Source organism: Streptomyces solicavernae, from assembly GCF_029968095.1.
Taxonomy (GTDB): domain Bacteria; phylum Actinomycetota; class Actinomycetes; order Streptomycetales; family Streptomycetaceae; genus Streptomyces; species Streptomyces solicavernae.
Map to the genome: position 1 here is coordinate 56,181 of NZ_JASCIR010000015.1, position 54,838 is coordinate 111,018.

58 protein-coding genes and 1 riboswitch are annotated in these 54,838 nt (G+C 71.0%); of the genes, 29 read left to right on the plus strand and 29 right to left on the minus strand.

Annotation, left to right across the window (positions count from 1 at the left end):
* Positions 1 to 143 precede the first annotated feature (143 nt).
* The 6 genes from QIS99_RS18585 (at position 144) to QIS99_RS18610 (ending at position 5,141) form a co-directional block, all read left to right on the plus strand.
* Complete coding sequence (locus QIS99_RS18585) at positions 144 to 1,058, plus strand: MurR/RpiR family transcriptional regulator (RefSeq protein ID WP_408909589.1); 915 nt, start codon at positions 144 to 146, stop codon at positions 1,056 to 1,058.
* Positions 1,059 to 1,131: 73 nt separating this feature from the next.
* Positions 1,132 to 2,214, plus strand: a complete 1,083-nt coding sequence (gene murQ, locus QIS99_RS18590) for an N-acetylmuramic acid 6-phosphate etherase (protein ID WP_282514655.1) — start codon at positions 1,132 to 1,134, stop codon at positions 2,212 to 2,214.
* A 32-nt stretch (positions 2,215 to 2,246) separates the two neighbouring features.
* Positions 2,247 to 3,827, plus strand: coding sequence for a PTS transporter subunit EIIC (locus QIS99_RS18595; protein ID WP_282514656.1), 1,581 nt, complete (start codon positions 2,247 to 2,249; stop codon positions 3,825 to 3,827).
* Positions 3,828 to 3,884: 57 nt separating this feature from the next.
* Positions 3,885 to 4,529, plus strand: a complete 645-nt coding sequence (locus QIS99_RS18600; protein WP_282514657.1) for a hypothetical protein — start codon at positions 3,885 to 3,887, stop codon at positions 4,527 to 4,529.
* A 103-nt stretch (positions 4,530 to 4,632) separates the two neighbouring features.
* A complete protein-coding gene (locus QIS99_RS18605; protein ID WP_282514658.1) occupies positions 4,633 to 4,884 on the plus strand; it encodes a type II toxin-antitoxin system Phd/YefM family antitoxin in 252 nt (83 codons plus the stop codon).
* Positions 4,881 to 5,141, plus strand: a complete 261-nt coding sequence (locus tag QIS99_RS18610) for a Txe/YoeB family addiction module toxin (protein WP_282514659.1) — start codon at positions 4,881 to 4,883, stop codon at positions 5,139 to 5,141. Before QIS99_RS18605 ends, QIS99_RS18610 begins: the two co-directional genes overlap by 4 nt.
* A gap of 94 nt (positions 5,142 to 5,235) precedes the next feature.
* Here QIS99_RS18610 and groL read toward each other — a convergent pair whose 3' ends face one another.
* The 4 genes from groL to thrC all read right to left on the minus strand — a co-directional run bounded on the left by groL (position 5,236) and on the right by thrC (position 9,530).
* Entirely contained in the window at positions 5,236 to 6,858 is a 1,623-nt protein-coding gene (gene groL, locus QIS99_RS18615; RefSeq protein ID WP_282514660.1) for a chaperonin GroEL, read from the minus strand.
* A 347-nt stretch (positions 6,859 to 7,205) separates the two neighbouring features.
* Positions 7,206 to 7,409 carry a cold-shock protein gene (locus tag QIS99_RS18620; RefSeq protein WP_005315736.1) on the minus strand — a complete coding sequence of 68 codons (204 nt, stop codon included), beginning with the start codon at positions 7,407 to 7,409 and terminating at the stop codon, positions 7,206 to 7,208.
* 421 nt (positions 7,410 to 7,830) lie between these two features.
* Positions 7,831 to 8,109, minus strand: a complete 279-nt coding sequence (locus QIS99_RS18625) for a MoaD/ThiS family protein (protein WP_282514661.1) — start codon at positions 8,107 to 8,109, stop codon at positions 7,831 to 7,833.
* Between the two features lie 131 nt (positions 8,110 to 8,240).
* Complete coding sequence (thrC, locus tag QIS99_RS18630) at positions 8,241 to 9,530, minus strand: threonine synthase (protein ID WP_282514662.1); 1,290 nt, start codon at positions 9,528 to 9,530, stop codon at positions 8,241 to 8,243.
* Positions 9,531 to 9,548: 18 nt separating this feature from the next.
* Positions 9,549 to 9,696, minus strand: a riboswitch (SAM riboswitch).
* A gap of 133 nt (positions 9,697 to 9,829) precedes the next feature.
* Here thrC and QIS99_RS18635 point away from each other — a divergent pair.
* Both QIS99_RS18635 and QIS99_RS18640 read left to right on the plus strand, forming a co-directional pair.
* A complete protein-coding gene (locus QIS99_RS18635; RefSeq protein ID WP_282514663.1) occupies positions 9,830 to 10,777 on the plus strand; it encodes a glucosyl-3-phosphoglycerate synthase in 948 nt (315 codons plus the stop codon).
* An 80-nt stretch (positions 10,778 to 10,857) separates the two neighbouring features.
* Positions 10,858 to 12,270 carry an alpha,alpha-trehalose-phosphate synthase (UDP-forming) gene (locus tag QIS99_RS18640; protein ID WP_282514664.1) on the plus strand — a complete coding sequence of 471 codons (1,413 nt, stop codon included), beginning with the start codon at positions 10,858 to 10,860 and terminating at the stop codon, positions 12,268 to 12,270.
* A 67-nt stretch (positions 12,271 to 12,337) separates the two neighbouring features.
* Here the strand turns inward: QIS99_RS18640 and otsB are convergent, their stop codons facing one another.
* From otsB to QIS99_RS18655, 3 genes are all read right to left on the minus strand, one after another.
* Positions 12,338 to 13,204 carry a trehalose-phosphatase gene (gene otsB, locus QIS99_RS18645; RefSeq protein ID WP_282514665.1) on the minus strand — a complete coding sequence of 289 codons (867 nt, stop codon included), beginning with the start codon at positions 13,202 to 13,204 and terminating at the stop codon, positions 12,338 to 12,340.
* Positions 13,205 to 13,335: 131 nt separating this feature from the next.
* Positions 13,336 to 13,578, minus strand: coding sequence for a DUF3263 domain-containing protein (locus tag QIS99_RS18650; RefSeq protein ID WP_282514666.1), 243 nt, complete (start codon positions 13,576 to 13,578; stop codon positions 13,336 to 13,338).
* A 79-nt stretch (positions 13,579 to 13,657) separates the two neighbouring features.
* Entirely contained in the window at positions 13,658 to 14,914 is a 1,257-nt protein-coding gene (locus QIS99_RS18655; protein ID WP_282514667.1) for an extracellular solute-binding protein, read from the minus strand.
* A gap of 295 nt (positions 14,915 to 15,209) precedes the next feature.
* Between QIS99_RS18655 and arfB the strand changes: the two genes are divergently transcribed.
* Positions 15,210 to 15,638: an alternative ribosome rescue aminoacyl-tRNA hydrolase ArfB gene (gene arfB / locus QIS99_RS18660; protein ID WP_282514668.1), complete on the plus strand. Its 429-nt coding sequence runs from the start codon at positions 15,210 to 15,212 to the stop codon at positions 15,636 to 15,638.
* Positions 15,639 to 16,008: 370 nt separating this feature from the next.
* On the opposite strand, the gene QIS99_RS18665 is transcribed toward arfB, so the two are convergent.
* A complete protein-coding gene (locus QIS99_RS18665) occupies positions 16,009 to 16,491 on the minus strand; it encodes a flavin reductase family protein (protein ID WP_408909590.1) in 483 nt (160 codons plus the stop codon).
* A gap of 496 nt (positions 16,492 to 16,987) precedes the next feature.
* Here QIS99_RS18665 and cdgB point away from each other — a divergent pair, with 496 nt between their 5' ends.
* A complete protein-coding gene (cdgB, locus tag QIS99_RS18670) occupies positions 16,988 to 18,766 on the plus strand; it encodes a diguanylate cyclase CdgB (RefSeq protein ID WP_282514670.1) in 1,779 nt (592 codons plus the stop codon).
* A 121-nt stretch (positions 18,767 to 18,887) separates the two neighbouring features.
* Entirely contained in the window at positions 18,888 to 19,886 is a 999-nt protein-coding gene (locus QIS99_RS18675) for a carbohydrate-binding protein (protein ID WP_282514671.1), read from the plus strand.
* Positions 19,887 to 19,942: 56 nt separating this feature from the next.
* Here the strand turns inward: QIS99_RS18675 and QIS99_RS18680 are convergent, their stop codons facing one another.
* The 5 genes from QIS99_RS18680 to QIS99_RS18700 form a co-directional block, all read right to left on the minus strand.
* Positions 19,943 to 20,872, minus strand: coding sequence for a 1-phosphofructokinase family hexose kinase (locus tag QIS99_RS18680; protein ID WP_282514753.1), 930 nt, complete (start codon positions 20,870 to 20,872; stop codon positions 19,943 to 19,945).
* A 167-nt stretch (positions 20,873 to 21,039) separates the two neighbouring features.
* Positions 21,040 to 21,318, minus strand: a complete 279-nt coding sequence (locus QIS99_RS18685; protein WP_282514672.1) for a hypothetical protein — start codon at positions 21,316 to 21,318, stop codon at positions 21,040 to 21,042.
* 46 nt (positions 21,319 to 21,364) lie between these two features.
* Positions 21,365 to 22,090: a hypothetical protein gene (locus QIS99_RS18690; protein WP_282514673.1), complete on the minus strand. Its 726-nt coding sequence runs from the start codon at positions 22,088 to 22,090 to the stop codon at positions 21,365 to 21,367.
* Between the two features lie 373 nt (positions 22,091 to 22,463).
* Positions 22,464 to 23,630, minus strand: coding sequence for an N-acetylglucosamine-6-phosphate deacetylase (gene nagA, locus QIS99_RS18695; protein ID WP_282514674.1), 1,167 nt, complete (start codon positions 23,628 to 23,630; stop codon positions 22,464 to 22,466).
* The gene (locus QIS99_RS18700) at positions 23,630 to 24,637 is read right to left on the minus strand and encodes an ROK family protein (protein WP_349017307.1); all 1,008 of its coding nucleotides are present in this window, start codon (positions 24,635 to 24,637) and stop codon (positions 23,630 to 23,632) included. The genes nagA and QIS99_RS18700 overlap by 1 nt, the downstream gene beginning before the upstream one ends.
* Positions 24,638 to 24,830: 193 nt before the next feature.
* Here QIS99_RS18700 and QIS99_RS18705 point away from each other — a divergent pair, with 193 nt between their 5' ends.
* Positions 24,831 to 25,406 (plus strand): TerD family protein, encoded by a 576-nt coding sequence (locus tag QIS99_RS18705; RefSeq protein WP_282514675.1) that lies wholly within the window; start codon positions 24,831 to 24,833, stop codon positions 25,404 to 25,406.
* 166 nt (positions 25,407 to 25,572) lie between these two features.
* Complete coding sequence (locus QIS99_RS18710; protein WP_282514676.1) at positions 25,573 to 26,112, plus strand: GNAT family N-acetyltransferase; 540 nt, start codon at positions 25,573 to 25,575, stop codon at positions 26,110 to 26,112.
* A 6-nt stretch (positions 26,113 to 26,118) separates the two neighbouring features.
* Here QIS99_RS18710 and QIS99_RS18715 read toward each other — a convergent pair whose 3' ends face one another.
* Together QIS99_RS18715 and QIS99_RS18720 are read right to left on the minus strand one after the other, a co-directional pair.
* A complete protein-coding gene (locus QIS99_RS18715) occupies positions 26,119 to 27,588 on the minus strand; it encodes a M1 family metallopeptidase (protein ID WP_282514755.1) in 1,470 nt (489 codons plus the stop codon).
* Between the two features lie 238 nt (positions 27,589 to 27,826).
* A complete protein-coding gene (locus tag QIS99_RS18720) occupies positions 27,827 to 28,390 on the minus strand; it encodes a GlcG/HbpS family heme-binding protein (protein WP_282514677.1) in 564 nt (187 codons plus the stop codon).
* A 452-nt stretch (positions 28,391 to 28,842) separates the two neighbouring features.
* Here QIS99_RS18720 and QIS99_RS18725 point away from each other — a divergent pair, with 452 nt between their 5' ends.
* The 3 genes from QIS99_RS18725 to QIS99_RS18735 all read left to right on the plus strand — a co-directional run bounded on the left by QIS99_RS18725 (position 28,843) and on the right by QIS99_RS18735 (position 31,270).
* Complete coding sequence (locus QIS99_RS18725; protein ID WP_282514756.1) at positions 28,843 to 30,012, plus strand: sensor histidine kinase; 1,170 nt, start codon at positions 28,843 to 28,845, stop codon at positions 30,010 to 30,012.
* Positions 30,012 to 30,650 (plus strand): response regulator, encoded by a 639-nt coding sequence (locus QIS99_RS18730; protein ID WP_282514678.1) that lies wholly within the window; start codon positions 30,012 to 30,014, stop codon positions 30,648 to 30,650. Before QIS99_RS18725 ends, QIS99_RS18730 begins: the two co-directional genes overlap by 1 nt.
* Positions 30,651 to 30,772: 122 nt before the next feature.
* Positions 30,773 to 31,270, plus strand: a complete 498-nt coding sequence (locus QIS99_RS18735; RefSeq protein WP_282514679.1) for a hypothetical protein — start codon at positions 30,773 to 30,775, stop codon at positions 31,268 to 31,270.
* 39 nt (positions 31,271 to 31,309) lie between these two features.
* Here the strand turns inward: QIS99_RS18735 and QIS99_RS18740 are convergent, their stop codons facing one another.
* Complete coding sequence (locus tag QIS99_RS18740) at positions 31,310 to 31,999, minus strand: pentapeptide repeat-containing protein (RefSeq protein ID WP_408909584.1); 690 nt, start codon at positions 31,997 to 31,999, stop codon at positions 31,310 to 31,312.
* Between the two features lie 144 nt (positions 32,000 to 32,143).
* Between QIS99_RS18740 and QIS99_RS18745 the strand changes: the two genes are divergently transcribed.
* Positions 32,144 to 33,148, plus strand: a complete 1,005-nt coding sequence (locus tag QIS99_RS18745) for a zinc-binding dehydrogenase (RefSeq protein ID WP_282514681.1) — start codon at positions 32,144 to 32,146, stop codon at positions 33,146 to 33,148.
* A gap of 109 nt (positions 33,149 to 33,257) precedes the next feature.
* Here the strand turns inward: QIS99_RS18745 and QIS99_RS18750 are convergent, their stop codons facing one another.
* Both QIS99_RS18750 and QIS99_RS18755 read right to left on the minus strand, forming a co-directional pair.
* The gene (locus tag QIS99_RS18750; RefSeq protein ID WP_282514682.1) at positions 33,258 to 33,461 is read right to left on the minus strand and encodes a DUF397 domain-containing protein; all 204 of its coding nucleotides are present in this window, start codon (positions 33,459 to 33,461) and stop codon (positions 33,258 to 33,260) included.
* 5 nt (positions 33,462 to 33,466) lie between these two features.
* Positions 33,467 to 34,318 carry a helix-turn-helix domain-containing protein gene (locus QIS99_RS18755; RefSeq protein ID WP_282514683.1) on the minus strand — a complete coding sequence of 284 codons (852 nt, stop codon included), beginning with the start codon at positions 34,316 to 34,318 and terminating at the stop codon, positions 33,467 to 33,469.
* A gap of 308 nt (positions 34,319 to 34,626) precedes the next feature.
* On the opposite strand from QIS99_RS18755, the gene QIS99_RS18760 reads away from it, so the two are divergent.
* On the plus strand, positions 34,627 to 34,842 hold the full coding sequence (locus tag QIS99_RS18760) for a hypothetical protein (protein ID WP_282514684.1): 216 nt from the start codon (positions 34,627 to 34,629) through the stop codon (positions 34,840 to 34,842).
* Positions 34,839 to 35,036, plus strand: a complete 198-nt coding sequence (locus QIS99_RS18765) for a hypothetical protein (protein ID WP_282514685.1) — start codon at positions 34,839 to 34,841, stop codon at positions 35,034 to 35,036. The genes QIS99_RS18760 and QIS99_RS18765 overlap by 4 nt, the downstream gene beginning before the upstream one ends.
* A gap of 246 nt (positions 35,037 to 35,282) precedes the next feature.
* On the opposite strand, the gene QIS99_RS18770 is transcribed toward QIS99_RS18765, so the two are convergent.
* From QIS99_RS18770 to QIS99_RS18780, 3 genes are read right to left on the minus strand one after another with little or no spacing between them, the layout of a single operon-like run.
* On the minus strand, positions 35,283 to 35,870 hold the full coding sequence (locus QIS99_RS18770) for a hypothetical protein (RefSeq protein WP_282514686.1): 588 nt from the start codon (positions 35,868 to 35,870) through the stop codon (positions 35,283 to 35,285).
* Positions 35,867 to 37,123 (minus strand): DUF7224 domain-containing protein, encoded by a 1,257-nt coding sequence (locus tag QIS99_RS18775; RefSeq protein ID WP_282514687.1) that lies wholly within the window; start codon positions 37,121 to 37,123, stop codon positions 35,867 to 35,869. Before QIS99_RS18775 ends, QIS99_RS18770 begins: the two co-directional genes overlap by 4 nt.
* A complete protein-coding gene (locus QIS99_RS18780) occupies positions 37,120 to 37,689 on the minus strand; it encodes an ATP-binding cassette domain-containing protein (RefSeq protein ID WP_408909585.1) in 570 nt (189 codons plus the stop codon). Before QIS99_RS18780 ends, QIS99_RS18775 begins: the two co-directional genes overlap by 4 nt.
* A gap of 301 nt (positions 37,690 to 37,990) precedes the next feature.
* On the opposite strand from QIS99_RS18780, the gene QIS99_RS18785 reads away from it, so the two are divergent.
* Positions 37,991 to 39,583, plus strand: a complete 1,593-nt coding sequence (locus QIS99_RS18785; RefSeq protein ID WP_282514689.1) for an MFS transporter — start codon at positions 37,991 to 37,993, stop codon at positions 39,581 to 39,583.
* A gap of 10 nt (positions 39,584 to 39,593) precedes the next feature.
* A complete protein-coding gene (locus tag QIS99_RS18790; protein WP_282514690.1) occupies positions 39,594 to 40,832 on the plus strand; it encodes a GNAT family N-acetyltransferase in 1,239 nt (412 codons plus the stop codon).
* A 9-nt stretch (positions 40,833 to 40,841) separates the two neighbouring features.
* Here the strand turns inward: QIS99_RS18790 and QIS99_RS18795 are convergent, their stop codons facing one another.
* From QIS99_RS18795 to QIS99_RS18815, 5 genes are all read right to left on the minus strand, one after another.
* Positions 40,842 to 41,597, minus strand: coding sequence for an ATP-binding cassette domain-containing protein (locus QIS99_RS18795; RefSeq protein ID WP_282514691.1), 756 nt, complete (start codon positions 41,595 to 41,597; stop codon positions 40,842 to 40,844).
* Positions 41,594 to 42,262, minus strand: coding sequence for a hypothetical protein (locus QIS99_RS18800; RefSeq protein ID WP_282514692.1), 669 nt, complete (start codon positions 42,260 to 42,262; stop codon positions 41,594 to 41,596). The genes QIS99_RS18795 and QIS99_RS18800 overlap by 4 nt, the downstream gene beginning before the upstream one ends.
* A gap of 6 nt (positions 42,263 to 42,268) precedes the next feature.
* The gene (locus QIS99_RS18805) at positions 42,269 to 43,561 is read right to left on the minus strand and encodes a DUF7224 domain-containing protein (RefSeq protein WP_282514693.1); all 1,293 of its coding nucleotides are present in this window, start codon (positions 43,559 to 43,561) and stop codon (positions 42,269 to 42,271) included.
* Positions 43,562 to 43,661: 100 nt separating this feature from the next.
* The gene (locus tag QIS99_RS18810; RefSeq protein WP_282514694.1) at positions 43,662 to 44,132 is read right to left on the minus strand and encodes a GNAT family N-acetyltransferase; all 471 of its coding nucleotides are present in this window, start codon (positions 44,130 to 44,132) and stop codon (positions 43,662 to 43,664) included.
* Between the two features lie 31 nt (positions 44,133 to 44,163).
* The gene (locus tag QIS99_RS18815; protein WP_282514695.1) at positions 44,164 to 44,292 is read right to left on the minus strand and encodes a hypothetical protein; all 129 of its coding nucleotides are present in this window, start codon (positions 44,290 to 44,292) and stop codon (positions 44,164 to 44,166) included.
* A 19-nt stretch (positions 44,293 to 44,311) separates the two neighbouring features.
* On the opposite strand from QIS99_RS18815, the gene QIS99_RS18820 reads away from it, so the two are divergent.
* The 3 genes from QIS99_RS18820 to QIS99_RS18830 all read left to right on the plus strand — a co-directional run bounded on the left by QIS99_RS18820 (position 44,312) and on the right by QIS99_RS18830 (position 46,981).
* Complete coding sequence (locus tag QIS99_RS18820; RefSeq protein ID WP_282514696.1) at positions 44,312 to 45,733, plus strand: NAD(P)/FAD-dependent oxidoreductase; 1,422 nt, start codon at positions 44,312 to 44,314, stop codon at positions 45,731 to 45,733.
* A 189-nt stretch (positions 45,734 to 45,922) separates the two neighbouring features.
* Entirely contained in the window at positions 45,923 to 46,168 is a 246-nt protein-coding gene (locus tag QIS99_RS18825) for a DUF6332 family protein (RefSeq protein ID WP_349017308.1), read from the plus strand.
* A 309-nt stretch (positions 46,169 to 46,477) separates the two neighbouring features.
* Positions 46,478 to 46,981: a phospholipase A2 gene (locus QIS99_RS18830; protein WP_282514697.1), complete on the plus strand. Its 504-nt coding sequence runs from the start codon at positions 46,478 to 46,480 to the stop codon at positions 46,979 to 46,981.
* A 7-nt stretch (positions 46,982 to 46,988) separates the two neighbouring features.
* On the opposite strand, the gene QIS99_RS18835 is transcribed toward QIS99_RS18830, so the two are convergent.
* The 3 genes from QIS99_RS18835 to QIS99_RS32350 form a co-directional block, all read right to left on the minus strand.
* Positions 46,989 to 47,789: a bestrophin-like domain gene (locus QIS99_RS18835; protein ID WP_282514698.1), complete on the minus strand. Its 801-nt coding sequence runs from the start codon at positions 47,787 to 47,789 to the stop codon at positions 46,989 to 46,991.
* Positions 47,790 to 48,149: 360 nt separating this feature from the next.
* Entirely contained in the window at positions 48,150 to 49,313 is a 1,164-nt protein-coding gene (locus tag QIS99_RS18840) for a DUF5954 family protein (protein WP_282514699.1), read from the minus strand.
* Positions 49,314 to 49,630: 317 nt separating this feature from the next.
* The gene (locus QIS99_RS32350) at positions 49,631 to 50,098 is read right to left on the minus strand and encodes a hypothetical protein (RefSeq protein ID WP_408909586.1); all 468 of its coding nucleotides are present in this window, start codon (positions 50,096 to 50,098) and stop codon (positions 49,631 to 49,633) included.
* Positions 50,099 to 50,937: 839 nt separating this feature from the next.
* On the opposite strand from QIS99_RS32350, the gene QIS99_RS18850 reads away from it, so the two are divergent.
* From QIS99_RS18850 to QIS99_RS18870, 5 genes are all read left to right on the plus strand, one after another.
* Positions 50,938 to 52,002, plus strand: coding sequence for a DUF2599 domain-containing protein (locus tag QIS99_RS18850; protein ID WP_282514700.1), 1,065 nt, complete (start codon positions 50,938 to 50,940; stop codon positions 52,000 to 52,002).
* Between the two features lie 323 nt (positions 52,003 to 52,325).
* The gene (locus QIS99_RS18855; RefSeq protein WP_282514701.1) at positions 52,326 to 52,505 is read left to right on the plus strand and encodes a hypothetical protein; all 180 of its coding nucleotides are present in this window, start codon (positions 52,326 to 52,328) and stop codon (positions 52,503 to 52,505) included.
* 182 nt (positions 52,506 to 52,687) lie between these two features.
* Positions 52,688 to 53,020 (plus strand): hypothetical protein, encoded by a 333-nt coding sequence (locus QIS99_RS18860; RefSeq protein ID WP_282514702.1) that lies wholly within the window; start codon positions 52,688 to 52,690, stop codon positions 53,018 to 53,020.
* The gene (locus tag QIS99_RS18865; protein ID WP_282514703.1) at positions 53,017 to 54,132 is read left to right on the plus strand and encodes a DUF6973 domain-containing protein; all 1,116 of its coding nucleotides are present in this window, start codon (positions 53,017 to 53,019) and stop codon (positions 54,130 to 54,132) included. The genes QIS99_RS18860 and QIS99_RS18865 overlap by 4 nt, the downstream gene beginning before the upstream one ends.
* A gap of 3 nt (positions 54,133 to 54,135) precedes the next feature.
* Positions 54,136 to 54,615: a hypothetical protein gene (locus QIS99_RS18870; RefSeq protein ID WP_282514704.1), complete on the plus strand. Its 480-nt coding sequence runs from the start codon at positions 54,136 to 54,138 to the stop codon at positions 54,613 to 54,615.
* Positions 54,616 to 54,838: the final 223 nt, after the last annotated feature.

Sequence of the window (54,838 nt, forward strand, 5' to 3'; positions counted from 1 at the left end):
GTAAGGGGACACAGCAGGCGGGCCGGCTCCCCCGGGGGCCGGCCCGCCGTCATACCCGGGGCCAAAGTCCCGCGCCCCGGCGTGACGGAGGGCTCTTGACCGCCGCCGCATCAGAAAATATCTTTCAAAGCGTGAGCAGCAACCTGAAGGAAATTTTCAGCGGTGGCAGCAGCGGCGCCCCGCCCGCCCCTGCGGCGCTCGCGGCGAAGGTGCGGACGCTCGCGCCGTCGATGACGCGGTCCATGCAGCGCGTCGCCGAGGCCGTCGCCGGGGACCCGGCCGGGTGCGCGGCGCTGACCGTCACCGGGCTCGCCGAGCTCACCGGCACCAGCGAGGCGACCGTCGTCCGCACCGCCCGCCTCCTCGGCTACCCCGGCTACCGCGACCTGCGCCTCGCCCTCGCCGGCCTCGCCGCCCAGCAGCAGTCGGGCCGCGCCCCGGCCGTCACCGCGGACATCGCCGTCGACGACCCGATCGCGGACGTCGTCGCCAAGCTCGCGTACGACGAGCAGCAGACCCTCGCCGACACCGCCGCCGGGCTCGACACCGCGCAGCTCGGCGCCGCCGTCTCCGCGCTCGCCGCGGCCCGCCGGATCGACATCTACGGCGTCGGCGCCTCCTCCCTCGTCGCCCAGGACCTGGGCCAGAAGCTCCTGCGCATCGGCATGGTGGCGCACGCCATGGGCGACCCGCACCTCGCCGTGACCAACGCGGTGCTGCTCCGCTCCAAGGACGTGGCCGTCGCGATCACCCACTCCGGCTCCACCGGCGACGTCATCGAACCGCTGCGCGTCGCCTTCGAGCACGGCGCGACCACCATCGCGATCACCGGCCGCCCGGACGGCCCGGTCTCGCAGTACGCCGATCACGTACTGACCACGTCCACGGCCCGCGAGAGCGAGCTCCGCCCCGCCGCGATGTCCTCGCGTACGTCCCAACTCCTCGTCGTGGACTGCCTGTTCGTCGGCGTGGCGCAGCGTACGTACGAGACGGCCGCGCCCGCGCTCGCCGCGTCCTACGAGGCGCTCGCGCACCGCCACAGCCCGCGCAGCCGATAGCCCACCGGCTCCGTAAGACCTCAGAACCCCCAAGAACCCCCCACCCGCCGCGTACGAAAGAGCCGCCGCACCCATGACTGCCACCACCCCCGACACCGACCCCGGGACCACCCCGGACACCGACCTCGGCACCGACCCCGGGACCACCTCGGACACCGACCCCGGCACCGACCCCGGCGCCTACGGGGAGCTGCGTGCCCAGCTCGCCACGCTCACCACGGAGGCGTTCCGGCCCGAGCTCGCCGAGATCGACCGCCTGTCCACGCTCGACATCGCGCACACCATGAACGGCGAGGACGCCTCCGTCCCGGCCGCGGTCGCCGCGCAGCTGCCGCAGATCGCCGCCGCCATCGACGCCACCGCCGAGCGCATGGCCCGCGGCGGCCGCCTGATCTACGCGGGCGCCGGCACCGCCGGACGGCTCGGCGTGCTGGACGCCAGCGAGTGCCCGCCGACCTTCAACACCGACCCGGCGGACGTCGTCGGCCTGATCGCGGGCGGCCCGTCCGCGATGGTCACGGCCGTCGAGGGCGCCGAGGACTCCAAGGCGCTGGCCCGCGAGGACCTGACCGCGCTCGGCCTGACCGCCGACGACACGGTGGTCGGCATCTCCGCCTCGGGCCGCACCCCGTACGCGATCGGCGCCGTCGAACACGCCCGCGCGTCCGGCGCCCTGACCATCGGGCTTTCCTGCAACGCGGACAGCGCGCTCGCGGCGGCCGCCGAGCACGGCGTCGAGGTCGTCGTCGGGCCCGAACTCCTCACCGGCTCCACCCGGTTGAAGGCGGGCACGGCCCAGAAGCTCGTCCTCAACATGCTGTCGACGATCACGATGATCCGGCTCGGCAAGACGTACGGAAACCTGATGGTGGACGTCCGCGCCTCCAACGCGAAGCTGCAGGCCCGCTCGCGCCGCATCGTCGCCCTCGCCACCGACGCCTCGGACGCGGCGATCGAGTCCGCGCTCGCCGCGGCCGACGGCGAGGTGAAGACGGCGATCCTGATGATCCTCGCCGACGTCGACGCCGCCACCGCGAACACCCTCCTGACCGGCTCGAAGGGCCACCTCCGCGCAGCCCTCACCGCCGCCCCGTCCGCCCCGTCCGCCCCGTCCGCCCCGTCCGCTCCGTCCGCTCCGTCCGCCCCCGGCACCTGAACCCCGGTATCCCCGCACAGCAAGGCCCGTACATGAGCACCGACAACACGAACCGCGCCATCGCCGCCGCGATCCTGCCCCTCGTCGGCGGCGCAGCCAACATCGACTCCGTCGTCCACTGCATGACCCGCCTCCGGCTCGGCCTCCGCGACCGCAGGCTCGTGCAGGACGAGGCCCTGGTCGGACTGCCCGACGTGATGGGCGTCGTCGAGGACGAGACGTACCAGATCGTGCTCGGCCCCGGAAAGGTCGCCCGCGTCACGCCGGAGTTCGAGGCCCTGGTGGCCGAAGAGCGAGCCGAAGAGCGGGCCGCCGAGCGGGCCGCCGAGCCCGAGGAGTCCGCCACCTCGCAGGCCCTCACCGCCGATGAACTGGCCGAGCGGGGAGCCGAGTTGAAGGCCGCGCAGAAGGCCAGGAACCAGACCTCCGTCAAGCTGTTCCTGCGCCGGATCGCCAACATCTTCGTACCGCTGATCCCGGCCCTGATCGGCTGCGGCATCATCGCGGGCCTCAACGGACTGCTCATCAACCTCGGCTGGCTGACCGCGGTCACGCCCGCCCTCGGCGCCATCGCCTCCGGCTTCATGGCGCTGATCGCGGTGTTCGTCGGCTTCAACACGGCGAAGGAGTTCGGCGGTACGCCGATCCTGGGCGGCGCGGTCGCGGCGATCATCGTGTACGCGGGCGTCGCGAACATCGAGGCGTTCGGGCAGAAGCTGTCGCCGGGGCAGGGCGGCGTGCTCGGCGCCCTGGCTGCCGCCGTACTCGCGTCGTACGTGGAGAAGTGGTGCAGGAAGGTGGTGCCGGAGGCGGTGGACGTCCTCGTCACGCCGACCCTGACGGTGCTGGTCTCCGGCCTGGTCACGATCTTCGGCCTGATGTTCGTCGCCGGTGAGGTGTCCACGGCGATCGGCACGGCGGCCAACTGGCTCCTCGACAACACCGGCGCGTTCGCGGGCCTGGTCCTCGGCGGCCTGTTCCTGCCGCTGGTGATGCTGGGCCTGCACCAGGCCCTGATCCCCATCCACACCACGCTCATCGAACAGCAGGGCTACACGGTCCTGCTGCCCATCCTGGCCATGGCGGGCGCGGGCCAGGTCGGCTGCGCGATCGCCGTGTTCAAGCGCCTCAAGCGGAACAACTCCATCCGTACGACGATCAGGTCCGCGCTCCCCGCAGGCTTCCTCGGCGTCGGCGAACCGCTCATCTACGGCGTCTCGCTGCCCCTCGGCCGCCCGTTCATCACGGCCTGCGTGGGCGGCGCGGCGGGCGGCGCGTTCGTCGGGTTCTTCTCGATGGTCGGCGACAAGGTCGGCTCGACGGCCATCGGCCCGTCCGGCTGGGCCCTGTTCCCGCTGCTCGACGGCAACAAGGGCCTGGGCGAGACGATCGCGGTCTACGCGGGCGGGCTCCTCGTCGGATACGTCGTGGGCTTTGCCGCCACGTACTTCTTCGGCTTCAGCAAGCAGATGCTGGTCGACCTGAACACGGGCCCAGAGGCGGATTCGGAGGCGGATTCGGAGGCGGATTCGGAGGCGGATTCGGAGGCGGATTCGGAGGCGGTACCGTCCGAGTCTCCCGCCGAGCGCCCGAAGGAGCCCGCTGGGGTCTGAGCCACCCAAGCCCGCCTCGGGGAGGCGTTGTCAGTGGCGGGTTCTAACCTTCGCGACATGAGCAACGAACCGAACGACGCCTCTCCGAGCCCCACTTGGACCGCCCTCCGCGCCCTGCCGACCACCGAACTGCGCAGGCGCGCCGCGATCGTCACCGACGTCACCGAGATCGCCCCGATGACCGTGGACGGCGCGGAACGCTTCGCCTGGAACGACAGCGGCGGCCAGTCCGCGGTCTGGTACTTCACCCCGGACGACCGCATCCTCCTGCTGACCTTCGACCACGAGTCGGAGCTGAACCTGTATGCGGAAGGCACGTACGCCCTCCAGAAGTCCCTCTACGACGGCGTCCCCGACGACCTCGTCCACCTGGCCCTGGACCGCCCGGAGAACTACGAGTCCCTGAACCTCGTCGACGACGAGACCGGCGCCACGATCCACTACGCGGGCGGCGTCTTCTGGCACGACGGCGACGAGTGGCACATAGCGGCCGGCACCCGAGCCCACTGCGCCCGCGAGCGCCTGAACCTCTTCACCGAGTCCGGCTTCGACTACTGCCTCTCCGACTACCTCCTCGACACCCCCGAATTCACCGCGGAGACCCTGGTCGAGTACCGCGCGGAGGACGGCGGTTACGAGGACGAGGCGGAGGCAGCGGCCCACTTGGCCACCCTGAAGGAGATCTTCACGCAGCACGCGTGACCGGGGCGCCCGGGGCGACCGCTCCGCTTCCACACGCCCACGACAGGCGTACACTTTTCTGTACGTACAGGATTCCGTACGTGAATCGGCGAAGGAGGCCGTGATGCGCACCATGACTTACACCGAGTCCAGAGCCAGGTACGCCGAAACCCTCGACAAGGTGGTCGCCGACCGCGAAGAGGTGATCGTGACCCGCGCGGGACACGATCCGGTGGTGATAGTCGCCCTCGACGAGTACGAGTCCCTGAAGGAGACGGCCTACCTGCTCCGCAGCCCGGAGAACGCGCGTCGGATCCTGCAGGCGATCGAAGACCTGGAGAACGGCCAAGGTGTTGTTCGGGAGATGCTGGATTGAAACTCGTCTGGCAGGAGCAGGCCTGGGCCGACTACGTCGGATGGCAGACCGAGGACCGCAAGGTCCTCAAGCGGATCAACGCGCTGCTCCAGGACATCGCCCGCAACGGCAACGAGGGCATCGGCAAACCGGAGCCCCTGAAACACGGCTTCCACGGCTACTGGTCGCGCCGTATCACGCAGGAACACCGCCTCATCTACAAAGTGGTCGAGGACGAGGTCCGCATCGCGGCCTGCCGCTATCACTACGAGCGCTGAGCACGCCCCTCCCCGAACAACGCCCGAGGGCGGCACCCCTCTCGTAAGAGGAATGCCGCCCTCGGTCAGGACAGGTTGATCAACCAGAGGTCGATCAGAAGTCCATGTCACCGCCCGGCATGCCGCCCGGAGCGGCCGCGGCGGCCTTCTCCGGCTTGTCGGCGATGACGGCCTCGGTGGTGAGGAACAGCGCGGCGATGGAGGACGCGTTCTGCAGCGCGGAACGGGTCACCTTCGCCGGGTCGATGATGCCCTCGGCGATCATGTCGACGTACTCGCCGGTGGCGGCGTTCAGGCCGTGGCCGACGGTCAGGTTGCGCACCTTCTCGACGACGACGCCGCCCTCAAGGCCACCGTTGACGGCGATCTGCTTGAGCGGGGCCTCCAGGGCGAGCTTCACGGCGTTGGCGCCGGTCGCCTCGTCACCGTCGAGCTCCAGCTTCTCGAAGACCGCGGAGGCCTGCAGCAGGGCCACGCCACCGCCGGCGACGATGCCCTCCTCGACGGCCGCCTTGGCGTTGCGCACGGCGTCCTCGATGCGGTGCTTGCGCTCCTTGAGCTCGACCTCGGTCGCGGCGCCGGCCTTGATGACGGCCACGCCGCCGGCCAGCTTCGCGAGGCGCTCCTGGAGCTTCTCGCGGTCGTAGTCGGAGTCCGACTGCTCGATCTCGGCGCGGATCTGGTTCACGCGGCCGTTGACCTGGTCGCTGTCGCCGGCACCGTCGACGATGGTGGTCTCGTCCTTGGTGATGACGACCTTGCGGGCGCGGCCGAGCAGGTCGATCGTCGCGTTCTCCAGCTTGAGGCCGACCTCCTCGGAGATCACCTCGCCGCCGGTGAGGATCGCGATGTCGTTCAGCATCGCCTTGCGGCGGTCACCGAAGCCCGGGGCCTTGACGGCGACGGACTTGAAGGTGCCCTTGATCTTGTTGACGACCAGGGTCGACAGGGCCTCGCCCTCGACGTCCTCGGCAATGATCAGCAGCGGCTTGCCGGACTGCATGACCTTCTCAAGGAGCGGGATCAGGTCCTTGACGGAGCCGATCTTCGAGTTGGCGATGAGGATGTACGGGTCGTCGAGGACGGCCTCCATACGCTCCATGTCGGTGGCGAAGTACGCCGAGATGTAGCCCTTGTCGAAGCGCATACCCTCGGTGAGCTCCAGCTCCAGACCGAAGGTCTGGGACTCCTCGACGGTGATGACGCCTTCCTTGCCGACCTTGTCCATGGCCTCGGCGATGAGCTCGCCGATCTGGGCGTCGGCGGCGGAGATGGAGGCGGTGGAGGCGATCTGCTCCTTGGTCTCGACCTCCTTGGCCTGGTCGAGCAGGGCGGCGGAGACGGCCTCGACGGCCTTCTCGATGCCGCGCTTCAGGGCCATCGGGTTGGCGCCCGCGGCGACGTTGCGGAGGCCTTCCTTGACGAGCGCCTGGGCGAGGACGGTCGCGGTGGTCGTACCGTCACCGGCGACGTCGTCCGTCTTCTTGGCTACTTCCTTGACCAGCTCGGCGCCGATCTTCTCGTACGGGTCCTCAAGCTCGATCTCCTTGGCGATGGACACACCATCGTTGGTGATCGTGGGGGCGCCCCACTTCTTCTCCAGGACGACGTTGCGACCCTTGGGGCCCAGCGTCACCTTGACGGCGTCGGCGAGCTGGTTCATGCCGCGCTCAAGGCCGCGCCGTGCCTCCTCGTCGAACGCGATGATCTTGGCCATGTGAAGTGGTCCTCCCGGACGATGGGGGTCCCCCTGCCCGAACGAAGCCGAGAGCTCGGGGGAGGAAACGCAAACGGACCTGGCTGGCGCCCGCGACGGACGGCCTGCGAGCCTTGTGGTTCCTTGCCCCACCCGGCCCCCGGACCTCACCGACCCGATCCAAGTTCTGTCACTCTCACCTTCAGAGTGCTAACGCAATGATTAGCACTCGCCCCCTACGAGTGCAAGCGCCTCCCAGGATCCGACGCCTCTCGGACCGGACCCGGCGCGCACGCACGAGGGGCCCGCATCCCTCCCGGGATGCGGGCCCCTCGCCGTGCGTGCGTCGGTGGCCGATCGCGCCTTGATCAGACGGCGAGCTTGACCATGTCCGCCTGCGGACCCTTCTGGCCCTGCGAGATCTCGAACTCCACTCGCTGACCTTCTTCAAGGGTGCGGTAGCCGTCCATCTGAATCGCGCTGTAGTGGACGAACACATCCGCACCACCGTCGACCGCGATGAAGCCGTACCCCTTCTCCGCGTTGAACCACTTGACGGTGCCCTGAGCCATGCCTAACTCCCCTATTACTGGCCCTTGCACAGATCCACACTTCGCGGACCCGGGTCAGACCTCACCCCCCGACAGGTGGGGGTGTGCGCCGGAACGCGTCGACCGCCGCTGAATGTATCTGCCCAACTGCCGTCTGCAACAGGTCAATTCGACGAGAAATCTGGGCGCGGCCGATCGGCTGAACGGGGAGGTTTCGCCGGATCACAGAACAAGTCGGACCGGGCGAAGGGAGCAAATCGTGCGAATTGCGGGAGCGCGTCGACGACAACTCGTCAGCGAATCCAGGAGTTCTCATATGCGCCCGGCATGCGCGGCGCTCAAAAGCGGAACAGCATTCCCAACTCTATCGCGGCCAACCATGCAGAATGCCCCCTCCGCTTCCGGCGGAGGGGGCATTCTGCATGGTTCCTGCATAAAGCGGTCAGCAGCCGCCCGCGACGGCCGGGATGATCGAGACGCCGGCGCCGTCCGGGGTGACGGTCTCCAGGCCCTGCTCGAAGCGGACGTCGTCGTCGTTCACGTAGACGTTCACGAAGCGGCGCAGCTTGCCCTGGTCGTCCAGGACGCGCGCGGCGATGCCCGTGTGGTTCTTCTCCAGGTCGGCGATGACCTCGGCGAGGTTCGCCCCCTCGGCGGCCACCTCGGCCTGGCCGGCGGTGTAGGTGCGCAGGATGGTGGGGATGCGGACGTTGACGCTCATATCGATCACCTTACGGAAAGACGGTTTGGCGGGCGCCCCGAAAGGGGCGCGGGGCTGTGTCTGTATGCGGCTGACGCCGCGTGGGCGCGAACCGACACAGACGGCCCGCAGCAGGCAGCGGACACCAGGCCCTAGCCTGCAAGCCCCGCGGCACGGAACGCGTCAAGCGACGGCTTGATGGTCGCCGTGGCCTGGGACGTGGGCGCGACGGCGTCGAGAGTCTTCAGGCCGTCACCCGTGTTGAGCACCACCGTGGTCAGCGAAGGATCGATGAGGCCGGCCTCGACCAGCTTCTTCGTGACCCCGACCGTCACACCGCCCGCCGTCTCCGCGAAGATCCCCTCCGTCCGCGCAAGCAGCTTGATCGCGTCGACGACCTGCTCGTCGTTGACGTCCTCCACCGCGCCGCCGGTGCGCCGGGCGATGTCCAGGACGTACGGGCCGTCGGCCGGGTTGCCGATCGCGAGGGACTTGGCGATGGTGTCCGGCTTCTGCGGGCGGACCACGTCGTGGCCGTTCTTGAACGCCGTCGACACCGGCGAGCAGCCCTCGGCCTGGGCGCCGAAGATCTTGTACGGCTTGTCCTCGACCAGTCCGAGCTTGATCAGCTCCTGCAGACCCTTGTCGATCTTCGTGAGCTGCGAGCCGGAGGCGATCGGGATGACCAACTGGTCGGGAAGGACCCAGCCGAGCTGTTCGCAGATCTCGTACGCGAGCGTCTTGGAGCCCTCGCCGTAGTACGGCCGCAGGTTCACGTTGACGAAGCCCCAGCCCTCGCCGAGCGGGTCGCCGATGAGCTCGGAGCAGAAGCGGTTGACGTCGTCGTAGTTGCCCTCGATGCCGACGAGCTCGCCGCCGTACACCGCGGCCATGACGACCTTGCCCTGCTCCAGGTCGTGCGGGATGAACACGCAGGAGCGGAAGCCGGCGCGGGCGGCGGCGGCGCCGACGGCACCGGCGAGGTTGCCGGTGGAGGAGCAGGAGAGCGTGGTGAAGCCGAAGGCGCGGGCGGCCTCCAGGGCCTGGGCGACGACGCGGTCCTTGAAGGAGTGCGTCGGGTTGCCGGAGTCGTCCTTGATGAACAGGCCGCCGGTGACGCCGAGTTCGCGGGCCAGGTTGTCGGCCTTGACGAGCTTGGTCCAGCCGGGGTTGAGGTTCGGCTTGGTCGCCACGTCGGCGGGGACGGGCAGCAGCGGTGCGTACCGCCAGATGTTGTCCGGACCCTCCGCGATCTTCTTCTTCAGCCCCTCCGGGTCGCCGACCGGCAGGTCGTACGCGACTTCGAGGGGCCCGAAACACAGCTCGCAGGCGAAGATCGGGCCGAGCGGAAACCGCTCACCGCACTCGCGGCAGGACAGGCCCGAGGCGGGGCCGAGGTCCACGGTGGTGGCGGCGGGGGTTTCGGTGGTCTGTACTGCCATGAGAGGCGAGGCCCTTTCTCCTCATCTTCCTCGTGACGCACTTCGCCACGAGACGGATTTGGCACCTTCCCTAGCCGGGGCCTCGCGCGCCCAGTTGCGCAAGTAACCGACTGGAGGGTTGCCGGGGCTTCAACGGGCCGTATCCCTCTGCCCCTCTGGATGAGCGGTATTCGGTTGTCTGCGCGACGACCCCCGGCATGCGGCGGTCCTTCGCGTTGTTCAAGACTGTAACTGAAGGGACTGGCTCTTGAGATAGTCGTCCGAACCGCGAGATGGATCACAACCAGGGAGTAACAGACGTGCTCGAAGAGGTGGAGCGCTGGCTCGAACGGCGCTCCTGGGCCGTCAAGGACCGCCCGCTCGACCGGCTCCTGGCAGCGAAGGCCCGGCAGGGGACGAAGGTCAGCGTCGTCCTGCCCGCGCTGAACGAGGAGGCGACGGTCGGCGCGATCGTGTCGGTGATCCGCCGCGAGCTGATGACGCCAAAGGTGCCGCTGGTCGACGAGCTGGTGGTGATCGACTCGGGCTCCACCGACCGTACCTCCGAGGTGGCGGCGGCCGCCGGGGCGCGGGTGGTGCACCGGGACGCGATACTCCCGCGGCTGCCCGCCGTGCCCGGCAAGGGCGAGGTGCTGTGGCGGTCGCTGCTGGTGACCGGCGGTGACGTGGTGTGCTTCGTCGACGCCGACCTCAGGGAGTTCTCCGCGGACTTCGTCACGGGGATCGTGGGCCCGCTCCTGACCGACCCCGAGGTGCAGTTCGTGAAGGCGATGTACGACCGGCCGCTCGGGGAGGCTCCCGGCCAGGGCGGCCGGGTCACCGAGCTCGTCGCGCGGCCGCTGCTCAATCTGCACTGGCCCCAGCTGGCCGGGGTCGTCCAGCCGTTGGGCGGTGAGTACGCGGCCCGGCGCTCGCTGCTCGAACGGCTGCCGTTCCCCGTCGGGTACGGGGTGGAGCTTGGCCTGCTCGTGGACTCGCTGCACACCGTGGGTCTGGACGCGCTCGCGCAGGTCGACGTAGGGGTACGGCTTCACCGGCACCAGGACGGGCGGGCGCTCGGGCGGATGGCGGCGGCGATCTACCGCACGGCGCAGCTGCGGCTGGCGCGCGGGCATCTCGTACGGCCGCGGCTCACCCAGTTCGAGCGGGGTGAGCGGGGCTTCGAGCCGCGGACGCACGCGGTGGACACGGAGGAGCGGCCGCCGATGGTGGATGTCGAGGAGTACCGGGAGCGCCGCGTGGCGTAGGCCCTGTCTTCAAGGGCGGCCCGGGTCGCCGTGGTCCGGCCGCACGTTTGCGCGGGCACCGGCGGGGCTAGGTTCGCGTCATGGCCTCAGCGCACGCTTCTGCCCCCGGGCCCTCCGGCGCCCCGGTCCTGGTCGCCTCCAACCGCGGCCCGGTCAGTTACTCCGTACGACCGGACGGCACGCTCGACGCGCGGCGCGGCGGCGGCGGGCTGGTCTCCGGGCTGTCCGCGGTGGGGCCCGAGGGCGGGGCGCTGTGGGTGTGCGCGGCGCTCGGCGAGGGTGACCGGGAGGCCGTTCGGCGCGGCGTCCTGGAGGCCGGGGTGCGGATGCTGGACATCGACGCCGAGGTGCACGCCGACGCGTACCACGGGATCGCCAACTCGGTCCTCTGGTTCGTGCACCACATGCTGTACCAGACGCCCCTGGAACCCTCCTTCGACCGGGAGTTCCGGCGGCAGTGGGCGGCGTACGAGCAGTACAACCGGGCCTTCGCCGAAGCGCTCGCCGAAGGGGCGGCGCCCGGCGCGGCGGTGCTCGTGCAGGACTACCACCTGGCCCTGGTCCCCGGCCTGCTCCGCGAGCTCCGCGACGACCTGCGCATCGGGCACTTCTCGCACACCCCGTGGGCGCCGCCGGACTACTTCCGGATGCTGCCCGACGACATCGCCGCCCAGCTCCTGCACGGCATGCTCGGCGCGGACCGGCTCGCGTTCCTGACCCGGCGCTGGGCCGACGCGTTCACGGCGTGCTGCGACGCGGTCGTCGGCGGCACCGGCGCCACCCGGATCGGGGTGCACGGGCTCGGCGCGGACGCGGAGTTCCTGCGCGAGCGCGCGCACCGGGAGGACGTGGCCGGGCGGACGGCGGCGCTGCGCGCCCAGATCGGCGGCGCGGACCGCCGCACCATCGTGCGCGTCGACCGCACGGAACTCTCCAAGAACATCGTGCGCGGCCTGCGCGCGTACGAGCTTCTGCTTGCGGAGCGCCCCGAGTGGCGCGAGCGCGTCGTGCACCTCGCGTTCGCCTACCCCTCGCGCCAGGACCTGGCCGTCTACCGCGCCTACACGGCCGAGGTCGCACGCGTCGCGGACGAGGTCAACTCCCGCTTCGGCACGCCCGGTTGGACGCCGGTGATCCTGCATGTCGAGGACGACTTCGCGCGCTCCCTCGCGGCGTACCGGCTCGCGGACGTGGCCCTGGTCAACCCGGTCAGGGACGGCATGAACCTGGTCGCGAAGGAGGTCCCGGTCGTCTCCGACGAGGGCTGCGCGCTGGTCCTCTCCCGCGAGGCCGGGGCGTACGAGGAACTGGGCGAGGACGCGCTCGCGGTCAATCCGTACGACGTGGTGGCCACGGCGGACGCGCTGCACGCGGCACTGACGATGCCGGGCCCCGAACGGGCCGAGCGCACCGCACGCCTCGCCGCGGCGGCGAGCGCGCTGCCGCCGCAGCGGTGGTTCCTGGACCAGCTGCGGGAGTTGCGGGGGAGCTAAGGCCTGTCCAGCGGGGCATTTCCCCTCTACCCGCTGTGCCTTCCTGGCCGCTGTGCCTTCCAGGCCGCTATGCCTTGAGCGCCCTCGCCAGGGCGGCGAGGAGCCGGACCACGCCGGGCGGGCCGTCCACCACCAGATCGGAGCGGTCCGCCAGCTCCGCGACCTCTGTGCTGCCGCTGCACACCAGGACCCCCGGCACCCCGTCGGAGCGCAGCTTCTCCACGGCCGCGTACGCCGGGAGATCGCCGAGGTCGTCGCCCGCGTACAGGACGGACTCCGCGCCCACCTCGCGCGCGTACGACGCCAGGGCCACGCCCTTGTCCATGCCGGGCGGGCGCAGCTCGATGACGTAGCGGCCGGGCTCGGTGACCAGGCCGTGCCGGGCGGCCAGCTCCGCGAGCGGTGCCGCGAGCGCGTCGAACGTGGCCTGCGGGTCGTCGGCGCGGCGGGTGTGCACGGCGACGGCGCGGCCCTTCTCCTCCGTCCAGGTGCCGCGCCACAGGCCCAACGCGTCCAGGAGTCCGGGGAGTTCGGCCCGCGCTCCGGCGACGCCCGGCGGTACGTCCGGGGCCTGCACGGTGCCGGACACCGCGTCCCAGCGCTCCGCGCCGTAGTGCCCGAGCACGACCAGGTGCTCCAGTCCTTCGACGCCCGCGAATCCGCCGTACCGCACGGCCACCCCGGCGGGCCGCCCGGTCACCACGGCCACGGAGGCGAGCCGGGGCGCGAGTGCGGCGAGGGCCGGGACGGCGTCGGGGTGGGCCCTGGCCTGCTCGGGGTCGGGGACGATCTCGGCGAGGGTGCCGTCGAAGTCGAGGGCGACGAGGGCGCGTTCGGGGTTTCGCCGGAGGGCTTCCAGGCCCTCCCGGCCGGCGGGGGTTGCCGGGGGCGGGAGCTCGTCGCCGGGGGTACGCGGGTGCGGGTGGCTGCGCATGGGGCTGATTTTTCCCCTCGCCGCGCCTTCCCGAAAGTCCTCGCCGGATCCTCGCCGGACCCCCCGGAGCGCCGTGGAGCGCCGCGGAGTGCCGTGGAGCGCCGCGGAGTGCCGTAGAGCGCCGCGGAGCGTCAGCGGCGGGCTCTGCGGGCCTCCCGGACGCGGCGGAGGCGGTTGATCGTCACCGGGTCGTGGGCCAGGGCGCGCGGATCGTCGAGGAGGGCGTTCAGGATCTGGTAGTAGCGGGTCGGGGATATGCCGAGCCGCTCACGTATCTCCCGCTCCTTCGCGCCGCGCGAGGCCCAGCCCTGCCGCTCCAGCGCGAGCACGGCGCGATCGCGCTCGGACAGAGGTTCGTCGGGGCTCGGGCTCATGAGGAAACCGTAGACGCGCGCACCGACAGCACCACCCGCAGGCCCTTACTCCGCCGACTTCGCTACTCCGCAGACTCCGCTACTCCGCCGACTCCGCCGCGACCGCCTCGTTCTGCAGCCGCTGCAGGACCAGCGCCGGGTCGCCGCCGCTCGCCACGGCCTTGCCGATGTCCTTCTTGACGGCGGCGCTGACCTGCGCCCAGGACGTCTTGCCCACCGGGTACAGCTGGGAGTCCGGCAGCTCCTCCAGGAACTCCCGCAGATGCCTGTACTGGGGGTCCTCGGCCATCGCGTCGGACGCGGACGAGGTGACGGGCAGGATGTCGTACCGCTCGGAGAACTCCAGGACGTTCTTGCCCTCGTACACGAAGTCGAGGAACTTCCCGATCTCCTCCTTGTGGCCGTTCTCCTTGAAGCCCATCATCCAGTCGGCGACGCCCAGGGTGGCCTTGGCCTTGCCGTTGACGCCGGGCAGCGGGGCCATCCCGTACTCGACGTCCTGGTCGGCGGCCTGCTGCATCAGCGTCGGGTGGCCGTTGAGCATGCCGACCTCGCCGCGCGAGAACGCGTCGAAGGCGTCCTGCCGGTCGAGCTTGCCGGGCGCGGTCGGGCCGGTGAGGCCCTCGCCGACGAGCTCGTCGCGCAACCAGTCGAACGTCTTGATGTTCTGCTCGGAGTCGAGGGTGTACGTGCCGACGTTGTCGGTGTATCCGCCGCCGCCGCTGAGCAGCCACATCAGCGTCTCGGCGGGCGCCTCCTCGCGGCCGAGGGGCAGCGCGAACGGGTACGTCACGCCCGCGTCCTTCAGCTTCCGCGCGTCCGCGGCCAGCTCGGTCCAGCTCTGCGGGGCGCCGCTGATCCCGGCCTTCGCGAACAGCTCCTTGTTGTAGAAGAGCAGCCGCGTCGAGGACGCGAAGGGCATGCCGTACTGCACGCGCCTGAGCTCGCCCGCCTCGGACAGGGCGGGCAGGAAGTCGGCCTGTACGGCGATGGAGAGCAGGTCGTCGGCGCTGTAGAGCCGGTCCTGCGCGGCGTAGTCGGCGTACGCCCCGATCTGCGCGATGTCGGGGGCCCGGCCCTGCTCGACCAGGTCGGCGACGTGCGCGTCGACCTCGCTCCAGGAGCGGACGTCCACCTCGACCTCGATCCCGGGGTTCTGCTTCTCGAAGTCGGCGGTGAGCTCGTCCCAGTACTTCTGGGTGCTGTTGGCCGGGCTGTCGCCGTAGTCGGCGGCGACCATCTTCAGGGTGACGGTGCCGGACCCCGCGTCCGCCCCGCAGCCGGCGAGGCCCGCCGTGATGCCGAGCACGGCGACCGCCGCCGTCAGACCAGTCATGCGCCGCTGCACAGCTGCTTCCCCACCTTTACTGCTTGTCGTGCTCGCCCCGCCTTGGTCGCGCTTGTGGCGCTTGCGGCTGAGACGGCGCTTGTCGTGCTCGCCGGAACCGAGAGTTTGCCCGCAGTTCGCCCATAAGGTCTACACCACTCACATCTCACTTCGGCAACGAGGGCGCGAGGCGGCGGGGCGCGCAGTGGCGCTCATGGAGCCCCAGGGGTACCCAGCCGGACTCCCAGGGCACTGGGCACTTAATGGGGTGACGGGGAGGGCCCGGACGCGCGACGATGGGGCCATGCCTGGGCCCTACGTCATCCGCGGTTCGGTCCTCCTCCCGGAGGCCGAGCTCATGTGGCGTTTCTCCCGTTCGTCCGGCCCGGGCGGCCAGCACGTCAACACCTCCGACTCGCAGGTGGAGTTGAGGTTCGACCTGGCGCGCACCCGGTCCCTCCCGGAGGTCTGGAAGACCCGCGCCCAGGAACGCCTGGCCTCCCGTCTGGTCGACGGCGTGCTCACGGTCCGCGCCTCGGACCACCGCTCCCAGTGGCGCAACCGCGAACTGGCGTCGGCCCGCCTGGCCTCCCTCCTCGCCGAGGCCACGGCCCCACCACCCCGCCCCCGCCGCGCGACGAAGATCCCCCGAGGCATCAACGAACGCCGCCTCCGCCAGAAGAAGGCCCGCTCGGACGTCAAACGGGGCCGTTCGGGCCGGGACTGGGGTTAGGGCCTGTCCGGCGGATCTTCGCGGGTCCACGACGCTCCCCCAGCTACCGCTGGGGGTGCCCCCAGGCACGCTCCCCCAGCCTCCGGCCGGGGGTACCCCCACTCGCCGCACGCCCGAATCACCCAAGTACGTCCAGTACGAGGGCGATCCGGGCGCACTCCCCCAGCCTTCGGCCGGGGGGACCCCCAGAGCACGCTCCCCCAAGCTCTCGGCTCCGCTCGAACAGGGGGGACCCCCATGACGCCGCGGCCTGTTCCGCGAAGATCCGCCGGACAGACCGCAGGAACGCGAGCGGGCACAACCACGCCCTGCGCTTGCCGCCGTCCACCAGCTGCCCTTGGGATTTCGAGGCGAGGGCCGGTGGAAAGGCTCAGCCCAACTGCCGGTAGCGGCCCTTGAAGTAGAGCAGCGGCCCCCCGTCCGCGCTCGGGACGGACGCCGTCAGGACGCGGCCCACGACCAGCGTGTGATCGCCCGCCTCGACCCGCTGCTCCGTCTCGCACTCCAGCGTGGCCAGCGCCCCGCCGATCAACAGCGCGCCCGACTCCGTACCCCGTACGTACGGAATGTCACCGAAGAGGAGCCGGTCGCTGATGCGGCCCTTCATCGCGAAGCGGCCCGCGATCTGGCGCTGGCCCTCGGCGAGGACCGAGACGCCCCAGCGCGGCTTCTCCGCGAGCAGGTCGTCCATGCGGGAGCCCTCCCGCAGGCTGACCAGGACCAGCGGCGGATCGAGGGAGACCGACATGAACGCCGTCGCCGTCATGCCGACGTCCTCCGCCGCAGGGCCGCCCTCGCCGAGCTCGCCCTCCCGCGCGGTGACGAGGACGACGCCTGCGGCGAGCCGGGACATGGCGGCACGGAACTCTTCGTTGCTCACCCCAACAGGATGAGACTTCAGCACGGTGGACACGACCAAGACGCTATCCCCGGACCACCGGTGGCCACATCGGCCCCCGGACCGAGACCGCATAGGTCTCCGGCCCGAGCCGGGACGCGCACCCCCGCCGCGCCCCGCCGCACCCCGCCGCGCCCCACCGCACACCCACCGCACCCCCACCGCACCCCCACCGCACACCTCCGGGCACCTCCGGGCACCCGGCCGGAAAGATGCCCTGCCCAAGGGCTTTGCGTTCAGGAAACGTACGCGGAGATCCACCCCCAACCCCCCACCCGTTCACGTCGCTTGTGACTTGAGTCACAGGGTCCATATTTTGTTGACCCTGTGTACCGAGTGGGCAGCTCGCTGTGATTCAGTGGCGGAGGCGATCGGAGGCGACCGGAGGCAATCAGACACCAAGGGCACCACGAATCCAGGAGTTGCTGTCGAGGTCTCGGGGAGAGCGAGCATGGAGACCGAGTCGGAGCCTTACGTCCGCCTTGCGACCCTGCGGCAGCTGCACCAGGTCGTCGCGGAGCTGAACACGGCGCGCAGCCTCGCCGACACCCTGCAGACCGTCGCCGACGGCGTGGTGCAGGGACTCGGGTACGAGCTGGCGTGCGTCAATCTCGTACGCCCCGACGGGGACCTCGTCGTCGCCGCCTTCGCGGGCAGTCCCGCCGCCGAGGCCCTGATCACCGGCCGGGTCGGCTCCCGGGAGTCCTGGGAGCGGCGGCTCGCGATGGGCCAGGACTGGGGCGCCCTCCGCTTCATCCCCCACAACGAGGGCTGGACGCTCATCGAGGACGACGTGCCGCAGTGGCACACCGAGGGCCCCGAGCCGCGCTTCGACGACGAGTGGCACCCCCTGGACCGCCTCTACGCCCCGATGCACACGAGCGGAGCGACCGGCGGTGAGCTCCTCGGCGTCATCTCCGTGGACCGGCCGCGCAACGGCAGGCACCCGGGCGCCTGGGGGCGCGAGGCGCTGCAGATGTACGCCTCGCAGGCCGCCATTGCAATCAGCAACGCCCGCCTGAGAGCAAACATGCAGCGCGCCCTGGTCCGCCTGGAGCGCGAGCAGCAGGCGCTGCGGGCCAGTGAAGAGTCGTTTCGGCAGGCCTTCGAGTACGCCCCGAGCGGGATGGCCATCGCCGAGATGGGCGGCGACCAGCACGGCCGGATCCTGCGTTCGAACGACGCCCTGTGCCGGCTGCTCGGCCGTCCGGCGTCGGCGATGCGGCGGTACTCCTTCTCCGACCTCGTCCACCCGGAGGACATCGGCACGCTCCTGCGTACCTCCGCCGAGGGCGGACGGGCCGAGCTGCGGCTCGGGCGGCGTGACGGAACGTATCTGTGGGTGTCGCTGCGGAACTCCGTCGTCGCCGACGCCGCCGACGGGCCGCGGTTCCTGCTCACCCACGTCGAGGACATCGAGGAACGCAAGCGCCGCGAACTCCACCTCGCCCACCGCGCCTCGCACGACTCGCTCACCGGACTGCCCAACTCCGCCGAGCTGCGCGCCCGGTTGAGCGCCCGCCTCTGCCGCCGCGCCCCGGACGCCCAGGAGACCGCCCACTCCCTGGACACGGCCTACGGCTCCCTGCCCGCGTACGAGACACCCGACGGGTACTCCGTCCACGACGCGTATGAGGGGCATGGGTCTTACGACGGTCACGGTTCGTACGACGGCCATGGTCCGTACGACGGTCACGGTCCGTACGACAGCCACGGCGGGCAGCACGGGGTGCACGGGATGTCCTACCCGGGCGCGAGCATGCCGCACGGGCTTGAGGCCTTCGACCACCATGTGCACACGATCGCGCCCGAGGGCGACACCGACGACGGGACGAAGGGGCTCGCCGTCCTCTTCTGCGACCTCGACGGCTTCAAGTCGATCAACGACCGCTTCGGGCACCACACCGGCGACGCCGTCCTCATCGAGGTCGCCCGCAGGCTGACCAGCGGCGTACGGGACGGGGACACGGTGGCCCGGCTCGGCGGCGACGAGTTCGTGGTCCTCGCCGACGGGCTCGGCCGGGCCGACGCCGCCGACCTCGCCGTGCGGCTGCGGAACGCGATCATCCCGCCGATCCGGGTCGACGGGCGCGCGGTGCGGGTCGGGGCGAGCTTCGGGATCGGCTGGGCACACTGCGGGATGTCCGCGGAGGAAGTGCTGCAGTCGGCCGACCAGCGGATGTACATCGAGAAACGTTCTCGTGCCAAACAGCACAGGCGGGCCGGATAACCGCAGGTCAGCGCGGCGGGGAGAGATTCGTCGCCTTTCGGGCCCGGTCCGCACGTGTAGGCTCGCCCAATTGGACACCTGTGGCCACCCGTACTCGATCTGCATGAGGAGTGACCGAGGGATGACGGCCGGCAACAACGGCGCGAGCACGCCCGAGGACGACGACCCGTTCGGCTATCTCTACGCCGACGGGCAGGCGTCCGGCGCGACCCCGCCCGGCGGCGGTTACGGCTACTCCGGGCGCAGCTCCTCGTACCAGCAGGTCCGCCCGGTCGGCGAGCGGCAGTACGGGCAGCAGGGCGCGGGCGCCGGGGCGGGTGCCGGAGCCGGGGCTGGAGCCGGGGCTGGCGCGGGTGCGGGCGCGGGGACGGGTGCGGGTCAGCAGGTGCCGCAGCAGAGCGCGCACTACGCCGCGCCCGAGACCCTGCCCGGCGGGCAGAGCACGCACAGGCAGGCGCCGCCCGCCGACGGCCGCGGGGGCCGCGGAGGCCGCGGGCCCAACACCAGGGGTCTGCTGATCGGTGCGATCGCGGTGGTCGCCGCGGTCGTCGTCGGCATCGGCGCGGCCATGCTCAGCAACAGTGCCAAGGAGCCCGACTCCGGCTCGAACCAGGCGGGTTCGGGCGCGACGGCCGGGGCGGACGGCGGGCAGGACGAGCAGGCGAAGGACGAACCGGCCGCGAAGCCCGAGAAGGTGGAGCTGCCCAAGGAGGACGCGAAGGCGCTGACCTTCACGGCCGGGCTCTCCCCCGCCAAGGAGGTCCCGGGCGCGCAGGCCGACGGCGGCGTGTACGTCGCGGGCTTCAACAAGGTGGGCGCCAAGGTCACCTGGACGTTCCCGATGAAGAAGGGCGGCACGTACAAGCTCCGGGTGCGGTACGGCATCCCGGGCGTGGACGCCAACGCCACCCTCATCGTCAACGGCAAGCCCAACACCCAGCCCCTCGGCATGAAGAACTTCATCAACTCCCCCAAGGGCGACTGGGAGAAGGGCTGGCAGTCCACCTGGGCGCCGGTCAACCTGAACAAGGGCACCAACGTCGTGGAGATCGCCTGCGCCGAGGGCAACAAGTGCAACGCCAACCTCGACCGGGTGTGGCTGGAGCGGGGCGGGGCTTAGGAGGACCTGGCGGAGGGGCCTGGGAGGGCCTGGCGGAGGGGCCTGGGAGGCCTCTTTCACGCCGCGCTCGCCCGCTCCGTCACCGCGACCCGCCCCAGGAAGTCCTCGTACGCCGCCGCGTCGAACTCCCCCGCCACCGGGGCCAGTACGGTCGCCGCCGACAGGGCCACCGCCCGGGCCAGGATGCGGGGCCAGGGAGAGTCCTCGGCCAGGCCCGCGACGAGTGCCGCCACCGCCGAGTCGCCCGCCCCCGTCGGGTTGCCGTGGACCGGGGCCGGCGGGGCGGCCTGCCAGACGCCGTCCGGGGTGGCGGCGAGCAGCCCGTCCGCGCCGAGCGAGGCGACCACGGTGTGCGCGCCGCGCCTGCGCGCGTCCCGGGTGGCGCGCAACGGCTCGTGGGAGCCGGTGAGTTCGGCCAGCTCGTCCGCGTTGGGCTTGACCACGTCGGGGCGGGCCGCGATGCCCCGGCGCAGCGGTGCGCCGCTGGTGTCGAGGAGTACGGGGACCTGCGCGGCGCGCGCGGACCGGACCAGCTGGGCGTACGCGCCGACGGGCACGCCGGGAGGCAGGCTGCCGCAGAGGGCGACCGCTTCGGCCGACGGCAGCAACTCCTCGTAGGAGCCGCGGAGTCGGGACCACTCCTCGGGGGTGATCAGCGGTCCGGGTTCGTTCAGCTGGGTGGTGTCGCCGGTGCGCTCGTCGACCACGGCGACGGTGCGGCGGGTGCGGCCGGTGACGTCCAGGAGAGCGTCCCGTACGCCGCCCGCCTCGGCCAGCTGGTCGCGCAGCGCCGCTCCGGTGGCACCGCCCGCGAAGCCGGTGACGGTGACGGGCCGCCCGAGCGCGGCGAGCACACGGGCGACGTTCAGCCCCTTGCCGCCGGGGCGTTCGGTGACCTCGGCGACGCGGTGCGAGGCGTGCGGGGTGAGGCGCGGGACGCGGTAGGTGATGTCCAGGGCGGTGTTGAGCGTGACCGTGAGGATCACGTGTGCCACCCCCGGGAGTCGTACGTACGTGCGTGTGTGGGGCCTGATCATGCCAGGTGGGCGGCGGTTGGCCTAGGAGTTCTTCGGCCCTCGGGGATTCGGGCTGCGGCGCGGGGAAGGAGAGGCTTCCCCGCTGCCGGTTGCCGGCTCCTGAGTGTGGGCGGAACTCAGCCGAAGTCGTCGACGCCGGCGGTCGCGGTGCCTCGGGTGCAGGCGGTCGCTGCGTCGATGACGAGCCGTCCCTGCCCTGGGTCCGAGGTGAGCGAGACCGTGTAGCCCTGGGCGCTCGTGGAGTCGCCCGGGGCCCTGAAGGTCGCCTGCCCTTCGGTCATGAATTCCTGCGACCAACTGTTCCCGTTCAGGTGGGAGCTGGCGGCGGCGAACATGTCCTGCAGCGCCGCCGGTGTCAGGCCGGTCATCTCCCAGTGATGGAAGAACGTCGGCATGATCCAGCCGAAGTACAGCGTCGACGCCCGGCAGTTGCGGCTTCGGTCACTTCTTCGGCTCCGGTGCGGGGTAGTCGGGGTGCGGCGGGATCGGGTCTTCCCGAGTGAGGGTGTGCGGGAGTAGATCGGTGAACGCGGGTTGACCGTCAACCGGTGTGGTAACGAAGGTCATCCAGCTGCCGTCGGTGAAGCCGTACTGAATGTATGGAGTCCCCTTGCGGGAAGAAGTCCGAGTCCACTCCAGCTTGTTCCGGTCTATGCGCCAGCCGATTTCCACCACGTTGGCGAAGTACTTCAGCCGGAACGTCTGGGGAACGTGAAGCAGCATGATTTCATCACGAGTGAAACACAGCAGGCTCAGCACGCGAGCCTTCGAGCGTGGCAGCGAGGCCACAAGGAGCCCTGCTGCGGCGCTTTGCTCCTTGCCGAAGAAGTGCCCCAATGAATCATCGCCACTCTTGGAGGCGAACTCCTTGGAATTGCGCTCCAGGAATGCTCGATTCTCTGCCGCATTCTCGTCGGAGGAGAACTTGAGACCATAGTGCGCCCACTCCAACGAAATCACAGACAGGGCCACGATGAAGGCTTTAAAGAGGCGAGCGGGCTTCACTTTTGAATCTCGCAGCACCCATGGCCTCTGACGCCAAGGGGGCGTCTCCTTGTCGCGCATGTAGGGGCGACTGGCAAAGAACAGGCCTTCGAAGCCCGCGCCTCCGGTCGCCTCCAGGGCCGCTTTGAGCAAATTCGCCGGTCGCGTCTGCGATTCTGCCATAAGACGATTCCAGACCTATGTTCACTGGAGCGATAAGGCCTGATCGGCCGCACCCTCGGAGCTTCAGCTGGCCGCCTCTTTCGCCCCGCCGAAGGCGGTAACTCCTCCCTTTCGGGCCGACGTTCAAGAGGCGCTTCCGTGCCTGCTGCATGCGCTCGTCGCACTCGTCGAGTCTCTCCACGAGGCGCTGCACCGCGACAGTGTCGATCTGGAAACCGGTGCCGGCGCTCATGCGGCTCCCTCGTGCAGCTGGTCAGGACGCCACCACCGTACCGGCGGGGACCGACACACTCGGCGGTCAACTGCCCGGTTCCGTATGAGAATTGTGTGTGCGTTGGCGGGATGTTCTGGAACGGGCCAACGCGCGGGCAGATCACCCCACTTGGCGGGTCTCGGGCGCCAGCACCCACTCGCCCTTGCGCATCACGCCCCTCAGCGCGAAGTGCTCGTCCAGGACGACCAGGTCGGCGTCCTTGCCGGGGTCGAGGGAGCCGATGCGGTCGTACACGCCGAGGAGCTTGGCCGGGTTGGCGGAGATGGCGCGGACAATGTCCTCGACGGGCAGCTTGTCGACGGTCGCGGCGCGCTTGAACGCGCGGTCCAGGGTGAGCGTGGAGCCCGCGATGGAGCCCTGCCCGTCCTCGCTGACGAGCCGCGCCACGTTGTCCCTCACCTCGACCTCCAGCGGGCCGAGCATGTACCGGCCGTCGCCGAAGCCGGCCGCGTCCATCGCATCCGTGATCAGCGCGACCCGGTCGGCGCCCGCATGGTGGAAGGCCAGCTGGAACGCGGCCGGGTGCAGATGCGTGCCGTCGTCGATCAACTCCACGGTGACCCGCTCGTCCTCCAGGAGCGCGGCGATCGGGCCGGGTGCCCGGTGACCGAGGCCGGGCATCGCGTTGTAGAGGTGGGTGGCGACGGTCGCGCCCGCGTCGATCGCCGCGACGGTCTGCTCGTACGTACCGTCCGTGTGGCCCACCGCCGCGAGTACGCCGTGCTCCGCGAGGAGGCGTACGGAGTCGATGCCGCCGGACAGTTCGGGGGCCAGGGTCATCATGCGGGCCCGGCCGCGCGCGGCGTCGATCAGTTTCCGCACGTCGGCCGGGTCGGGGTCGCGGAGCAGGGCCTCACTGTGGGCGCCCTTGCGGCACGGGGAGATGAACGGGCCCTCGAAGTGGATGCCCGCGATCTCGCCCTGCTCGGCGAGGTCGGCGAGGAACCCGGCGCGCTGCGCGAGGAAGTCGAGCTCGCCGGTGACGGTGGAGGCGACGAGGGTGGTGGTGCCGTGCTCGCGGTGCGTGCGGACGCCCTTGAGGACGTCCTCCTCGGTGCCGGAGGTGAAGGACGCGCCGCCGCCGCCGTGGTTGTGCAGGTCCACGAAGCCCGGGACGACCCAGTGTCCGCTCAGGTCGACGGTGGCGTCGTCCTCGCGCGCGTGCCCGGCGATCCGGCCGTGCTCGTCGACGATGACCCGGCCGTCGGGGACGGTTCCGGTGGGCAGCACCACCCGGGCGCCGGTGAGTACCTTGCGTGCGGCCATCAGGTGGTTACCTCCGAGGACGTGGGGGATGCGGCGGACGGTTCGGCGCGGGTGGCCAGCAGGTCCCGGGCGAGCAGGCCCGCGCCCAGGCAGCCCGCGGTGTCCCCGAGGGCGGCGGGGACGACGGCGGGCGGGTGCTGGAACGTGACGCGCCGCTCGACGGCCGCCCGCAGCGGTGTGAACAAGGTTTCCCCCGCTTCGGCGAGTCCGCCACCGATGATGAGCGTGCGCGGGTCGAGCAGGGTGATCGCGGTGACGAGGCCGTCGGCGAGCGCGTCGATCGCGTCCTGCCATACGGCGAGGGCGCGGGCGTCCCCCGACTCGACGGCCTTCGCGCAGTCCGCCGCGTCCGCGTCCGGGTCGCCGCTCGCCTCGGCCCAGGCGCGGCTGACGGCGGCGGCGGAGGCGAGCCGCTCCAGGCAGCCGCGCTGGCCGCAGCCGCAGAGCGGGCCGCCGGGGCGGACGACGATGTGCCCGATCTCGCCCGCGCAGCCGTGCGCGCCCGGCTCGATCCGGCCGTCGATGCCGATCGCGCCGGCGATCCCGGTGCCGAGCGGCAGGAACAGGAACCGGTCGGCGCCCCGGCCGGCCCCGATCCGGCCCTCGGCGAGGCCGCCGGTGCGGACGTCGTGGCCGAGGGCGACGGGGACACCGAGGCGTTCGGCGAGCAGGTCGCGCAGCGGCAGGTCGCGCCAGCCGAGGTTGGCGGCGTAGACGGCGATGCCGCGCTCCGCGTCGACGATGCCGGGCACGGCGACCCCGGCCGCGGCGGCCGGTGCGCCGAAGCGCTCCTCGCCGTACGCGCGCAGCTCGGCGGCGAAGTCGAGGATCGACGCGACGACGGCCTCGGGGCCGCGCTCGCGGCCGGTGGCGCGGCGGGCCTCGTGCAGGGCGGCGCCGTCCGCGCCGATCAGGGCGGCCTTGATTCCGGTGCCGCCCACGTCCAGGGCGATGACGTGCCGTCCGGCCGGGGGTCCGGGGGTTGTCCCCCGGGGAGATGCAGTCACGCCGACAGTCTGGCCCGCGCCCCGCGATAGGTCTAGTCCACTTGCCCGCAAGAAAGTGAACGAGGGCTGGAACCTCGTGGTCCCCCGGCGGCGTTAGACCGGGTGACGGTAGCTTCGTCATCGACAGCTTCGTCCTCGTACGAAGCTCCTCGTACGAAGCCCGTAGCACCGCAGCACTCAGAGGGGAACTTCCATGGCTGTAAGCCTGTCCAAGGGCGGCAACGTCTCGCTCACCAAGGAGGCACCTGGCCTGACCGCCGTCACGGTGGGCCTCGGCTGGGACGTCCGCACCACCACCGGCACCGACTTCGACCTGGACGCCTCCGCGGTCGCGGTCAAGGCCGACGGCAAGGTCTTCACGGACGGCCACTTCGTCTTCTTCAACAACAAGCAGTCGCCGGACCAGACCATCGTCCACACCGGTGACAACCGCACCGGCGAGGGCGCGGGCGACGACGAGGCGATCAACGTCAACCTGGCGGGCCTCCCGGCCGAGGTCGACAAGATCGTCTTCCCGGTCTCGATCTACGACGCGGAGTCCCGCACGCAGAACTTCGGCCAGGTCCGGAACGCGTACATCCGCATCCTGAACCAGGCCGGCGGCTCCGAGATCGCCCGGTACGACCTCTCCGAGGACGCCGCCACCGAGACCGCCATGGTCTTCGGCGAGCTGTACCGCAACGGCGCGGAGTGGAAGTTCCGCGCGGTCGGCCAGGGCTACGCCTCGGGCCTCGCGGGCATCGCGCAGGACTTCGGCGTCAACATCTGACGCACCCGCGGCACGCACCTGCAGCGCACACCCGCAGCACGCACCCGCGGCACATACCTGCCGCACACACCTGCAGCGGGCACCCGCAGCGGGCGAAGGGCCCCGGGCGGACCACCGCCCGGGGCTCTCCCTTACCCCGAGAAGTGCGGGCGGCTAGCCTGCCCGCATGATCCTCGAACAGATCCCGGTCCTGGACGACGGCGCGCTGCCCGGTGCGGTCCTCACCGAAGTCACCGAACTGTACGCGTCCAACCGGGAGTTCTTCGCGCTCAGCGGCGACTTCCCCGACCCGGACCACATCACCGAGGAGCAGGTCGCCGCGGCCCTCGCGGACGAGCTGGCGGGGCCCACCACCGAGGTGCTGCTCGCCCGGTCCGAGGGGCGGCTCGTCGGCCTGGCGATCACGCTCGGGCAGCACCCGGACCCGGAGGACCCGGACCCGTGGATCGGGCTGCTCCTGGTGGACGCGGAGCGGCACCGCACCGGTGTCGGGCGGCAGCTGGTCCGGCTGATCGAGGACCGCTTCCGCACCGCGGGCCGCGAGGCCGTGCGCCTGGCGGTCCTGGAGAACAACGACCAGGCGGGCTGGTTCTGGACCAACCTCGACTACGAACTCATCGGGTACGCGAAGGATCTGGAGCGGCAGCGGCCGTGCGTGCTGATGCGCAAGGAGCTGAACCCGACGGCCAACACCCCCTCCGCGTAAGAGAGTTCACGGCCTGGCCGGCTTGCCCTCGCCGTACAGCCAGACGTCCCAGATCGCGCGCAGGGCCGCACGCTCGCCCCGGCCCGCCTGCTGCTCCACGTACGCCGTGAAGTCCCGGGTGCCGGCGTTGCCGTGGCGGTGGGTCCGCGTCCAGCCGCGCACGAGGGCGTGGAAGCGGTCGTCGCCCACGGCCTGCCGGATCTTGTGGAGCACCATCGCGCCCCGGTAGTAGACGGGGCTGCCGGAGATCGTGTCGGCGCCGCTCGGGCGCGCGGGCGGGTAGGCCCAGACCGCCTCGGCCTCCTCCGGGCCGCCGATCGACTCCGCCACGTACGCGCCCTCGCCCGCGTAGACCTGCTCGAACGTCTCCTGCGCGCTGCGGCCGCCCTTCTGCTCGGTCCACAGCCACTCCGCGTACGTGGCGAAGCCCTCGTTGAGCCAGATGTCCTGCCAGGTCTTCGGCGTCACGGAGTTGCCGAACCACTGGTGGGCCAGCTCATGCACGAGCAGCCGGGTGTCGGGGGCGCCGGGGAACACCGGCTTGGTCTGGGTCTCCAGGGCGTACCCGGCGGCGCCCTCCTCCTCGACGATCGCGCCGACCGAGGAGAACGGGTACGGCCCGAAGTTCGCCTCCCCCCACCTCACCACCTCCGGGATCTTCGCGAGCGTGTCCGCGCTGGACTCCACCTCGTCCGGCACCACCGCCGTACGCACCGGGAGCCCGCCCCTGCGGCTCACGCCCCGCACGACGGAGACCTCGGTCTCGTACGCGCCGATCGCGACGGTCGCCAGGTAACCGGCCATCGGCTCGCCGCTGTGCCAGCCGAAGGTGGTGACGTCGCCGTGCGTGCGGGTCTGCGTCAACTCCCCGTTGGAGTACGCCTGCAGGCCCTTCGGAACGGTGATCTCGATGTCGTACGCGGCCTTGTCGGAGGGGTGGTGGTTGCCGGGGAACCAGGTCGTCGAGCCGAGCGGTTCGCCGAGTGCGACGGCGCCGGTGCGGGTGGGCAGCCAGCCCTCCTCGGCGCCGTCCTCGTCGGTGATGGTGCGCGGCTCGCCGGAGTACCGGACGACGGTACGGAACGTCTCGCCGTCCCGCAGCTCGTCGCGGGGGCGCACGGTCAGCTCGCTGCGCTGCCGGTTGAAGCGGGCGGGGCCGCCCTCGACGGTGACCGAGGCGACGTCGAGGCCGCGCAGGTCGAGGTTGAAGGCGCTCAGGTCCTGGGTGGCGCGTGCGGTGATCACCGCTTCGCCGTCGAGCCGTCCGGAGTCCGGGTCGTAGTCGAGGGCGAGGCCGTAGTGCTCGACGTCGTACCCGCCGTTGCCCAGGTCGGCGAAGTACGGGTCCCGCAGCCCGGACCCGCCCGGCGTTCCCTGCACACCGGCCCCCGCACAGCCGGACAGCGTGAGCACCGTGGCGGTGACAGTGGCTGTTGCGGTGGCTGTGGCGCGGGGGGCGAGCTGACTTGGGCGCATCACATGGGGATCTTATGGGCGGTACGCGAAGGGGGCTCTTTGGCGCTCTTTGGCGCTCCTTGGTGCTCTTCGGGGCGGTTTGCGCGGATATGCGGGAGCGGCCGGACACCGAGGGGGCGTTCTGGGTGGTGTCCGGCCGCGGTCAGGGTGCGGTCAGGGTGCGGTCAGGCCCGCGGTTAGGGGTGCGGTCCGGGTTCGGGTCAGCGCTGCCGCGCCCCGGCCCGGATTCAGGTCCGGGTCAGCGGGACAGTGCCGCCGCGCCCGCCTTGGCGAACTTCTCGTCCAGGTCGCCGGACGGGGCGCCCGCGACGCCGATGCCCGCGATCGGGGCGCCCTTCGCGGTCACCGGGGTGCCGCCGCCGAGGAACAGGGTGCCCGGGATGTCCTTCAGGTTCGGGGCCTGCTCCAGGCGCTTGGCCAGCTCGGAGGTCGGCGCGTTCCAGGCGACGGCGGTGTACGCCTTCTTCTCGGCCGACTCGTACGACTGCGGGCCCGCACCGTCGCCGCGCAGGGTGACGACGGTGTTGCCGTTGCGGTCGACGACCGCGACGGTGATCCGCTGGTTCTCCTTCTCCGCGGCGTCGAGCGCGGCCTGCGCGGCCTTGGTGGCGGCGTCGATCGTCAGGTGCGTCGACTCGGTGGTGTTGTTCGCGGAGCTCGCAGAGTTCGCAGAGGCCGGGGCGGCGGCCACGGACTCGGCCGGGGCGGCGCTCGCGGAGACCGCGCCGAAGGTGCCCGCGCCGAGGGCGGCGACGGCGACGGCACCGGTGACGACACGGGTGCGCAGGGAGAGCTTCTTCATGGAGATTCCTCGTTCTCTGGCGGCGGCCCAGGGGCCTGCACGGGTGTGCAGGGGGCCTGCACGGCGTTGTGCAGGGGGCCTGCACGTGGAGGGGCGGGAGGTGATTTCCGATCGGTTCCCGCGGTGTCTTCGAGCGGTTGCCGCTCTGCATCCATCGTGGGCTCGCGGGCCGCCTCTCCCCGTCGGCGTACCGGCTCCGACCTGCGGGCGGGACGGTCGACAGAGGGGTCCGCCGATCGGTTGATGCGAGGGGGTCCTGCGTGAGTGACGATGGGCCCGTGGAAGAGCAGCAGCCCCAGGTGCACGGGGAGGGTCGGCAGGCACCGGCGCACGGGGACGGCCGACAGGCACCGCCGCACGGGGAGGACCAGCAGACCCTGGTGCACGGGGAGGACCAGCAGACCCTGGTGCACGGGGAGGCCGCGCGGGACAACCGGCGCCTCGCCGCCGTCATGCACGTGACGTTCTTCGTGCTCCTCATCTCCTCCCTCACCCGTTTCCTGCTGCGCCACCCCGACCACCCGGCCACCGCCTGGGTCATCACCTGCGCGGGCGCGCTCGCCACGCTGTACGTACTGGGCCCGGTCCTCGGGCCCGTCTCCCAGGTCTCGGCGGGACCGCGCGCCCCCGGCGGCGCCACCACCTCCCACAAGCTGTGGCTGGCCGCCGTCATGGGGATCTGGCTGACGCTGGTGGTCCTCGCGCCGAGCTTCGGCTGGTGCGCGGTGCCGCTCTTCTACACCGGCCTGCGCACGCTGCGCACCGGCGCCGCGATCTTCCTCGTCACGCTGATCACGGTCTTCATCGTGGCAGCGCAGTGGCAGCTGCGCGTCCACTCCGGCTTCGACCCGAACCTGCTGTTCGCGCCGCCCGCCGTGGCCGCCGTCGCGACCGCCATGTTCGTGCACTCGCAGCGGCAGGCCACGCGGCTGCAGAGCGTCATCGCCGACCTGGTGCGCACCCGCCGCGAACTCGCCGCGACCGAACGCCGCGAGGGCACCCTCGCCGAGCGCCAGCGGCTCTCCATGGAGATCCACGACACCCTCGCCCAGGGCCTGTCCAGCCAGCAGATGCTGCTCCAGGCCGCCGACCGGGTCTGGGACACCGACCCCGCCACCGCCCACGCGCACGTCCGCACCGCCGAGTCCTTCGCCGAGCGCAACCTCGCCGAGGCCCGCCGCTTCGTGCACGACCTGGCGCCCGCCGACCTGGCGGGCGGGGTCAGCCTCGAACGGGCCCTGTACGCGCTCGCCGAGCGGGAGTCACGGGCCGGGCTCGACGTGCGCTGCCGGATCGAGGGCGGGCCCGCGCCGCTGCCGGACCGGGTGCAGTCGGCGCTGCTGCGCATCGCCCAGGGCGCCCTCGCCAACGTCACCGAGCACGCCGCCGCCCGTACCGCCGTCCTCACCCTCGTCTACTTCGACGACCAGGTCGTCCTCGACGTCGCCGACGACGGCCGCGGCTTCGACCCGGCGGACCGGGGCGCGCCGTCCGGGGTGCGCGGCCACGGCCTTCCGGCGATCCGCGCGCGCGTCGGCCAGCTCGGCGGCACCCTCACCGTCGAGTCCGCCCCCGGCGACGGCACGGTGCTGTCCGCCGCGATCCCCCTGGAGTCCCGCTGATGACCGCTCCCCCGCCCGGTTCTCCCGTACGGGTACTGCTCTGCGACGACCACGCCGTCGTACGGGCCGGACTGCTCGCCCTGCTCGGCAGCGCGCCGGACATCGAGGTCGCCGGGGAGGCGGGCACCGGCGAGGAGGCGGTCGCGCTCGCCGCGAAGCTGAGCCCGGACGTGGTGCTCATGGACCTCCAGCTGGGCGCGGGCATGGACGGCGTGGAGGCCACCCGCCGGATCGCGCCGACCGGCGTACGGGTCCTCGTCCTCACCACGTACGACACCGACGCGGACATCACCCGCGCCATCGAGGCGGGCGCGACCGGCTACCTCCTGAAGGCCGAGCGGCCGGAGGAACTCTTCGCGGCGATCCACGCGGCGGCGGAGGGCCGTACGACGCTCTCGCCGCCCGTCGCCAGCCGCGTCATGGCCCGGATGCGCAGCCCGCAGCCGACGCTCACCGGCCGCGAACTCGACATCCTCGGCCAGCTCGCCCACGGCCTCGGCAACCGCGACATCGCCAAGGCGCTGTTCATCAGCGAGGCCACCGTGAAGACCCATCTCGGCCGGATCTACGACAAGTTGGGCGTGGACACGCGGGCGGGGGCGGTGGCGGTGGCGAAGGAGCGGCGGCTGCTGCCGTGAGGGGTGCGCGTTCGTACGTGTACCAGCCATGCGCGTTCGTACGTGTACGAGCCATGCGCGTTCGTACGCGTACAGCTCGTACGTGAGCGGGCCGTACCTGAACGCATGACACCATCGCCTACGTGCTCGACATCGGCTACGCCCTCTCCAACCGCTTCCCCGACCCGCCCCAGACCGACTACCGGCGGGCGGACGTGCGGGCGCTGCGGCACGACCTGTTCTGCGGGGACGTGTACCTCGCCGACACCAAGGCCGACCGCGAGCTGTCCACCGCCTGGGGATGGGTGCCGGTGCTCGACTTCGCGTGGGCGCTGTGCGACATCGTCGAGCTGCTGGACCGGGACCCGCTGGGCAGCCGCGCCTCCCGGCCGCAGTACGCCGACCTCGACTTCACCGAGTCCAGCGACCGGATGCTGTTCGAGCGGCGGTTCGGGTGGGTGGACGTCGAGGGGGAGTGGATGCCGGGCGGCGAGCCTCCGCTGACCTTCGCCCACGCCGAGCTGCGGCGGGAGGCGCGGGACTTTCTGCATGACCTGATCGCGGATCTGGTCGACCTGCACGAGGAGCTTGGGGAGAACCCGGCGATCTGGGACTTGCAGGCCCGCTTCCCGCGCGTCTGAGCTCTCCCCACCCCGCTCGCGGGGCGGGGCGGGGAACGTTCAGTCCTCGACCCGCACCCCCAGCGCCGCCGCGAACACCGGTGCCAGATCCAGGAGTTGTGCCGTACCGATCACCGCCCCCGCGAGGGCCTCCGCGCCACGGGCGAGATCGAGTCGGGCCACGCGGCGCAGGTCCACGTCCTGCAACCGCACCCCCGTGAGATCCGCACCCTCCAGCGTGCACCCCTCGAACGACACCCGCTCCAGGCTCGCCCCGCCGAAGTCCGGCTCGGACAGCACGACTCCCTCGAAGACCACGTCCCGCAACTTCGCCCGCCGCAGGTTGAGACAGTCGACCTTGCCGCCCCTGACCACCACCCGCTGCAGAACCGCCCCGTGCAACTGCGTCCCGCCGAGGCGGGCGTCGACCAGCTCCACGTCCCGCAGCGAGGCCCCCGCGAGATCCGTGCCGACACCCCGCACCCCGGTGAGCCGCGTGTCGATGAACCGGGCGTTGCGCAGCACCGTCTCGTCGAGCGCGCAGCCCTCCAGGGAGCAGTCCAGGAACCGCGCCCCGGCGGCCTCGCCGTACGAGAGGTCCGTGCCCTCGAACAGCAGCCCGTCGTAGTCCCCGTCCGGCGTCAACTCGCCTGATCCGTACGGTCTCAGGGGCGGTAGGCGCAGTTCGGGGCGGCGGGCGGGTTTCACGGAAGGCTGCTCGTTCCGTCGTTCGCTTGGCATGCCGTCCATCCTGCTCGACGCCACTGACAATCCACCGCGCGTCCCCAGGATCCGGGTGTCGCAGCGGCCAGGCCGCAAGGGTTGACCTCAAGTCCGCTTGAGGCCGGAGGCTGGAGCCGCCCGCGACGACCCGTACCACCCGAGGAGTTCACCGTGCGCGCCATCCGTCTTCACGCCTTCGGGCCGGCCGAGAACCTCGTACTCGAAGAAGTGGCGGACCCCGAACCGGGCCCCGGGCAGCTGCGCATCGCCGTCGAGGCGGCCGGGGTGCATCTGCTGGACACCGCGATCCGCTCCGGCGTGCCGGGCCCGCTGCCCGAGCTGCCGGCGCTGCCGACCGTGCCGGGCCGGGAGGTCGCGGGCATCGTCGACGCGGTCGGCCCCGGCACCGACCCGGCCTGGCTCGGCCGCCGCGCCGTCACCCACCTCGGCTTCGCGCCGGGCGGGTACGCCGAGCTGACCGTCGTCGACGCGGACCGGCCGCACGAGATCCCCGCCGGCCTCGACGCGGCCGCGGCCGTCGCCATGATCGGCACGGGTCGTACGGTCATGGGGATCGTGCAGTTCACGGACCTGGACGCGGACTCGGTGGTGCTCGTCCCGGCCGCCGCAGGGGGCATCGGCACGCTGCTCGTGCAGTACGCGAAGAACGCCGGGGCGACGGTCGTCGGCCTCGCGGGCGGGCCGGAGAAGGTGGCCCTGGTCGAGGCGGACGGCGCCGACCTCGCCGTCGACTACCGGCAGCCGGACTGGCCCGGCAAGGTCCGCGCGCACCTCGGCGGACGCGGGGCCACGGTCGTCTTCGACGGGGTCGGCGGGGCGGCCGGACGCGCGGCGGTCGAACTCCTCGGCCGGGACGGCACGCACGTCGTGTTCGGCTGGTCCTCGCAGGGCCTGACCGGGGCCGACGAGCACCGGCTCGACGCGACGGAGCTGGCGCGGCGCGGACTCACGACGGCCGAGGTGCTCGGCCCGCCGATGCTGGCGCGGGCGGGCGGCGAGCGGCCGATCCGCGCCCTGGAACTCCGCGCCCTCGCGGAGGCCGCGGCGGGACGGCTGCGTCCGCGCGTGCAGCGGTTTCCCTTGGCCGAGGCAGCGTCGGCCCACGCGGCGCTTGAGGGGCGGGGGACGGTGGGCAAGGTAGTCCTTGAACCCTAGGTTTTCCCCGCCCCGCCCCGGCGCCCCTGTCGGGCGGCGCCGCACTCAACAGGCGCAGCCCTCCCCCGCTGAGGCGCACCGGTCCGGGACCGGGTTCTTCGGGGACACGTCAGATGAGGTGGTCGAACTCACCCGCCTTGACTCCGAGCACGAACGCGCGAAGCTTTTCACTGGACGTGGCGACAGTTCTGTCGGGTTCGTCACTTTCCCGTATGAGAATGCCGCGGTCCGCGACGGCGAGTTCAATGCACTGCCCACCCTCTCCGCCTTCGGAGTAAGAGGACTTCTGCCAGTTTATCGATTCAGCCGTCATGGCTCTCACAGCTCCTTCGCGATGGATCGAATCACTTTTCTCGACTCGGTCGGATTCAACGTCGCACTCCGAGTGGCGTCGAGCACGGCCCGATACTTTCCGAGCTGGGCACCCGCGTCCAGGAATACGCCGTCAAAGGCGTTGTCCACCTGGACCGTATCCAACTGCGAAACGACGGCTCCCGCATACGTAAGCGGCTGGAGTGCGGACGTCATCCCTGCCGCGGCAAACGGGATGACGCGAAGCGTAATTGCGGGATGGGTAGCGACTTCCGTGAGGAACCCCAACTGCCTGCGCATCACATCGCGAGTGCCATAGCAAATGCGCAATGCCGCCTCGTGCAGCAAGACCTCGAAATCGGGCGGGTCCGGCCTCTCGAAGATTTCGCGCCGTTTCATGCGGTGGGCCACAGCCGCGTCGATTTCCGCAGCCGGACGCTTGGTGACGGCACCGGCAAAAATCGCCTGCGCGTATTCCTCGGTCTGCAGGAGTCCGGGCACGATGAGGGGCTGGATCGAGCGCAAATAGACGGCATGGTGCTCCAGTTCCGCCAAATCGAGCGAGCGCGCCGGCAGTATGTTCCGGAATTCGACCCACCAGCCTTTCGAGCGGTCGTCCGCCATGGCAGCCAGAGCGTTCACGTAGGCGTCATCACTCGCGGAGTAATGCGCGGCCAGATGCCGGACCCGCTCCCCGCTCACGCCGTACCGGCCGGATTCGATGTGGCTGACCTGCGGACGCTCCCACCCCAAGGACGCGGCAGCTTCGGCACTCGACATACCGGAGGCTTCGCGGAGCTTGCGCAACTCGGCGCCCAGCCGCGCCTGTCGGGCCGTCGGCTGGCCTCTTGGCGGCATCCCGGTCCCTTCCTGTTGTTGTGACGGCTTGCCGTCCCAACTGTGCCCCTTCGCGACCGGCCCGGGCAATCACGTACGTCCCGCCACCAAGCGCATACGTCCCACTGTTGCGCCGTCCCACTGTTGTGCCCTACGTTCGATCGAGCAGCACGCGGGGCCGCCGGTAAGCGACCAAGTGCACTCGTACGCCTGCCCGTTGAGCTCACGGACAGGACCACGGGCCAAGCCAGGCACGGCAACCGCGCAAGCGAGAGGAGCAACACCGCAAGCACGAGCATCACCTGACGCTACGGAAGGGGCACCAAACGATGACCAGCACACACCCCAACGGAGAATTCCGGCTCACCCAGGGCGACACCGTGCACGACACCCGCAGCAACCGGTTCGGGATCGTCACCCACGACCCCGAACCCGGCGCGTGGGTCTGCCTCGGGCACCCGGACGACCCCGCCGACGTCTACCGGCGCTGGCACGCCCTCTACGGCGACATCCAGCCGACCGACTCCCATGAGGAGCCCGCGTGAACCACGACCACATCCACGTCACCCGCACCGGCCACGGACCGCGGGCCGCCGTACGCCTCCACGTCGACGACGACGGCCGGACGGCACCTCACGAAATCGACGCCCACCAGGCACGCCACCTGACCTTCCGGCTCGCTCAGGCGACCGGGCTCACCGCGTACGGGCCCGCCGCACTCGCCGAGGCCGCCGGATGAGCGCCGTTCTCCTCATCGGACTCCTCCTCTGCGCGAGCCTCGGATGCGCCGGCCTCGCCGTCCCCGCTCCCGCCGGGCTCGCCACGTCGGCGTGGCGGCACCGGTGGCGCCGTCACAGGGCCGGCCGGGCACACGGGCGGCCCCGTCCCTGTCCCCGGTCCCAGGGACGCCACCGTAAGGAGGACCGGACACTCAAAGCCGTCTGGGCCGCCGGGCACGTGATCGTGGCCGCCCTACTCGTACGGCTCATGACCGGCGAGGCCCGCTGAACCCGCTGTCGCCACAGCTGACGAACAGCGCGAGAGCGAACAAGCACAGGGTCGCCAGCCAAGCGGTGACGCTCCCGGCGGAGTACAGCGGCAGCGCCCACCAGGTGTGCGTGGTGGATCCGCCGGGCTGGTAGGCGCGACCGGCGACCAGAGAGGCGACGAGGAGGGCCATTCCGGTGGCGGCTGCCGTCGCCTCGTTGGCCACGCGGCGCACCAGGAGGGCGAGTGAGACAAGGAGGACCAGGTTCCGCGCGATGTCCATCCCGATCAGCGCTCCGCTGCCGAGTGCGAACGCCGAGGTGATCGCGATGGCCGCTCGGTCCAGGCGGCGGACGGGCACCACGGCTGTGCGTTCCGGTTCCGGGAGCCGGCGGTCCATGCAGTACATGACGGCGATGACAGCGAGGATGGGCGCAAAGTAGTCGAGGCGGGCACCCGTCATGCCACCGACCAGGCTCGGTACGGGAACCTCGCTCGCCCCCACGGCAAGGCAGACGAACACGATCAGGGCCAGGGTGGGCGCGACCACCCACCATCGGCGTACCGTCATCGCGTAGGCGATCACGGGGCCACCTCGACGCAGTGCTCCTGGCTCGCGGCCTTCCGCTCGAACCACTCTGCCTGTTCTTCGGCGGGCAGTCGGCGGATCTGCTGCAGCGCCGACCAGTCGGCCGGCGAGACCGCTTGCTGCACGGACCGGGCATCCGCTCCGATGACGAGCGTGGCCCACGCCGCTGCCACGGAACCGGGCTGCCGGCAGTCACGTACACCGGCGTTGGCCGCCGTACCCGCTACAGCCGCTTCGGCGAGGTCGGTCTTGTACTGATCCTGGCCGGACGGGCCGTCGAGAGCGGGGAGCGACCACTGCAGAGGCCAGGTTCCCGCCCTGGGCGGTGTCTCGGGAGAGCTGATCCGCAGCTCCTGAGGCGCGGGGACACCTGCCGCCTTCAGGCGGTTGAGTGGTTCCCCCGCCTCCTTCCGCAACTGCTCGGCGTACGGCTGGTACTCCGGTGGCACGCACACCCTGGGGTCCTGCCCTGTGCAGGACATCGCGACGACGCGGGGGTGAGTGGGGACCCGGTACCCCCAGTCGGTTACGGCGAGACAGCCGGCCGTGAGAGTCGCCGCGGCGACGGCGGCGGCGAGCGTGGACTTGAGGCCGCGGCGGTTCGCGCCGGTCATCAGCCAGGCTGCGGCGGCGAGACCGGCGACGACTCCCCAGGGGACGAGGTAGACAGCGGCGTCGCGGATGTCGGTGACGCTGGAGCCGCCGTCGATGAAGCCGCCGAGGTGCCGCAGGGAGGGGTTGGACATGGCGTGGGGCATGGCGAGCCAGCCCCAGCAGCCGATCGCCACCACCGGAGCCGCGACACTGCGGGGAACGGCTCCGCCGACGAACCAGCCGATGACCGCCCATCCCAGGGGCAGGACGACGAGGTGGGCCACAGCGAACCATCCGGCGCCGCCGGGCCAGACACCGGTCGCATGGCGAGCGAGCACGAGCGCGGCGACCGCGAGCACGAGGTAGAGGAGCAGCGCGGGAGCGGCGGCTCGCAGGAACCGCACGAGAGGGGAGCGCGTGCTGGTGCTCCGTACCGGACCTATGAGCCGGTAGCGGCCTGCTTCCCACGCCGTTGCCGCGGCGGCTGCCGGAGCGATGACAGCCATGGCGAAAGCGGCCGTCTCGCCGGACTCCACGCCGTAGTGGGAGGGGACGGAGTAGGTGATGTCCCCGAGGTACAGGCTGATGTAGAACACGGCGGGCAGGACGATCCAGGGCGCCGCCGAAGAGCGCAGGTTGGCCCAGGTGAGGTTCATTCGGCCGCTCCCAAGAGCACCGAGTAGGCGCTTTCGAGCCGGCGGCCCGGGGCGCAGTCCGGTGCGGCATGGCCGGCGAACTCTTCGACGGTCCCCTGGAATCGGGAACGGCCCGAAGCCAGAACGATCACGCTGTCGAAGGTCTGGTCCAGGTCTCCGATGTCGTGTGTGGAGACGATGGCGTGGACCGTGCCGCGCAGGGAGGCCAGCAGATCGAGGAATCGGCGGCGCTGGTGGGGGTCGAGGCCGACGGTGGGTTCGTCGAGGAGAAGAACCTCGGCCTCATGGACGAGGGCCTGAGCGATGGCGATGCGCTGCCGCTGCCCACCGGAGAGGGTCTTGATCTTGCTGTTGAGCTTGTCGGTCAGGCCGACGCGCTCGATGGCGTCCGGCGCGGCCTTCCCGGCGTCACGTTCCCGCATGCCCTTGAGCCAGCCCACGTACGCCACATGTTCTCTGCAGGTCATCCCGGGGAGGAATCCGGGATTCTGCGGCAGCCAGGACGCCTTGTGCCGGTACCGCTGCGCATGCCGGTGCCGGCTCAGGTCGAGGTCCCCGTAGAGCACCCGGCCTTCCTGAGGTGTGGAGGCACTGGCGCCCAGCGTCAGCAGGGTGCTCTTCCCCGGACAGGGCGTGACCTGGCGGTGTAGCGGAAGGTGCAGTCCTGGTAATGCAGGGGCATGGGGGGTCCTTGTCGGTGCGGACGACGGAGGAGCGTATTCACGAAACCGTTTCAAGATCCACAGAGATCAGACCTTCGGTCACTGAATGGCCGGAACACGACCCCAGCCCGCCCGGTCCCGCCGCACGGCGCGCACACCGCACTCGACAAGCGCAACCCACCCCCACCGTGCTGTCCTGGAAAGCATGAGCTCCCCCGGAGACGACCCCATACGCTCCGCGAGCCCCGACCCCGGCCCCGGTCCCAATCCCGGCCCCAATCCCGGCCCCGGCCCCAGTCCCGCGCCCGCGGCGCCGGACCCCCGGCGCTGGTGGGGGCTCGTCGTCATCGCGCTCGCCCAGCTGATGGTCATTCTCGACGCGACCATCGTGAACATCGCCCTGCCCTCCGCCCAGCGCGACCTCGGCATGTCCGACGGGAACCGGCAGTGGGTGATCACCGCGTACACCCTCGCCTTCGGCGGGCTGCTGCTGCTCGGCGGGCGGGTCGCCGACCTCGTCGGGCGGAAGCGGACGTTCATCATCGGCCTGGTCGGCTTCGCCGCGGCCTCCGCGCTCGGCGGCGCCGCCGGCGGGTCCGGCATGCTGTTCGGCGCCCGCGCCCTGCAGGGCGTCTTCGCCGCCGTCCTCGCGCCGTCCGCGCTGTCCCTGCTGACCACGACGTTCGCCGACCCTAAGGAGCGCGGCAAGGCCTTCGGGATCTTCGGGGCGATCGCCGGCGGCGGCTCCGCGATCGGGCTGCTCGCGGGCGGCCTGCTCACCGAGTACCTGGACTGGCGCTGGTGCCTGTACGTCAACGTCCCCATCGCCCTCGTCGCCCTGCTCGGCGCCTTCGCCGTGCTGCACGACCACCGCCCCGGCCACACCGCGCGGCTCGACGTACCGGGTGTGCTGCTCGGCTGCGGCGGGCTCGTCGCGCTCGTGTACGGGTTCAGCGAGGCGCAGCCGCGGGGCTGGACCGACGCGCTGGTCCTCGGCCTGTTCGCCGGGGCGGCGGTACTGCTGGCCGGGTTCGTGTGGTGGCAGACCAGGGCGCCGAGCCCCCTCCTCCCCCTGCACGTCATCAAGGACCGCAACCGCGCCGGCTGCTTCCTCACCATGGCGCTCGCGACCATCGGACTGTTCGCGCTGTTCCTGTTCCTGACGTACTACCTGCAAGGCGTGCTGCGGTATTCGCCGGTCAAGACGGGCCTGGCGTTCCTGCCGATGACGGCCGCGATCATCACCGGCTCCACGCAGATCTCGGCCCGCCTGCTGCACCACGTGCCGCCGCGCGCCCTGATCGTCCCCGGCATGCTGCTCGCCGCGCTCGGCATGGTGCTGCTGACCGGCCTGACCGCCGACGGCGAGTACGCCACCCACGTCCTGCCCGGCATGCTCCTCACCGGGCTCGGCATGGGCCTGACGTTCATGCCGGTGTTCGCCACCGCCACGTCGGGCGTCGCGCCGCAGGACGCCGGGGTGACGTCGGCGACCGTCAACACCTCGCAGCAGGTGGGCGGCTCCATCGGCACGGCCCTCCTCAACACCGTCGCCACCACCTCCACCACGGCGTACGTCACCGCCCACCTGCGCGACCCCGCCGAGCGCGCCCGGATCACCGCCGAAGGCGTGGTGCACGGCTACACCGTGGCCATCTGGTGGGCCGTCGGGATCATGCTGCTCGCCGGGCTGGTGGCGGGCCTGCTGGTGACATCGCGGGCACCCCGGCACCTCGTACCGCCCGGCGAGGACGCGGCGGCCGAAAATGCCGATGCCCGTACGGCGCACGGGAACTAGTGTCCGGAATATGGCTAGCCGTTCCATCCCCTGCACCCCCGTCCTGAAGTTCCGGGAACTTCCGGAGAGCGAGCTCGACCGCGCCCTGGACCTCGCCTACCTCGCGTTCCACGAGAAACCCGGGGCCGAGCTGCGCGCCCACCACAGGGAGCTCCTTCGCGGCTGCGTCCGCGTCGGCGCGTACGACGGGGACGCGCTGGTCGCCACCGTCTCCGCGTTCCCCTTCACGCTGTCCGTGCCGGGCGGCGAGCTCCCCTGCCCCGGCGTGACGTTCGCCTGCGTCGCGCCCACTCACCGCAGGCGCGGCGCCCTGACCGGGATGCTCGCCGAACTGTTCGCGCGCTGCGCCGCCCAGGACTGGCCGATCGCCGCGCTCTGGGCGTCGGAGGCGGTGATCTACGGCCGTTTCGGCTTCGGCGAGGGCACCCGCGGGTTCACCGTGGAGATCGACTCCACGCGCCCGCTGGCCCTGCGCATCGCCCCCGACGACCGCCCGCTGCGCCTGCTCTCCCCCGCCGACGCCCCCGCCCAGCTCGCCGCCCTCTACGACCGCACCCGCGCCGACCGCCCAGGCCGGATCGCCCGCACGCGCGCGTGGTGGACGGACGAGTGGATGAACCAGAAGGACGAGGAGGACTCGGCGTACTCGCCCCCGCGCGTCGTCGCCCTCGGCGAACCGCTCGCCGGGTACGCGATCTACCGCACGAAGCGGGACCACGACGCCCCCGGCCTCGTCCGCGTCGACGACCTGGAGGCCGAGTCCCCTGCGGTCGCCGCCGCGCTCTGGCAGTACGTGACCTCCATCGACCTCACGGCCAAGGTCCGCGCGTGGGGCCGCCCGGTGGACGACCCGCTGCTCCTCTTCGCCGCCGACCGCGACCAGGTCCGCGTCACCGCCGGGTTCCCGGCCCTGTGGCTCCGCCTCCTCGACGTCCGCACGGCGCTGCTCCGCCGGTCGTACGCGGCCCCGGTCGACGTCGTCCTGGACGTCCACGACGCCCACCTTCCCGCCAACTCGGGCCCGCACCACCTCACTTCGGGCCCGGCCGGCACGTCGTACGAGCCGACGCACGACCCGGCGGACATCTCTCTCGCGGTACGGGACCTGGCGGCCTGCTACCTCGGCGGGACGACCCCGACGGCTCTGGTCCGGGCGGGCCTGGCGACAGAGCATGCGCCGGGGGCGGCGGCGGCCCTGGAGGCGGCCCTGCGGACGGAGTGGTCACCGCACACGGTGGACGGGTTCTGAGCGGAGACCTCACGCGCCACTTGAGCCGTCCAGTCCCATGAGGACCGAGTACGCGGACTCGGCGCGGCGAGCCGGGGCGGCGTCGGGCCGTGCATGGTCGAGGAAACTCCGGGTTCCGCCGTGGTGGAGAACCCGGCCGCCGTCCATGAGGGTGACCGTCTCGGCCTCGTCGGCCAGATCGGAGATGTCGTGGGTCGACATCAGCACCGGGGTCTTCGCCGTGACCTGCCGCAGCACGTCACGGAAGACGGTGCGCTGGTGCGGGTCGAGCCCCGCGGTCGGCTCGTCCAGCAGGATGACGCGCGCCTCGTGGGCCAGGGCGCAGGCGATACCGACACGGCGAAGCTGCCCGCCGGAGAGCCTGGCCGTCTTGTCCCCCTGCTGCTCGCCGAGGCCGACCTGCTCAAGGGCCGTTCCGGCGCGCTCCCAGGCGTCGGAGCGGTTCTCCCCCTTCAGCCACGCCACGTAGGCCACGTACTCACGGGCCGTCAACTGCCGTGAGCTCGGCACCTTTTGCGGCAGCCAGGCCACATGCCGACGGTATTCGCGCCTGGTGGAGGCGAGGCTCGAACCGCTGAGCAGCACCTTTCCCGCCGTCGGCGCGACCGTCCCGGCGAGGAGGGCCATCGTGGTGGACTTTCCCGCCCCGTTGGGGCCGAGCAGGATCGTCAGCCCTTGGCCGGGAACCTCGTAGGACAAGCGGGACAGGACGGGGCGGCTCCAGCGGCGGTACCTGAAGGTGACACGGTCGAGCAGCAGGGTCATCGGACGGTCCTTGATGCGAAACATGCGGAACGTGCGGAACGCAGGAAACGTAGGAAACGTAGGAAACGTAGGAAGCATGCGGAACGTGCGGAACATGCGGAACAGATGAGGGAAAGAACCCCGGCCAGGAAGACGGCGGCCGCACCCGCAGCGGCAGGCACGACACCGGGTTCCTCGGTGACGATCACCCAGGGATACGGATCATTGCGCGCCCGCCCGCCGAGGAACATGGCCTGCGCCATCCAGAAAGCGGGGAGCAGTGTCGCGCGGTGCCCGAGCAACGGCCAGGCGCCCAGGGCGAATCCGCAGAACAGCAGGTTGTTCCGCGCGGCCGTCCACAATTCGTCCGGCCCGAACAGCGCCATCGTCGCCGCCACCCCTGTGGCCAGCAGCGCGAATCCGGTCACGAGCACGACATCCCGCGCGTCAAGGCGCCGGACCGCGGACCGTTCCACCGAAGGCATGCGCCGCTCAAGGCAGACGACGAGGGCGATGCTGGGGATGAGGCAGAGGAAATTGCTGAGCTGTGTCGCCATCGAGTAGTCCCCGAGAAACGCGGGGAAAACGAGGACCACATGCAGAGTGAGTACGACGCTCAGCGCGAAGGCGAGCAAGGCCCCCGGCAGCAGTCCGAGAGCGCCCCGCTGACGCAACCACCAGATCACCGTCGCTCACCTGCCCGGTGCCCGGCAGGCCTGCCGAAGCCGCTCGGAATACCAGGCGCGCTGCTCGCCCGGGGAGAGTTCGTCCACTCTCCCCATCTCGGCAAGAAGCTCCCGCTTCGTCTGCCCCTGGCTGAAACCGTCGGTCTCACGGGAAAGCCAGGCGACATAGTCCTTCTCCACTCCGATCGTGCGGGCGACCCAGAGGGTGTTGTAGTGCAGCGTGTTCCAGTCCGGTTCCGCGCAAGGCGTTCCGACCACGGAAATGGCGACGTCCTCGCGCAGCACCGTGTCCGCATTCCCGGGGATCAGGCCGAGCGTCCATTGTTCTTTTCCGGCGCCGGTCGATCGGACGTCACCGTCAGCCACCCTGCGATCGGTGATACGGCCGGGAATCCGGGCAATGAGCCCCTTGTCCTCCAACTTCCCGGTCATTTCGGCGAGTTTTCGCTGAATCTCCTGGAGGTGCTCGGAGGCCGCCTCCGGCAGACAGACTTCCGGCGCCTGGCCCGCACACGTGACCGGCGCCAGCCCCTTGCCGGCCGGCGGCCTCGAAGACCAGTCCTGGGCGATCCCGTACGCCCCGACCAGCCCACCCACCGCGAGCACGAGAGCCGCGGAGACCGCGCGGATCCGGTCGCGCAGCGGAGCCGCCAGTACGACGCACGCCAGGGCCAGGCACACCGTCGGCAGGACCACGGCCAGGGTCATGGCCGGCGAATACGTCTCGCCGAATCCCACCCCGTTGATGGACCCGCTGACATGGTGCGCCCAGTAATGGTCCGTCCCCAACGGGAAGCTGATGCCGATGAAGACGACGACGGCCAGAGCGGGCGCGGCGTAGAGCGCATGGAACCGGTACCCGACGACGAACCCGATCACCGCATGCGCGGTGAGCAGGACGAGGACGATCCCCATCGTCTGCAGCACGTACCGGTCGGGAGCGGCCCCCACCACCCACAGCCCACCCGCCGCGACCCCCGCGACCAGCAGCGACAGGGCCAGCACGGAGACGGCGATCGGCTGGACCGCGACCCGCCACGTGGCCCGCGCGGCCCCCAAGTCCCAGACGCCGAGCGCCCGAAGCCGCGTCGCCTCGACCGCGGTCAGCCCGGCCGCGGCCGCGGCGGCCATCGGGACCGGGGCGTGAACCGCGTACGTCACGGCCTGCGCCGGCCAGGGCACGGGGATGAGCTGGTCGAGGTGCCGGGTGGTCGTGAGAAATACGTACGTGAAGAAGAGGCCCACCACGGGGAAGGCCAGCACCGCGGAATGCGTGCGAAGGGCAGTGGAGATGCGCATGACGCCTCGTATGGGGAAGTAATCCGGGCCGCCGCACCTTCAGCGCGACGGCCCATCGGATCAGTCAGCCTCAGTCAGCCTTGGTCTCTGCCGGGCCCGCTCAGGTCCCCAGCTCCACCAGCGCCTCATCCGTGAGCCGATACACCGGCCACTCCGACTGCGCCCGCGCGCCCAGGGACTCGTAGAACTTGATGCTCGGCTCGTTCCAGTCCAGGACCGCCCACTCCAGGCGCTGGTAGCCGCGAGCCGCGCAGATGCGGGCCAGTTCGGCCATCAGGGCCTTGCCGTGGCCGGCGCCGCGGGCCTCGGGGCGTACGTACAGGTCTTCCATGTAGATGCCGTGGACGCCGCGCCACGTGGAGAAGGTCAGGAACCACAGGGTGTAGCCCACGACGCGGCCCGACTCGTCCTCCGCGATGTGCGCGTACGCCGCCGGGCGTTCGCCGAAGAGGGCCGTGTGGAGGTGGGCCTCCGTGGCACGGACCTCGTGCAGGGCCTTCTCGTACTCGGCGAGCTCGCGGATCATCGCCAGGATCGCGGGGACGTCTTCGGGGGTCGCTGTGCGGATCATGCGGGCAGGTTAACCGGGCGGTGGTCGGCCGTCAGAGGCGCTTCTCGCGTACGAGATCGGCGATCGCGAGCCGGACCGGGTCCAGCTCGTCCTCCATGTCCTCCACGTCCTCCACGTTCTCGACCTTCTCGACGTTCCTAGGAAGCCACCCCCTTGACACGTCGGGTACGTTCCCGCCCATGAACGCGCCCGCGCCCCGCACCCCCGAAGGCCACACCCTCAACGGCCACGTCTCCCACTGGTTCCACGACCACGGCCTGCCCGCGCCCCGCGAACCCCTCACCGGGGACGCCACGGCCGACGTGTGCATCGTGGGCGGCGGCTACACCGGGCTCTGGACCGCGTACTACCTCAAGAAGGCCGCGCCGTTCCTGCGGATCACCGTCCTGGAGCAGAAGTTCTGCGGCTACGGCGCCTCCGGGCGCAACGGCGGCTGGCTCTACAACGGCATCGCGGGCCGCGACAGGTACGCGAAGCTGCACGGCCGGGATGCCGCCGTACGGCTCCAGGAGGCCATGAACGACACCGTCGCGGAGGTTGTCCGGGTTGCCGAGGAGGAGTCCATCGACGCGGACGTGCACCGCGGCGGCGTCCTCGAAGTCGCCTACACGCCCGCCCAGTTGACCCGGCTGCGCGCCTTCCACGAGGACGAGGTGGCGTACGGCGACCGCGACCGCACGCTGCTCGGCGCCCGCGAGACCGCCGAGCGGATACGGGTCTCCGGCGCCGTCGGCTCCACCTGGACGCCGCACGGGGCGCGCCTGCACCCGGCGAAGCTGGTCACCGGGCTCGCGGCGGCCGTCGACGCGCTCGGCGTGAGCATCCACGAGTCGACGCCCGTCACCGAGATCAAGCCCAAGCACGCGATCACCCCGTACGGCACGGTCCGTGCCCCGTACGTGCTGCGCTGCACCGAGGGGTTCACGGCCGCGCTGAAGGGGCTGCGGCGCGAGTGGCTGCCGATGAACTCCTCGATGATCGTGACCGAGCCGATCCCCGCCGAGCTGTGGGACACCATCGGCTGGGAGGGCCGCGAAACCCTGGGCGACATGGCGCACGCCTACATGTACGCGCAGCGCACCGCGGACGACCGGATCGCGCTCGGCGGCCGCGGCGTCCCGTACCGCTACGGGTCGCGTACGGACAACGACGGCCGTACGCAGGCGGCGACCGTGGACGCGCTGCGGTCGCTCCTGGTCCGGTTCTTTCCGGCGTTGGCCCGTACCCGGATCGACCACGCCTGGTCCGGCGTCCTCGGCGTCCCGCGCGACTGGTGCGCCACGGTCACCCTGGACCGGTCGACAGGGCTCGGCTGGGCGGGCGGGTACGTGGGGTCGGGCGTCGCCACGGCGAACCTCGCGGGGCGTACGCTGCGGGATCTGGTGCGACAGGACTCGGGGCAGGGCGGGGCGACCGAGCTCACCTCGCTGCCGTGGGCCGGGCACAAGGTCCGCAAGTGGGAGCCGGAGCCGTTGCGGTGGCTGGGCGTGCAGTCCCTGTACGCGGCGTACCGCACGGCGGACCGGCGGGAGTCCACGTTGCACTGCCCGTCGACGGACCGGGTGGCGGGCTGGGCGGACCGGATCTCGGGCCGGGGCTGACTTTTTCGCTGACCGCCCGTTCTCGAACTGGGGGCCGGTCCCCCGACCCCCGCTCCTCAAACGCCGGAGGGGCTGTTTTGCAGGAGCGCGGGACTGTGAACATTTGCCGCTCTCGCGTAGTGCCCGGCTGAACCTGCTGGGGGCGATCAATACGGGTTGAGGCGAGGGATGTTGGGACACACTCACCGCATGGACATGGGCCGAGCTCGCCCCAAGGATCAGGGCCGCGAATCGCGCTGGGAGAAGGACGCGATGACGGTCGAGATCGCCTTCGCGCTCGTCGGTGGGGGCGTCCTCGCTCTCCTGGTGTTCGCGGGGACGGCGGCCCTGACCGACATGAACGAGGTCGGCGTGGTCCTGGGTGCCGTTGCGGGGGTGTGGCGCGTGGTGTGCGTACTGCGCAGGTTCGATCGGGGGAAGGGGCTTGGGCGGTGAGGGCTGCCGTCGGGCCGCCTCGTCCCGCTCAGTACTCAGCGCTCAGTGCCCTGCCACCCGGGGGAGGCTGGGGCGGAAGGGCGCGTCGTCCCGGACGAAACCCGCGAGGACCGGGTCGTCGACCCGAAGGCGGGTTCGACATGGGACGACAGTCTAGGAGCGTCATCGCGTGCGGCTCGAAGGGCGACGTCAACTGCCGCTTCCGGTAACGGCGTTGCCCCCGCCCCTCCAACGGTCGAATGCCGCGCCCGCCACGGTGACCTTCTGCGCGCAGTGCGAGTTGCCCGGGGAAAACGACCAGGAGCCGCCATGCGCACCCTTGCCCGAGCCGCCGCCCTGCCCGCCGCCGTCACCGTCGCGTTGCTCACCCTCGCCCCGAACGCCACCGCCACTACCGCCTCCGTCACCTCCGCCACCACCGCCCCCGCGAGCCCCGCGCTCGTGCGGGCCGCCGACCGGATCATGGCGTTGCCCGTCGAGCGGTTCGTGACCGTGGAGCACGTGGCGCCGTTCGACTGGTCGACGGACGGGTGCTCCGTCCCGGGTGAGGCGGTGCCGTACAAGAAACTGTTCACGCCCGCCTGCACCCAGCACGACTTCGGTTACCGCAACTACGGCTCGCGGGCCGGCACGCTCGCGCTCGACCCGACGCCCGCCCGCAAGGCTGCGATCGACGCGCGGTTCCTGGAGGAGATGCGCCGCATCTGCGACCGGGAACGGCCCGGGCCGATCCGGCACACCGCCTGTTACGGCGCGGCCCGTACGTACTACGACGCGGTGCGGATCGCTGGGGACCCGGCCTTCTACGCCTGACCGTCACTCACGCTTTCGTAAGGCGGACGCCGTTCGCGTCGCAGGGGAGCGTGTCGAGGGCGCGGTGGGCGCGGTAGTCGCGGGTCGCCTGGCGTTCCGTCTCGGCGATGGCGGTCGGCTCGACTGCGGTCACGCCGCCGAAGGGCCGGTCCACGTCTCGGATGATGCACAGGGTCGCCGTGAGCAGGCCCGTGACCACCACCAGCGAGAGGATCTGCGCGCGGTTGTTGCGGCGCGGCAGGCAGAAGCCGAGGGCGATCACGGTCACGGTCAGGGTGATCAGGAGGAACCACAGGATGCTGCTCGGGATGCTGGGCGTGGACTGGGTCTGCCGCTCCTCCCGCTCCTGAGAGCGCTCGTTGTCCGCGGCGACCAGCATGCCGAAGACCGGCTCGCCCTCCAGTTCGCGGAAGGTCTTGCGGAGGTCGGTGGACCACACGCTGGGTGCGGCCGAGTCCTCGCCGTCCGCCATCGCCGGCCATTCCTGGGTGCGTACGGCGCGTGCGTAGCAGACGGAGTCGGCCTGGATGCGGGCCTTCGTCCCGTCGGGCGCGTACTCCGCGATCTCGACGATCTTGTCGAGCGCCCGCGCCTCCCCGCGCGCCGCGACCTCCGCCTTCCCGTGCGAGCCCGAGGCCGTGACCAGGACGAACGCGAGCAGCAGCACCGTCAGGGTGAGCAGCGGACCGACCAGGTCCTTCACCGCCATGCCTTCGTCGTCGTCGGAGACGAGCCGTGGCCGCAGATAGCGGTTGGCGGCGAGACCGGCGAGGAGGGCAAGCACGGCGATGACGATGACGAGGACCACGGGCGGCCGCCTTCGGGAGTCGGGAGGTACGGGAACGGGACGGGAACGGGACGGGAACGGGGACGGGAACGGGGACGGGGACGAGACTTGGGACAGGACCCGCGTTCGGGCCACGTCGATCGTTCCCAGGCCGCCGCCGACACGCATGCGCCGGACGTTTGTTCCCCCACGATCGGGGGATGCGCTTGCTGCAACGGGCTCACCGGGGCAGAGGCCGGTGCAGAGGCCGAGGCCGGTGCAGAGGCCGGTGCCGGTGCAGAGGCCGGTGCCGGTGCACGTGGTGCAGGTGGTGCAGGTGGTGCACGTGGTGCAGGTGGCTCAGCCCTCGCCGCTCACGCCCCCTCGGGCCCGGTTCCCGCCTCACCCCTCCCCGCTCACGCCCCTCCGCTGCTGCTCCCGCTCCTGCTCCCTGCGTTCCCTGACCGCCAGGCGGCGCTTCTCCTCCTGCTCCCACAGGGCCTGGAACTCCCGTCCCCGCTCGTCGAGTTCGGGCGGGTCGGGGTCGGGGTCGTCCTCGTCCTGCCACAGCCCCTGCTCCTTGAGCTGCTGCGCGTGCACCTCGACCGGAGGCTCCGGGTCGAAGTCGCTGGGGCGCGGGCCCTCGGGGCCGTCGGGGCCGACCCGGACCAGCCGCTCGACCCGCGTGATGCGGTACCGGCTACCGTCCACGCTCAGGCTGTTGCCGCGCTTCTCGTCCAGGCGGTCCGCCGCCTCCGCGTACACCGCACGCTCCTCCTCCGAGAGGCGCAGGCTGAACGGGCCCATGACCCGCAGCCAGCCGGCCAGGCTGTCCCGGGCGCCCTGGGGTGTGGTCGCCGCCCCGCCCGGGTCGAGCGCCCGCCACTTCCCGTCGGCCCGCTCCGACACCATGAACACGGCGGGCAGCAGCACACCTCCGGGGTACCGCTCGGCGGCCCGCACCGCGTCCTCGCGCGCCTCGGCGCCGGCTTCGGGGAGCGTGCCGATGAACCGTACGAGATCCAGCTTCAGGAGGCCGTCGGAGAGGCCGGTGGTGGTGTACGGGTCGACGACCAACCTCTTGGTCCTGGACGTCACCCGGTACGCCTCGCCGGGCTCGCCCGGGTCCGGGTCGGAGGGGCGGGGCGGCTCGGGTCCGCTGCCGCCCATCCGGATGAAACGGGAGGCGCGGACGATCCGGAAGCGCTCGCCCCGTACCCGGATCTCGTCGACGACCTCACGGTCCATCCGCAGCGCCGCCGCCATCCACGCCTTCTGCGCCTTCGCGTCCCCGGCGTCCTCGGCCCCCTTGGCCCGGCGGCGGAACCGCGAGCCCAGGGAGTCCCGGGAGCCCTGGGGGGTGTCGGTGCTGTACTCGGACAGCTCCCAGCCGCCGGTCTCGCACTCGCGCGCATGGAAGAACTCGGCGATGCCCACGCCCTTCAGGTCCGGGTACCGCTCCCGCGCCTGCCACGCCTCCTGGTCGGCGAAGGCGGCGATGGGTCCTGGCTGCGGCGCGACCCGGAAGGTGAGATAGCCGGGCACACTGTCTTCGTAACCGCTCATGTACTGACTGTGCATCAACTCGCCGTTCCGCACGGGCGAATTGACCGATCACGGGAGGTACGGGAGGTACGGGAGGTACGGGAGGTACGGGAGGTACGAGAGGTACGGGAGGGACCGCATGCGAGGTCTCGGCCGGTTGTCGCACCATCTGTCGGCCCAGTGAAGCCCGTCACGCGCAGACGGGGCCACGACGAAAAACCGATGCCCCGCACAGGCGGAGCTTATGGAGTGGCCGGGCCCACCGGGTGGCGATCGGATGGACCCGGCCTGCTTCCCGCTTCCCGCTTCCTGCTTCCCGCTTCCTGCTTCCCGCTCCCTCAGAGGCGGCGCAGCCAGGTGGCGATTCCATGGCCGAGGGCGAGGTAAATCAGCGCCGGCAGACCGTAGTTGAGGAGAACGCGAAGCCCTTCGACGTCCATCGTGAATATGTCCTGCGCCCACCAGCCGAACCATTCGGCCGCGCCCTGCACGAATTCGACGAAGGGATTCGCACGATTGGCGTCGAGCAGGTACAGCACGATCCACAGACCCAGAATTGCCGCCGCGACATCGCCGACCGACTGGACGAGTAGGGCCGCGCGCCGCTGCCCGGAACCGTCACGGGGACGCTCGCGGCGGGCGGGACGGTAGGCCGGCTGCGGGGCTTGAGCCGGGGCGGGGGCAGGGGCGGGGTACGGACCGTGGCCGGGGGTGGGGCCGGGTGCGTGACCGTACGGGCCGGGTGCGTGACCGTACGGGTCGGGGCCGTTGTACGGCTGCCGGGGCAGGGGTTCGGTGTCACTCACGGGGATACCAATCCGGCGCATTCACGCCTCGGATACAGAAAAGAGCCACAGGGAGGCTGATGTCCGGAAGGCGAAGGCGACCGCCGTGGCCCGGTTGCGGGGCGCACCCGCATGCCCCTCTGCGCCGCATCACGGTTCCCGCGTTACACACGCTCCGTGATCTTCCCGGCCTCGGGGAAACGGCAGGGCACACCCCGTACGCCCCTCAGTCGCGAAACGCGCACAACCGGGGCCGCCACCCCCCACAGGAGAAGACCCCGGTTGCGCCGAGTGCGGCCGCTATGCGTTCAAAGCCGCATTCTGTTCAGCGGCACACGGAATTGGAGCGTTACACCCCCCGGGCGAAACCTCACCCGGTGAAGATCCGGCGAAGACGGGCGGGGCACCACCACGAGGGGAGGGACGCCACCGCGAGGGGAGGGGCGCCACCGGGAGCTGGGACCTCATCGGGAGCTGGGACTTCACCGGCCGACGCCACCAAGGTCACCCCGCCGCTACCCGGCACATACAGGGCGGTCACAACCGAAGTGGCGCAATACCCCCTGGGCGCTCACCGAGAGCGCCCGCTTCCATGGTCTGCACGGTGCGTGGCTGACCGGCGCCACGGCCGTACGGGGGAGGGGGATCAACGTGCGCACATCCGCTCGCGATGCTGCGCGCACGCATCTCTGCCTGCCTGCCGAGGCGGAGCGTCGCACTCCGCCCGGTCGCCCCGCCTCTACCGCCACCGGCCCGTACACCGTGTGCGGTGTGCGGTGTGCGGTGAGCGGATTCCCACGGCGCTCGCATGTCTCGCAGGGGACGCTCCCGGGCGCCTTCCGCCGAGAGGAGACAGGCAAGTGGCAGTAGTGAGAAGACTTCTGGGTTCGGCTGCGGGAGCGGCGGTGCTGCTCGGCTCGGGCCTGGTGGCACCGGCGCAGGCTGCCGGTACACCGACCGGCAGCATGGACGGCGCGACGGCGGAGGCGGTGCGCATCGCCGAGCGGATCGACGAGGCTTTCCCGGACACCGGGCAGGACCCCGCCCGCGCCCGAGCTCGGCCCGGGCAGGGTCTGGTGGCCGACGGCCACCGTCTGCGCATCGACCTGCCCGACACCAGCCGCGACACCCTGACGCTGGCCCGAACCGACACGGACACGGACACGGACACGGGCGCAGGCACAGGCACACGCACAGGCACAGTCGACCGCACCCCGTTGACGCTGGGCCTGCCGAAGGGCGCGGCGCAACGCCCCGCTCAGCCGACGAAGGACGGCACGGTCGCCTACCCCGACGCGCTGCCTCACACCGACCTCGCCGTGCAGCCGCTGCAGCGCAGCGCCCGGGTGCAGGCCGTACTGAAGGACGCGGCGGCCCCCACCGAGCTCACCTACCCCGTGGACGTACCGGAGGGAGGCCGGCTCAGCCAAGGCGAGGACGGCAGTGTCGCCGTCCTGGACGCACGCGGAAATCCGGTGGGCGGCATCGACGCCCCGACGGCCAGAGACGCCGACGGAAAGGCCGTGCCCGCCTCGTACCGCATCGAGGGGCACAGCGTGGTGCAGACCGTCCGGCACGACACGGCCGCGCACCCCGTGGTGACGGATGCCCAGGCGAGCGCCGGCGCGATTCTCTCGGCACGCTGGGAGGTACGCGGAGACGGACCGTCCTTCTACGTGTGGACGGCCGACTGGTTCCGCCACAACCAGCTGATCCGCCCCAACACGGGCACGGTCGGCGCCTGGGCAGAAGTGCTCGTTGAGTACGGGCACCTCATCCCCCACAACCGCGGCGGCCTGTACGACCAGTTCGCATGCCACCACCAGTTCGCCCAGGGCAACCCTGTCTGGCACCTGGAGGACTGGCGCCAGGACGGCTCCTACCTCTGGACGGTCTGGCACGAGTGCAACCCGCCCCGCGCCTGACGAACAGCAACAGAAACCCCAGGCCAGAACCCATCTGACCTGGGGTTTCACGGAGCCCCCTGTCGGATTCGAACCGACGACCTACGCATTACAAGGGCCTGCAAGATCGTGACTGCGTCGCCGGAGCCGAAGCGCCCATGTACGCCTGTGGGCCCTGCGTTCAAGAGCTCCAGGAACGCGTTCGGCAATCAATCCTCCTGGAGGACCAGCCTGCTGACACCACTCATCCTGGCCAGACCGCCGGGTCCGACTCGCCTGCTGGACGGCGCGCTGACAGGAATCGGGCTCAGAGCAGGTTCCTGCGCCGCTGAGGTCCCGCACTGGTGCCGGAACCGCCCCACGTAGGCAAGAACGCCGCCGAGGCCACCGCCAAGCTGATCCCCCTCCAGCGCAGGGCCGAGGAAGAGAAGGCGGCCCGCAAGCTAGCGAAGGCCGCCAAGAAGTCCAAGGCAAATCGGCGCGGGAAGGGCAAGAACAGCAAGCGCGAGAAGGCCAAGAAGTAGTTCCCGGCCTCCTCGGATCACCCAAGCCATCCACACCACCTCGGCTGCACGCCCCGATCGCCCAATATCAGAAAGCTCCGGTTCAAAGGGCATCTGACCTGCGGTTGGAACCCTTCGGGGCGCCCCATGCGTCCCCTCTTGCTGCAAGGATGCAGAGCACATACGTCTTGAGGGGGAACTGTATGGCTGAGTTGCGTGACGGCGAGCGGGGTTATGCCGCCGATCCCGGCGCGATCAAGAAGGCCGGAGGCGATGCGCTCGAAATCCGGCAGGCCCTGCTGGCCGCGGCGGAGCCGACTTGCACCGCGACGCGTCGAGCGGCAGGGGGCGTGGACGGCTGGCAGAGCGAGGAGCAGCTGAAGAGCACCGCGCGGCTGTGGGACGACCAGAACAACGCCCTCGCCGAGAGGATCGGACGCACCGGCGGGAACCTGCAGTACAACAGCCAGAACTACCTGGCGGCGGAAGCGGTCAACACGTCCGGCATGCAGGGTGGTGACAACCCGTGGGGATGACGGTCGCCCAACTGGAAGGGGCCGACGCCGACCTGGTGCTCAAGGCGGCGGAAGCCTGGGAGGAACAGGTTCGGAAGCTCAAGGGCCTGGCCACTCGCTATCGGACCGAGGTCAAGGAAGTCCTTGAGAAGAGCGGCTGGTCGGGCCCCGCGTACGAGGCGGCTCGCAGCAACTGGGTAGCGGAACTCACCCAGCTGGAGTTCGCGCAGGAAGAGGCCGACGCCATTCGGCTGGCCCTTGAGATGGCCGTGGCCGACATCCGCACCGCACAGCAGCACCTTCGCGCCGGCCTGAAGAAGGCCCGCGAGAACGGCGCCGAGGTCGCGCCGGACGGAAGCCTCGACCTGCCGCCGGCGTTGATCCACGACCCCGACTCCCGCAGCGGCCCCCTCCGGGACAACCTGACCGAGGCGCACACCCAGATTCAGGACGCGCTGCGGATGGGCGACAAGGCCGACGAACGGATCGCCTGGGACCTCAAGGACGACGGTGGCACGCGCCGGGACGCGTTCAACGACGTCGTCCACATGGGGCGCCGCAAGAGCCCCAAGGAAATCCTCCGCGAATACCAAGTCACCGACGACCCACGTGGAGTGACGGACTACTTCGGTGAGCAGATCACGCAGGGGGAGGCGAACCTGCTCAGCGACCTGAGCCTCACCGACAAGAGCGACTTCAAGGACATCAAGGAGCGTGCCTGGGCCGAGTGCCAGGCACGTTTCCCCGAGGACAACAACGACGGCCATATGGACGCCTTCAGACACGCGTACTGGAACGCGCTGATGACCAAGCGGTTCGGCCCCGAGTGGGCCGAGCAGTACGGAACCGCTCACGAGCGCCTGCCGGGAAATCCGAAGGACCGGGAGGCCATGGACCTCTACAACAACGAGGTCGGGCGCCGCATAGCCATGAACAACCCCAACGACACACCGGCCCAGTTGGCTGCGAAGATCCAGTCGGCGGTGCAGCTCGGAACGACCGTGGTGATGGACCGCGACGGGAACCTCGTGGCCAGCGACAAGGTGGAGATCGGGGAGCACGGGCACACCAACAAGGTGCCGGGCGCCCGCGACGAGGGCAGAGACCCGGGCGACCCGGGTCCGGGGAGTTAGGGCATGGGGGCGGGCATGCAGGGCGTCCGCAAGGCGTGGCTGGTCACAGTGCCGGTACTTGCCTTGGGGCTGGGTGGCGCCTGGTATCTGCTCATCAGAGAGACGCCGCTGCCCAGTACTACGGACAAAGCCCTCCAAGCGAAGCTGGACGAGGCGGTACGGACACCGGAGGCAGTGCCACTGTCCGGCATGACCGGGTTCGACTGGGACCGAGTGCAAGTCTTCGCGTACGGGACCGACAGCGGTGACATCTCCGACGCGGTCGGGGACCCGATCGAGTGGTCGGTCTCCGCGACGTCGTACTCAGGCCCTTCGCTCTGGGTGTTCACCGAGAACGGCGAGGCGGTGCGCGCCGTGCAACTCGACGCGAACGTTCCGAAGGGCGGGCCGAGTTGGCCACACGGGGTCCAGGTGTCCGGTGGTCCGGACGCGAACATCGTGACGCTGAAGCCGGCTGCACGCGCCGGCGCTGGGTCGGCGTAAGCCCGCACACGAAAGGTTAGCGTCTGCCGGGCCTGGGGCGTATTGGCCTGGATCAAGGAGCGGCTCGCGCGAGGTGCTTGATCCAGACCACCGAGGCACTCCGCAATCCCGGAGGCGCCCCCCCGCTACTCCCTCACGCATCGCTCACGCAAGCCGTCCCCCAGCGTCCCGGCCGTACAGCACATCGCACCCCGAGCGACAGAAAACCCCAGGTCAGACACGC

Excerpts from the sequence above, each read along its gene's own strand:
- QIS99_RS18825 (WP_349017308.1), top strand. The coding sequence starts at position 45,923 with ATGGACATGGGCCGAGCTCGCCCCAAGGATCAGGGCCGCGAATCGCGC.
- QIS99_RS18760 (WP_282514684.1), top strand. The coding sequence starts at position 34,627 with ATGACCAGCACACACCCCAACGGAGAATTCCGGCTCACCCAGGGCGAC.
- QIS99_RS18755 (WP_282514683.1), bottom strand. The coding sequence starts at position 34,318 with ATGCCGCCAAGAGGCCAGCCGACGGCCCGACAGGCGCGGCTGGGCGCC.
- QIS99_RS18655 (WP_282514667.1), bottom strand. The coding sequence starts at position 14,914 with ATGACTGGTCTGACGGCGGCGGTCGCCGTGCTCGGCATCACGGCGGGC.
- QIS99_RS18650 (WP_282514666.1), bottom strand. The coding sequence starts at position 13,578 with ATGAGCCCGAGCCCCGACGAACCTCTGTCCGAGCGCGATCGCGCCGTG.
- QIS99_RS18640 (WP_282514664.1), top strand. The coding sequence starts at position 10,858 with ATGGCCTCAGCGCACGCTTCTGCCCCCGGGCCCTCCGGCGCCCCGGTC.
- QIS99_RS18625 (WP_282514661.1), bottom strand. The coding sequence starts at position 8,109 with ATGAGCGTCAACGTCCGCATCCCCACCATCCTGCGCACCTACACCGCC.
- QIS99_RS18620 (WP_005315736.1), bottom strand. The coding sequence starts at position 7,409 with ATGGCTCAGGGCACCGTCAAGTGGTTCAACGCGGAGAAGGGGTACGGC.
- QIS99_RS18605 (WP_282514658.1), top strand. The coding sequence starts at position 4,633 with ATGCGCACCATGACTTACACCGAGTCCAGAGCCAGGTACGCCGAAACC.
- QIS99_RS18675 (WP_282514671.1), top strand. The coding sequence starts at position 18,888 with ATGACGGCCGGCAACAACGGCGCGAGCACGCCCGAGGACGACGACCCG.
- QIS99_RS18685 (WP_282514672.1), bottom strand. The coding sequence starts at position 21,318 with ATGCCGACGTTCTTCCATCACTGGGAGATGACCGGCCTGACACCGGCG.
- cdgB (WP_282514670.1), top strand. The coding sequence starts at position 16,988 with ATGGAGACCGAGTCGGAGCCTTACGTCCGCCTTGCGACCCTGCGGCAG.
- QIS99_RS18720 (WP_282514677.1), bottom strand. The coding sequence starts at position 28,390 with ATGAAGAAGCTCTCCCTGCGCACCCGTGTCGTCACCGGTGCCGTCGCC.
- QIS99_RS18830 (WP_282514697.1), top strand. The coding sequence starts at position 46,478 with ATGCGCACCCTTGCCCGAGCCGCCGCCCTGCCCGCCGCCGTCACCGTC.
- murQ (WP_282514655.1), top strand. The coding sequence starts at position 1,132 with ATGACTGCCACCACCCCCGACACCGACCCCGGGACCACCCCGGACACC.
- otsB (WP_282514665.1), bottom strand. The coding sequence starts at position 13,204 with ATGCGCAGCCACCCGCACCCGCGTACCCCCGGCGACGAGCTCCCGCCC.
- QIS99_RS18715 (WP_282514755.1), bottom strand. The coding sequence starts at position 27,588 with ATGCGCCCAAGTCAGCTCGCCCCCCGCGCCACAGCCACCGCAACAGCC.
- QIS99_RS18795 (WP_282514691.1), bottom strand. The coding sequence starts at position 41,597 with ATGACCCTGCTGCTCGACCGTGTCACCTTCAGGTACCGCCGCTGGAGC.
- QIS99_RS18750 (WP_282514682.1), bottom strand. The coding sequence starts at position 33,461 with ATGACGGCTGAATCGATAAACTGGCAGAAGTCCTCTTACTCCGAAGGC.
- QIS99_RS18870 (WP_282514704.1), top strand. The coding sequence starts at position 54,136 with ATGGGGGCGGGCATGCAGGGCGTCCGCAAGGCGTGGCTGGTCACAGTG.
- thrC (WP_282514662.1), bottom strand. The coding sequence starts at position 9,530 with ATGGCAGTACAGACCACCGAAACCCCCGCCGCCACCACCGTGGACCTC.
- QIS99_RS18785 (WP_282514689.1), top strand. The coding sequence starts at position 37,991 with ATGAGCTCCCCCGGAGACGACCCCATACGCTCCGCGAGCCCCGACCCC.
- QIS99_RS18805 (WP_282514693.1), bottom strand. The coding sequence starts at position 43,561 with ATGCGCATCTCCACTGCCCTTCGCACGCATTCCGCGGTGCTGGCCTTC.
- QIS99_RS18820 (WP_282514696.1), top strand. The coding sequence starts at position 44,312 with ATGAACGCGCCCGCGCCCCGCACCCCCGAAGGCCACACCCTCAACGGC.
- QIS99_RS18740 (WP_408909584.1), bottom strand. The coding sequence starts at position 31,999 with ATGGACGGCATGCCAAGCGAACGACGGAACGAGCAGCCTTCCGTGAAA.
- groL (WP_282514660.1), bottom strand. The coding sequence starts at position 6,858 with ATGGCCAAGATCATCGCGTTCGACGAGGAGGCACGGCGCGGCCTTGAG.
- QIS99_RS18725 (WP_282514756.1), top strand. The coding sequence starts at position 28,843 with ATGCACGTGACGTTCTTCGTGCTCCTCATCTCCTCCCTCACCCGTTTC.
- QIS99_RS18665 (WP_408909590.1), bottom strand. The coding sequence starts at position 16,491 with ATGTCCCGGCTCGCCGCAGGCGTCGTCCTCGTCACCGCGCGGGAGGGC.
- QIS99_RS18860 (WP_282514702.1), top strand. The coding sequence starts at position 52,688 with ATGGCTGAGTTGCGTGACGGCGAGCGGGGTTATGCCGCCGATCCCGGC.
- QIS99_RS18595 (WP_282514656.1), top strand. The coding sequence starts at position 2,247 with ATGAGCACCGACAACACGAACCGCGCCATCGCCGCCGCGATCCTGCCC.
- QIS99_RS18730 (WP_282514678.1), top strand. The coding sequence starts at position 30,012 with ATGACCGCTCCCCCGCCCGGTTCTCCCGTACGGGTACTGCTCTGCGAC.
- QIS99_RS18775 (WP_282514687.1), bottom strand. The coding sequence starts at position 37,123 with ATGAACCTCACCTGGGCCAACCTGCGCTCTTCGGCGGCGCCCTGGATC.
- QIS99_RS18810 (WP_282514694.1), bottom strand. The coding sequence starts at position 44,132 with ATGATCCGCACAGCGACCCCCGAAGACGTCCCCGCGATCCTGGCGATG.
- nagA (WP_282514674.1), bottom strand. The coding sequence starts at position 23,630 with ATGGCCGCACGCAAGGTACTCACCGGCGCCCGGGTGGTGCTGCCCACC.
- QIS99_RS18600 (WP_282514657.1), top strand. The coding sequence starts at position 3,885 with ATGAGCAACGAACCGAACGACGCCTCTCCGAGCCCCACTTGGACCGCC.
- QIS99_RS18840 (WP_282514699.1), bottom strand. The coding sequence starts at position 49,313 with ATGAGCGGTTACGAAGACAGTGTGCCCGGCTATCTCACCTTCCGGGTC.
- QIS99_RS18790 (WP_282514690.1), top strand. The coding sequence starts at position 39,594 with ATGGCTAGCCGTTCCATCCCCTGCACCCCCGTCCTGAAGTTCCGGGAA.
- QIS99_RS18865 (WP_282514703.1), top strand. The coding sequence starts at position 53,017 with ATGACGGTCGCCCAACTGGAAGGGGCCGACGCCGACCTGGTGCTCAAG.
- arfB (WP_282514668.1), top strand. The coding sequence starts at position 15,210 with ATGCCTGGGCCCTACGTCATCCGCGGTTCGGTCCTCCTCCCGGAGGCC.
- QIS99_RS18690 (WP_282514673.1), bottom strand. The coding sequence starts at position 22,090 with ATGGCAGAATCGCAGACGCGACCGGCGAATTTGCTCAAAGCGGCCCTG.
- QIS99_RS18705 (WP_282514675.1), top strand. The coding sequence starts at position 24,831 with ATGGCTGTAAGCCTGTCCAAGGGCGGCAACGTCTCGCTCACCAAGGAG.
- QIS99_RS18710 (WP_282514676.1), top strand. The coding sequence starts at position 25,573 with ATGATCCTCGAACAGATCCCGGTCCTGGACGACGGCGCGCTGCCCGGT.